General features: G+C 64.0%; 52 protein-coding genes, 1 tRNA gene and 2 pseudogenes. 35 read left to right on the top strand and 20 right to left on the bottom strand.

What is annotated here, in order from left to right; genetic code table 11:
- Nucleotides 1-68: 68 nt before the first annotated feature.
- On the top strand, nucleotides 69-899 hold the full coding sequence (locus IHV84_RS15420; RefSeq protein ID WP_198847513.1) for a hypothetical protein: 831 nt from the start codon (nucleotides 69-71) through the stop codon (nucleotides 897-899).
- A gap of 166 nt (nucleotides 900-1,065) precedes the next feature.
- On the opposite strand, the gene IHV84_RS15415 is transcribed toward IHV84_RS15420, so the two are convergent.
- The 5 genes from IHV84_RS15415 to cysS form a co-directional block, all read right to left on the bottom strand.
- Nucleotides 1,066-1,158, bottom strand: a tRNA-Ser gene (locus tag IHV84_RS15415).
- 65 nt (nucleotides 1,159-1,223) lie between these two features.
- Nucleotides 1,224-2,174: a tRNA lysidine(34) synthetase TilS gene (tilS, locus tag IHV84_RS15410; RefSeq protein ID WP_198847512.1), complete on the bottom strand. Its 951-nt coding sequence runs from the start codon at nucleotides 2,172-2,174 to the stop codon at nucleotides 1,224-1,226.
- A 156-nt stretch (nucleotides 2,175-2,330) separates the two neighbouring features.
- Nucleotides 2,331-3,308: an acetyl-CoA carboxylase carboxyltransferase subunit alpha gene (locus IHV84_RS15405; RefSeq protein WP_066690120.1), complete on the bottom strand. Its 978-nt coding sequence runs from the start codon at nucleotides 3,306-3,308 to the stop codon at nucleotides 2,331-2,333.
- An 87-nt stretch (nucleotides 3,309-3,395) separates the two neighbouring features.
- Entirely contained in the window at nucleotides 3,396-4,070 is a 675-nt protein-coding gene (locus IHV84_RS15400) for a DNA-3-methyladenine glycosylase 2 family protein (RefSeq protein WP_198847511.1), read from the bottom strand.
- A 45-nt stretch (nucleotides 4,071-4,115) separates the two neighbouring features.
- Nucleotides 4,116-5,492, bottom strand: a complete 1,377-nt coding sequence (cysS, locus tag IHV84_RS15395) for a cysteine--tRNA ligase (RefSeq protein ID WP_198847510.1) — start codon at nucleotides 5,490-5,492, stop codon at nucleotides 4,116-4,118.
- Between the two features lie 215 nt (nucleotides 5,493-5,707).
- Here cysS and IHV84_RS15390 point away from each other — a divergent pair, with 215 nt between their 5' ends.
- From IHV84_RS15390 to IHV84_RS15365, 6 genes are all read left to right on the top strand, one after another.
- Nucleotides 5,708-6,790, top strand: a complete 1,083-nt coding sequence (locus IHV84_RS15390; RefSeq protein ID WP_198847509.1) for a tetratricopeptide repeat protein — start codon at nucleotides 5,708-5,710, stop codon at nucleotides 6,788-6,790.
- Nucleotides 6,791-6,916: 126 nt separating this feature from the next.
- Entirely contained in the window at nucleotides 6,917-8,245 is a 1,329-nt protein-coding gene (locus IHV84_RS15385; RefSeq protein ID WP_233100051.1) for a L,D-transpeptidase family protein, read from the top strand.
- Entirely contained in the window at nucleotides 8,242-8,823 is a 582-nt protein-coding gene (locus IHV84_RS15380; RefSeq protein ID WP_198847508.1) for a peptidylprolyl isomerase, read from the top strand. The genes IHV84_RS15385 and IHV84_RS15380 overlap by 4 nt, the downstream gene beginning before the upstream one ends.
- 21 nt (nucleotides 8,824-8,844) lie before the next feature.
- Nucleotides 8,845-9,372, top strand: a complete 528-nt coding sequence (locus IHV84_RS15375) for a peptidylprolyl isomerase (protein WP_198847507.1) — start codon at nucleotides 8,845-8,847, stop codon at nucleotides 9,370-9,372.
- Between the two features lie 183 nt (nucleotides 9,373-9,555).
- A complete protein-coding gene (locus IHV84_RS15370) occupies nucleotides 9,556-10,335 on the top strand; it encodes a UDP-2,3-diacylglucosamine diphosphatase (RefSeq protein WP_198847506.1) in 780 nt (259 codons plus the stop codon).
- A 53-nt stretch (nucleotides 10,336-10,388) separates the two neighbouring features.
- Nucleotides 10,389-11,219: a zinc-dependent peptidase gene (locus IHV84_RS15365; protein WP_198847505.1), complete on the top strand. Its 831-nt coding sequence runs from the start codon at nucleotides 10,389-10,391 to the stop codon at nucleotides 11,217-11,219.
- Nucleotides 11,220-11,341: 122 nt separating this feature from the next.
- On the opposite strand, the gene mdeB is transcribed toward IHV84_RS15365, so the two are convergent.
- Nucleotides 11,342-14,044, bottom strand: coding sequence for an alpha-ketoglutarate dehydrogenase (gene mdeB / locus IHV84_RS15360; RefSeq protein ID WP_198847504.1), 2,703 nt, complete (start codon nucleotides 14,042-14,044; stop codon nucleotides 11,342-11,344).
- A gap of 103 nt (nucleotides 14,045-14,147) precedes the next feature.
- On the opposite strand from mdeB, the gene IHV84_RS15355 reads away from it, so the two are divergent.
- Nucleotides 14,148-14,621, top strand: a complete 474-nt coding sequence (locus IHV84_RS15355; RefSeq protein WP_044401012.1) for an Lrp/AsnC family transcriptional regulator — start codon at nucleotides 14,148-14,150, stop codon at nucleotides 14,619-14,621.
- On the opposite strand, the gene IHV84_RS15350 is transcribed toward IHV84_RS15355, so the two are convergent.
- A complete protein-coding gene (locus IHV84_RS15350) occupies nucleotides 14,569-15,861 on the bottom strand; it encodes a methionine gamma-lyase (RefSeq protein ID WP_198847503.1) in 1,293 nt (430 codons plus the stop codon). The genes IHV84_RS15355 and IHV84_RS15350 overlap by 53 nt on opposite strands.
- 149 nt (nucleotides 15,862-16,010) lie before the next feature.
- Here IHV84_RS15350 and IHV84_RS15345 point away from each other — a divergent pair, with 149 nt between their 5' ends.
- The gene (locus IHV84_RS15345) at nucleotides 16,011-16,478 is read left to right on the top strand and encodes an Lrp/AsnC family transcriptional regulator (RefSeq protein WP_066698195.1); all 468 of its coding nucleotides are present in this window, start codon (nucleotides 16,011-16,013) and stop codon (nucleotides 16,476-16,478) included.
- Nucleotides 16,479-16,509: 31 nt separating this feature from the next.
- On the opposite strand, the gene IHV84_RS15340 is transcribed toward IHV84_RS15345, so the two are convergent.
- The 5 genes and pseudogenes from IHV84_RS15340 to IHV84_RS15320 all read right to left on the bottom strand — a co-directional run bounded on the left by IHV84_RS15340 (nucleotide 16,510) and on the right by IHV84_RS15320 (nucleotide 19,555).
- Nucleotides 16,510-16,668 (bottom strand): DUF3014 domain-containing protein, encoded by a 159-nt coding sequence (locus tag IHV84_RS15340; RefSeq protein WP_198847502.1) that lies wholly within the window; start codon nucleotides 16,666-16,668, stop codon nucleotides 16,510-16,512.
- A gap of 155 nt (nucleotides 16,669-16,823) precedes the next feature.
- Entirely contained in the window at nucleotides 16,824-17,495 is a 672-nt protein-coding gene (locus IHV84_RS15335) for an alpha/beta hydrolase (RefSeq protein ID WP_198847501.1), read from the bottom strand.
- Between the two features lie 83 nt (nucleotides 17,496-17,578).
- A complete protein-coding gene (locus tag IHV84_RS15330) occupies nucleotides 17,579-18,412 on the bottom strand; it encodes a class III extradiol ring-cleavage dioxygenase (protein WP_198847500.1) in 834 nt (277 codons plus the stop codon).
- 151 nt (nucleotides 18,413-18,563) lie between these two features.
- A complete protein-coding gene (gene arfB, locus IHV84_RS15325; protein ID WP_198847499.1) occupies nucleotides 18,564-18,983 on the bottom strand; it encodes an alternative ribosome rescue aminoacyl-tRNA hydrolase ArfB in 420 nt (139 codons plus the stop codon).
- 223 nt (nucleotides 18,984-19,206) lie between these two features.
- Nucleotides 19,207-19,555: pseudogene (locus tag IHV84_RS15320) on the bottom strand (hypothetical protein).
- A 173-nt stretch (nucleotides 19,556-19,728) separates the two neighbouring features.
- Between IHV84_RS15320 and IHV84_RS15315 the strand changes: the two are divergent.
- The 7 genes from IHV84_RS15315 (at nucleotide 19,729) to IHV84_RS15285 (ending at nucleotide 26,233) form a co-directional block, all read left to right on the top strand.
- Entirely contained in the window at nucleotides 19,729-21,597 is a 1,869-nt protein-coding gene (locus IHV84_RS15315) for a glutamine--tRNA ligase/YqeY domain fusion protein (protein ID WP_198847498.1), read from the top strand.
- 51 nt (nucleotides 21,598-21,648) lie between these two features.
- On the top strand, nucleotides 21,649-23,181 hold the full coding sequence (locus IHV84_RS15310) for a P-loop ATPase, Sll1717 family (RefSeq protein WP_198847497.1): 1,533 nt from the start codon (nucleotides 21,649-21,651) through the stop codon (nucleotides 23,179-23,181).
- A 229-nt stretch (nucleotides 23,182-23,410) separates the two neighbouring features.
- Nucleotides 23,411-23,647 carry a hypothetical protein gene (locus tag IHV84_RS15305; protein ID WP_170207413.1) on the top strand — a complete coding sequence of 79 codons (237 nt, stop codon included), beginning with the start codon at nucleotides 23,411-23,413 and terminating at the stop codon, nucleotides 23,645-23,647.
- Between the two features lie 51 nt (nucleotides 23,648-23,698).
- Complete coding sequence (locus IHV84_RS15300) at nucleotides 23,699-23,932, top strand: addiction module protein (protein ID WP_198847496.1); 234 nt, start codon at nucleotides 23,699-23,701, stop codon at nucleotides 23,930-23,932.
- Nucleotides 23,933-24,021: 89 nt separating this feature from the next.
- On the top strand, nucleotides 24,022-24,222 hold the full coding sequence (locus tag IHV84_RS15295; protein ID WP_198847495.1) for a type II toxin-antitoxin system RelE/ParE family toxin: 201 nt from the start codon (nucleotides 24,022-24,024) through the stop codon (nucleotides 24,220-24,222).
- 111 nt (nucleotides 24,223-24,333) lie between these two features.
- The gene (locus IHV84_RS15290; protein ID WP_198847494.1) at nucleotides 24,334-24,645 is read left to right on the top strand and encodes a hypothetical protein; all 312 of its coding nucleotides are present in this window, start codon (nucleotides 24,334-24,336) and stop codon (nucleotides 24,643-24,645) included.
- Nucleotides 24,646-25,243: 598 nt separating this feature from the next.
- Nucleotides 25,244-26,233, top strand: a complete 990-nt coding sequence (locus IHV84_RS15285; protein WP_370541301.1) for a restriction endonuclease — start codon at nucleotides 25,244-25,246, stop codon at nucleotides 26,231-26,233.
- A 62-nt stretch (nucleotides 26,234-26,295) separates the two neighbouring features.
- Here the strand turns inward: IHV84_RS15285 and IHV84_RS15280 are convergent, their stop codons facing one another.
- Together IHV84_RS15280 and IHV84_RS15275 are read right to left on the bottom strand one after the other, a co-directional pair.
- Complete coding sequence (locus tag IHV84_RS15280) at nucleotides 26,296-27,240, bottom strand: M14 family metallocarboxypeptidase (protein ID WP_198847493.1); 945 nt, start codon at nucleotides 27,238-27,240, stop codon at nucleotides 26,296-26,298.
- 189 nt (nucleotides 27,241-27,429) lie between these two features.
- Nucleotides 27,430-28,212, bottom strand: coding sequence for a transporter substrate-binding domain-containing protein (locus IHV84_RS15275; protein ID WP_142084588.1), 783 nt, complete (start codon nucleotides 28,210-28,212; stop codon nucleotides 27,430-27,432).
- A gap of 227 nt (nucleotides 28,213-28,439) precedes the next feature.
- On the opposite strand from IHV84_RS15275, the gene katG reads away from it, so the two are divergent.
- The 10 genes and pseudogenes from katG to IHV84_RS15225 all read left to right on the top strand — a co-directional run bounded on the left by katG (nucleotide 28,440) and on the right by IHV84_RS15225 (nucleotide 37,883).
- The gene (katG, locus tag IHV84_RS15270) at nucleotides 28,440-30,662 is read left to right on the top strand and encodes a catalase/peroxidase HPI (protein ID WP_198847492.1); all 2,223 of its coding nucleotides are present in this window, start codon (nucleotides 28,440-28,442) and stop codon (nucleotides 30,660-30,662) included.
- A gap of 487 nt (nucleotides 30,663-31,149) precedes the next feature.
- Nucleotides 31,150-32,475: an adenosylmethionine--8-amino-7-oxononanoate transaminase gene (gene bioA, locus IHV84_RS15265; RefSeq protein ID WP_198847491.1), complete on the top strand. Its 1,326-nt coding sequence runs from the start codon at nucleotides 31,150-31,152 to the stop codon at nucleotides 32,473-32,475.
- Nucleotides 32,476-32,478: 3 nt separating this feature from the next.
- On the top strand, nucleotides 32,479-33,720 hold the full coding sequence (gene bioF / locus IHV84_RS15260) for an 8-amino-7-oxononanoate synthase (RefSeq protein ID WP_198847490.1): 1,242 nt from the start codon (nucleotides 32,479-32,481) through the stop codon (nucleotides 33,718-33,720).
- The gene (gene bioD, locus IHV84_RS15255) at nucleotides 33,717-34,430 is read left to right on the top strand and encodes a dethiobiotin synthase (RefSeq protein WP_198847489.1); all 714 of its coding nucleotides are present in this window, start codon (nucleotides 33,717-33,719) and stop codon (nucleotides 34,428-34,430) included. Before bioF ends, bioD begins: the two co-directional genes overlap by 4 nt.
- Nucleotides 34,431-34,567: 137 nt before the next feature.
- Nucleotides 34,568-34,888 (top strand): DUF2322 family protein, encoded by a 321-nt coding sequence (locus IHV84_RS15250; RefSeq protein ID WP_198847488.1) that lies wholly within the window; start codon nucleotides 34,568-34,570, stop codon nucleotides 34,886-34,888.
- 128 nt (nucleotides 34,889-35,016) lie between these two features.
- A pseudogene (locus tag IHV84_RS15245) lies at nucleotides 35,017-35,476 on the top strand (SRPBCC family protein).
- A 141-nt stretch (nucleotides 35,477-35,617) separates the two neighbouring features.
- Complete coding sequence (locus IHV84_RS15240; protein ID WP_066696127.1) at nucleotides 35,618-35,866, top strand: hypothetical protein; 249 nt, start codon at nucleotides 35,618-35,620, stop codon at nucleotides 35,864-35,866.
- 113 nt (nucleotides 35,867-35,979) lie between these two features.
- Nucleotides 35,980-36,858 (top strand): peptidoglycan DD-metalloendopeptidase family protein, encoded by an 879-nt coding sequence (locus IHV84_RS15235; RefSeq protein WP_198847487.1) that lies wholly within the window; start codon nucleotides 35,980-35,982, stop codon nucleotides 36,856-36,858.
- 89 nt (nucleotides 36,859-36,947) lie between these two features.
- Nucleotides 36,948-37,184 carry a hypothetical protein gene (locus IHV84_RS15230; protein ID WP_233100049.1) on the top strand — a complete coding sequence of 79 codons (237 nt, stop codon included), beginning with the start codon at nucleotides 36,948-36,950 and terminating at the stop codon, nucleotides 37,182-37,184.
- A gap of 27 nt (nucleotides 37,185-37,211) precedes the next feature.
- A complete protein-coding gene (locus tag IHV84_RS15225; RefSeq protein ID WP_198847486.1) occupies nucleotides 37,212-37,883 on the top strand; it encodes a pseudouridine synthase in 672 nt (223 codons plus the stop codon).
- 98 nt (nucleotides 37,884-37,981) lie between these two features.
- Here IHV84_RS15225 and IHV84_RS15220 read toward each other — a convergent pair whose 3' ends face one another.
- The 3 genes from IHV84_RS15220 to IHV84_RS15210 all read right to left on the bottom strand — a co-directional run bounded on the left by IHV84_RS15220 (nucleotide 37,982) and on the right by IHV84_RS15210 (nucleotide 39,526).
- Nucleotides 37,982-38,353, bottom strand: a complete 372-nt coding sequence (locus IHV84_RS15220) for a hypothetical protein (RefSeq protein ID WP_198847485.1) — start codon at nucleotides 38,351-38,353, stop codon at nucleotides 37,982-37,984.
- 66 nt (nucleotides 38,354-38,419) lie between these two features.
- Nucleotides 38,420-38,839 carry a hypothetical protein gene (locus IHV84_RS15215; RefSeq protein ID WP_198847484.1) on the bottom strand — a complete coding sequence of 140 codons (420 nt, stop codon included), beginning with the start codon at nucleotides 38,837-38,839 and terminating at the stop codon, nucleotides 38,420-38,422.
- 108 nt (nucleotides 38,840-38,947) lie between these two features.
- Entirely contained in the window at nucleotides 38,948-39,526 is a 579-nt protein-coding gene (locus tag IHV84_RS15210) for a DUF2242 domain-containing protein (RefSeq protein WP_198847514.1), read from the bottom strand.
- Between the two features lie 215 nt (nucleotides 39,527-39,741).
- On the opposite strand from IHV84_RS15210, the gene IHV84_RS15205 reads away from it, so the two are divergent.
- On the top strand, nucleotides 39,742-40,176 hold the full coding sequence (locus tag IHV84_RS15205) for a thermonuclease family protein (RefSeq protein ID WP_370541300.1): 435 nt from the start codon (nucleotides 39,742-39,744) through the stop codon (nucleotides 40,174-40,176).
- A gap of 102 nt (nucleotides 40,177-40,278) precedes the next feature.
- Nucleotides 40,279-41,550, top strand: a complete 1,272-nt coding sequence (locus IHV84_RS15200) for an MFS transporter (RefSeq protein ID WP_370541299.1) — start codon at nucleotides 40,279-40,281, stop codon at nucleotides 41,548-41,550.
- Nucleotides 41,551-41,595: 45 nt separating this feature from the next.
- Here IHV84_RS15200 and ispF read toward each other — a convergent pair whose 3' ends face one another.
- A complete protein-coding gene (gene ispF / locus IHV84_RS15195) occupies nucleotides 41,596-42,075 on the bottom strand; it encodes a 2-C-methyl-D-erythritol 2,4-cyclodiphosphate synthase (protein WP_044397526.1) in 480 nt (159 codons plus the stop codon).
- A 75-nt stretch (nucleotides 42,076-42,150) separates the two neighbouring features.
- Entirely contained in the window at nucleotides 42,151-42,981 is an 831-nt protein-coding gene (locus tag IHV84_RS15190) for a 2-C-methyl-D-erythritol 4-phosphate cytidylyltransferase (protein ID WP_198847481.1), read from the bottom strand.
- 98 nt (nucleotides 42,982-43,079) lie between these two features.
- On the opposite strand from IHV84_RS15190, the gene mfd reads away from it, so the two are divergent.
- The 4 genes from mfd (at nucleotide 43,080) to serB (ending at nucleotide 48,509) form a co-directional block, all read left to right on the top strand.
- Nucleotides 43,080-46,553, top strand: coding sequence for a transcription-repair coupling factor (gene mfd, locus IHV84_RS15185; RefSeq protein WP_198847480.1), 3,474 nt, complete (start codon nucleotides 43,080-43,082; stop codon nucleotides 46,551-46,553).
- A gap of 36 nt (nucleotides 46,554-46,589) precedes the next feature.
- Nucleotides 46,590-47,246 carry a hypothetical protein gene (locus IHV84_RS15180; protein WP_198847479.1) on the top strand — a complete coding sequence of 219 codons (657 nt, stop codon included), beginning with the start codon at nucleotides 46,590-46,592 and terminating at the stop codon, nucleotides 47,244-47,246.
- 99 nt (nucleotides 47,247-47,345) lie between these two features.
- Nucleotides 47,346-47,531 (top strand): DUF3149 domain-containing protein, encoded by a 186-nt coding sequence (locus IHV84_RS15175; RefSeq protein ID WP_066789441.1) that lies wholly within the window; start codon nucleotides 47,346-47,348, stop codon nucleotides 47,529-47,531.
- A gap of 261 nt (nucleotides 47,532-47,792) precedes the next feature.
- On the top strand, nucleotides 47,793-48,509 hold the full coding sequence (serB, locus tag IHV84_RS15170) for a phosphoserine phosphatase SerB (protein WP_198847478.1): 717 nt from the start codon (nucleotides 47,793-47,795) through the stop codon (nucleotides 48,507-48,509).
- Nucleotides 48,510-48,668: 159 nt separating this feature from the next.
- Here the strand turns inward: serB and IHV84_RS15165 are convergent, their stop codons facing one another.
- The gene (locus IHV84_RS15165) at nucleotides 48,669-49,157 is read right to left on the bottom strand and encodes an Rrf2 family transcriptional regulator (RefSeq protein ID WP_198847477.1); all 489 of its coding nucleotides are present in this window, start codon (nucleotides 49,155-49,157) and stop codon (nucleotides 48,669-48,671) included.
- A gap of 93 nt (nucleotides 49,158-49,250) precedes the next feature.
- Here IHV84_RS15165 and ytfE point away from each other — a divergent pair, with 93 nt between their 5' ends.
- The 3 genes from ytfE to IHV84_RS15150 form a co-directional block, all read left to right on the top strand.
- Entirely contained in the window at nucleotides 49,251-49,976 is a 726-nt protein-coding gene (gene ytfE / locus IHV84_RS15160; RefSeq protein ID WP_044397540.1) for an iron-sulfur cluster repair protein YtfE, read from the top strand.
- An 18-nt stretch (nucleotides 49,977-49,994) separates the two neighbouring features.
- Nucleotides 49,995-50,246: a group III truncated hemoglobin gene (locus IHV84_RS15155; protein WP_370541298.1), complete on the top strand. Its 252-nt coding sequence runs from the start codon at nucleotides 49,995-49,997 to the stop codon at nucleotides 50,244-50,246.
- The coding region (locus IHV84_RS15150) for a transposase (RefSeq protein WP_198847476.1) at nucleotides 50,243-50,507 on the top strand (265 nt) is incomplete at its 3' end. The genes IHV84_RS15155 and IHV84_RS15150, both read left to right, overlap by 4 nt.

The following is a 50,507-nucleotide window of genomic DNA, read 5'->3' as shown; positions in this document are numbered from 1 at the left end:
CACTGTACAAACAACAAAGACCCCGAAGGGCCTTTGCTTAACTTACTGGCATTGCTGTCTCCGGCGCCGTGGCAACCTTCAAACCGGATGCCCCGGGCGTCGCCGCCAATGCGCAGTGCACGGCCTCGGTGGACGCACCAGCGACGAAGGATGCGGCTGGAACTGTGTTCACCGGATCAACGGCCCTAACCAGCTTCACAGTGAAAGCGCTGGCTTGCCCTGGTGGCGCGGCCAACTCCCCGCCGTCGTTCAATGGTGCAACCTTGGTGGCTGCCTGCGGCAACGTGTTTATTGAACCGGCGGTTGCCAAGAATCTCTGGCCAGGGATCGTCACTGGCATCCAGACAGCTCTGGAGATGGATCGCAAGGTCTACGGCACGCTGCAAGCGACCCATCCGGATGTGCTGGTGTGCCAGTCGGGGACATGTGCGGACTATTTTGCGGGGCCTCGGCGGCGTAATGTGACGCTGTACCCGAATACCTATGCGGGTCAGTATGTGGCGCCGCGCATGACCGTGGTGCTCACGTCACCGACCTGGACGCAGAACCCCTATGTGCTCGCCCACGAGTTCTCGCATGTGGAGGTGGCGGCGCGCACTGGTGGCAAGCACGTGCCAGCCTGGTTCGATGAGGGGCTGGCGACTTACATCGCTGGTGAGCCGATCTGCACTAACGTCACCGGCAAGGGTATTGATGACCTGCGCAAGCTCGATCTGGAGACAGACTGGGCGGCCTACACCGGGCCGGAGGACGTATTCTTTAAGACCTACTGCCAGGCGCGTGCGGAAGTGGCGGCTTGGATCGGCAAGCGCGGCAATGCCGGGGTAGTGCAACTGCTGGATGCTGTGCGGCAGGGGCAGTCGTTCACTGGGCAGTATGGGGCAATGCAGACGCAGTAACGCGAGTGGACCAGCCGGGTGTTCCGCGACTTGAATCGTCCAAGATTGCCCGGCTTCATCCAGCCACAGCCAGTTTCAAAGTATGGTTAGAAAAATGGCCTGGAAACAAAAAAGCCACCTTTCGGTGGCTTTTTGCTTTCTAAATCAACAACTTAGAAATAGTTTGTGGCGGAAACGGAGGGATTCGAACCCTCGATGAGGCTCTACACCCCATACTCCCTTAGCAGGGGAGCACCTTCGGCCACTCGGTCACGTTTCCAATCCCGCTATTATGCCTCATTTTTGAGGCTTTCTAGGAAAACCTGGAGGCTTGCCGGAGAGGTTTCAGGCCGCACTCCATTCAAGTACAGCCCCTTGCCTCAGCGCAAAGCCACGCCCCACTTTCAGGCGCAAACGGTGTCCTCGGGTCGTGCACGCAGCTATCTGATCCAGCAGCTCCGCCAGCTGGGCGGCGGATGGGGTGGTTTGGTGATGGATTCGCAGCCAGTAGCGCAAGACGTTGGCCTGCCTTGAGCGGGTCAGCGTCTGTAGGCGCTGTATCGTGGGAGGCAAGCCCGTGGCAGCGAGGTCTTGCTCTGCGATCTCTTGCAGCAATTCGTCTGCCTGGGCTGCGTTGGCCGCGGTTCGTCCAAACGTTTCCCGATACGAGGGGAAAACTGCCTGAAGCGCAGGCAGTAGCTGGGCGCGAATGCGATTGCGGGTGAAACGCTGGTCTGTGTTGCTGGGGTCTTCTATCCATGCATGCCCACCTTGGCGTAACCAGTCGCGCACGTCATGACTGGATACCTGGAGCAGTGGCCTGCACCAAACGCGCCCTTGCCGTTGCCAGTGGGCGGGCATGGCTGCGATGCCGGCGACCCCTGAGCCGCGCGATAAGGCAAGGAGCATGGTTTCCACCTGATCGTCTGCATGCTGCGCCAGCGCTACAGTCTTGATAGCAGCTAGCGCAGGCTCAGAGGCCAGTGCAGCATCAAATGCCTGATAGCGCGCCTGGCGTGCAGCATCTTCCGGGCTCTGGCCGCTGGCGTGGCGGCCGTCCACACGCTGCACGAACAAGGGAACACCGAGAGCGTTGCACAGCTGCACGCAATGCCGCTCGAAAGACGCTGCCGCCGCTTGCAGGCCATGGTTCACATGGATGGCGCTGACTTGTCCCGGGTACTTTCGTGACGCAGCCAACAACAGCGCCGTGGAGTCTGCGCCCCCACTGAGCCCCACCGCCAAAGGTAGCTTGGGCGAAAACGCCGCCATGGCAGCGTCCACGGAGATGGTCATGCCCAGACCTCCGCATGCCCTGCCCCGCACTGGCACCATTGAGCAATCCACCGAAGGCGAGAGAGAAGCCCAGCCATCGGCACAAATGCAAAAGCCCCATCCGGGGCCTTTGCAGCGGTGCTACGTAGCGCGAAACTCGTGGCCACAGTCAGGCGTTCAGCGGCTGTCTGCCTTGGTGTCACTGAAGCGGCCATAGCTTTGCAGACGCTCATAACGACGATCCAGCAGGTCTTTGGTCTTGAGGTCGGCCAATTGGCGGAAGGCATCGCCCAAAGCGCGCTTGAGGAAAGCCGCCATTTGCTTGTGGTCGCGGTGGGCGCCGCCCACGGGCTCGCTCACGATCTTGTCCACCAAGCCCAGAGCCTTGAGGCGGTGGGCAGTAATGCCCAAGGCATCGGCCGCTTCCTGGGCCTTGTCGCTCGTCTTCCAGAGGATGGAGGCACAGCCTTCTGGGCTGATAACGGAATAGATGGCGTATTGCAGCATCACGACCTGATCAGCCACGCTGATGGCCAGCGCGCCGCCAGAGCCGCCTTCGCCAATGATGGTGGTGATGATGGGCACTTCGAGCTGCGCCATCTCGAAGATGTTGCGGCCAATGGCCTCGGACTGGCCGCGCTCTTCGGCATCGATGCCGGGGTAAGCACCGGGCGTGTCCACAAAGGTGAACACAGGCAGCTTGAACTTCTCGGCCGTCTTCATCAGGCGCAGCGCCTTGCGGTAGCCCTCGGGCTTGCTCATGCCAAAGTTGCGCATGGCGCGTTCTTTGGTGTCGCGGCCCTTTTGGTGGCCCATCACCATGCAGGCGTGGCCGTTGAAGCGGGCCAAGCCACCTACGATGGAGAGGTCGTCCGCATAGTGACGGTCGCCGTGCAGTTCCACAAAGTCAGTGAAGATGTCGCGCACGTAGTCGAGCGTGTAGGGACGCTCGGGATGGCGGGCAATCTTGGTGATCTGCCAGGGGCTCAGCTCGCTGTAGATGTCTTTGGTGAGCTGCTGGCTCTTCTTGCTGAGCTGATCGATTTCTTCAGAAATATCGACAGCGCTTTCAGTCTGCACGTAGCGCAGTTCTTCGATTTTGGATTCGAGCTCAGCAATCGGCTGTTCGAAATCCAGAAAGGTTTTTTTCGCCAACGTTTTTCTCCTTAGGTCGCGCACTGCGGGGCAGCCGCGAACGGCACGCAATGTAACCGATGTCAAACAAGGGTCGGTTGTCCGCCGTCAATCGGCAGTGGGTGCGGGGTCCAGCGACCGCCAAATATACCAAGTCGCCACACTGCACCAAGGCTTCCAGGCCTCGGCCACTTCACGCGCATCGCTGCGGCTGACCTGCTCGCCCGAAAAATAGTTCTGGCTGATACCGGTGATCAGTCCAGGGTCATCCAGCGGCAGCACATTGGGGCGCTGCAGATAGAAGATGAGGAACATTTCGGCCGTCCAGCGGCCAATGCCACGGATGTCCACCAGCTCGGCAATGATGGCCTCGTCGTCCATGGACTCCCAGTCCTTGACGTGCAGCTTGCCGTTGTCAAAGTGCAGGGCCAAATCCACCAGATAGTCGATCTTGCGGGCCGACAAGCCTGCGGCGCGCATATCGTCCACCTTGAGCTTGAGCACATGGGCCGGGCTCAGGGTTCGCGACAACGCGGCAAAGCGTTCCCACACGGCTTGTGCGGCTTTGACCGACGACTGCTGGCCCACGATGCTGCGCGCCAGCGTGGTGAATGCATCGCGCCGGGTTTGCAGCGCTGCATCGCCAAATTGGGGGATCAGGCGCTTCATCACCCGGTCTTTCTTGACCAGGTGTTTGCAGGCCTCAGCCCAGTAGGCCGGCGTCGCCAGATCAGGCAATGCCTGGGCTGCATCCGCAGATGCTATTTTTTTAGTAGCTGCCACCGCTCATCCAGTCTGCCTTAATGGCGGTTTTCTTCATAAAAAGAATCACTGTGCAGCTTCCCAGGTCGTACCGGCTGCAGAGTCCTTGAGCACGATGCCCTGGGCCAGCAGGGCCTGACGGATGCGGTCGGCCTCAGCAAAGTCCTTGGCAGCCTTGGCTGCTGCGCGGGCGGCAATTTGCGCCTGAATGGCGGCTTCGTCGAGTCCAGCACCCGCCTGCAAAAACGCCTTGGGATCGCCCTGCAGCAAGCCCAGGCATTGGGCCAGGGCCTTGAGCAGACCAGCCAGTTCGGCAGACCGGGTCTTGTTGACTTCGCTGGCCAGGTCAAACAGCACTGCCACGGCTTCGGGCGTACCAAAGTCTTCGTCCATGGCGGCCTTGAAGCGGGCGGCGTAGGGGTTGCTCCAATCCACAGACACAGTCGCAGGCTCCACCAGGCTCAGCGCGGTGTACAGGCGTTTGAGGGCCTGGCGCGCGTCGTCCAGGTGGGCATCGCTGTAATTGAGTGCGCTGCGGTAATGGGCGCGCACGATGAAAAAGCGGACCGTTTCAGCGTCGTATTGCTGGAGCACATCGCGGATGGTGAAGAAGTTGCCCAGGCTCTTGGACATCTTCTCGTTGTCCACGCGCACAAACCCGTTGTGCACCCAGAACTTGGCCAGCGGCTTGCCCGTGGCGCCTTCGCTCTGGGCGATTTCGTTCTCGTGGTGAGGAAACTGAAGGTCCGCACCACCGCCGTGGATGTCAAACGTCTCGCCCAGCGTGGCGCAGCTCATGGCCGAGCACTCGATGTGCCAGCCGGGGCGGCCCGTGCCGAACTCACTCGCCCACTTGGCGTCGTCCGGCTCATCGGCCTTGGCAGACTTCCACAGCACGAAGTCGAGCGGGTCTTCCTTGCCGTCTTGCACGGCCACGCGCTCACCCGCACGCAGCTCGTCGAGTGACTTACCCGACAACTTGCCGTAGCCATCGAACTTGCGCACGGAGTAGTTCACATCGCCATTGCTGGCGCGGTAGGCCAGGCCCTTGCCTTCCAGCTGGCCAATCAGCGAAAGCATTTGCGGCACATATTCCGTGGCGCGGGGTTCAACCGAGGGCGGCTCGATGCCGAGGGCGCCAATGTCCTGGTGCATGGCAGCGATCATCTCGTCGGTGAGCTGGCGGATCGTGATGCCACGCTCCAGCGCACGTTTGATGATCTTGTCGTCAATGTCGGTGATATTGCGCACATAGGTCACGCGCATGCCGCTGGCCTTGAGCCAGCGCTGCACCACATCAAACGCCATCATCATGCGCGCGTGGCCAATATGGCACAGGTCATAAATGGTCATGCCGCAGACGTACATGCGGACGTGGCCAGGTTCGAGCGGAGAAAAGTCTTCCAATGCACGCGACAGCGTGTTGTAGATGCGCAAGCTCATGGGATGTCAGGGTCGGGATCGGGGGTGTGGATGGGCGATGCGGATCGCCCTGTAGCGCGAGGAAATGGTCCCTCGCGGGGGACGGCGCCTCTAGTGGGCGACCGATGAAATCACCAGCGGCAACAGTGCTCCGTCATGACAACCCCCTCAGCTACAATCCGCCGCAGTATAAGCCCGGCCCGGGTTTCACGCCGTTCAACCCCTCCAGAACCCTCATGAAGCAAGTCCGCCGCACCCTTCCCCGACTACTGCGCCTGTTGGCACTGACGGCCCTTGTCGGTACCGGTGCTGCCCAGGCGCAGGCCAACGACTATGCCGAAATCACGCAGCTGCTCAAGGCAGGCAAAGCGGCCGAAGCCCTGACCAAGACGGACCAGCGATTGTCTGCCACGCCCCGCGATCCGCAATTGCGCTTTCTCAAGGGTGTGGCCCAGGCCGAATCGGGCAAGCCGGCAGACGCCGTGGCCACGTTCACCAAGTTGACGGAAGATTACCCAGAGCTGCCCGAGCCCTACAACAACCTGGCCGTGCTGTATGCCAACCAGAACCAGCTGGACAAGGCCCGCACCGCGCTGGAAATGGCCATCCGCACCAACCCCAGCTACGCCACCGCGCACGAAAACCTGGGCGACATTTACGCCAAGCTGGCCAGCCAGGCCTACAACAAGGCACTGCAGCTGGATGCGGCCAACGCCACATCGGTCAAGCCCAAGCTGGCCCTGATCCGCGAATTGTTCTCGGCCGACATTGCCAAGGGTGCCAAGCCTGCAGCGGCAGCGCCTGCCCCGGCCGTGGTGGCTACCCAGCGGCCGGCACCGGCCCCTGCACCTGCTGCGGCCCCAGCACCCGCTGCGGCCCCCGCCCCCACACCGGCCCCTGCCGCCACAGCGGCTGCACCGGCTGCCACACCGGCCCCGGCACCCGCCGCGCCAGACGCAGCCAAGCAAGAAGCCGCGAAGGATGCCAAGGAAGTCACCGCAGCCGTGCAAGCCTGGGCAGCCGCCTGGGCTGCCAAAGACATGAAGGCCTACCTGGCCGCATACGGCAAAGACTTTGACCCACCAGGTCGCATGACCCGCGCCGCGTGGGAAAAAGAACGTGAGGCCCGGATCGTGGGCAAATCCAAGATCACCGTGCAGGTGTCCGACCTGAACGTTTCGGTGAACGGCAATAAGGCCACGGCGCGCTTCCGCCAAGCCTACAGCGCTGACTCGCTGAACGTCTCCAGCCGCAAGACGCTGGATCTGGTCGAGAGCAACGGCCGCTGGCTTATCGTGCGCGAAGCCACTGGCGGCTGACCTGCAAACCGCCTGCGCTGCACCAACCCTGCCCACGGGCAGTGATGTGTGCGGCGGGCGCCTGACCTTGACTTGCCCTCTTTCCTTTATCTTGACAGCCCCTTGACACAGCGCCGCAGGGTGGGAATGCCCACCTGGATTCGTCACACCGCCAGTACCCTGACGCTGCTTGCCATGGCTGTGCAGGCCAGCGCCTACGCACAGCCATCGCAGCCGCCCAAGCGCACATCGGCCCAGGCACCGCAAGCCGCTGCAAAAAACCAGCGCTCAGCGGCCCCCTCCAAGCGCGCTACGGCCAAGCCCGCAGCCCCGGTGGCCGCCCCCGCACTGCGAGACGGGCAGGCCGAGGCGCGGTTGCTGAAGGTGTACCAGCTGGCCAGCGAAGGCCGGGGGCGCGAGGCACTGGTGCAGGCCGAAAGCCTGGCGCGCGAGCATCCCAACTTTCAACTGGCGCAACTGGCCGTGGGCGACCTGCTGGCGGCCCGCGTGCGCCCCGTCAAGCAACTGGGCGATGTCCCGGAGCCCTCCCTGCCCTACCCGCCCGAGGTGATTGCCACGCTGGACGAACTGCGCACCGAATCACGCCAGCGTGTGCAGGCGCAGCGCAACCGCCCCGCGTCCACCCACATCCCGGCGCAGTTTGTCGAGCTGGCCCCCCGCTACAAGCATGCGATTGCCGTGGATGCCTCGCGTTCGCGGCTGTACCTGTTCGAGAACACCGACAAGGGCCTGAAGCTGGTGGCGGATTACTACGCTTCGGTAGGCAAGCTGGGCATTGAAAAGGCGACAGAAGGCGACCAGCGCACCCCCCTGGGCGTGTACTTCATCACCAGTCGGCTGGACCCTGCGACGCTGAAGGACTTTTACGGTGCGGGTGCCCTGCCCATCAATTACCCCAACCCGCTGGACCAGGTGCGGGGCAAGACCGGCAGCGGCATCTGGCTGCACGGCACGCCGCCCGACCAGTTTTCTCGCGCACCGCTGGCCACCGATGGCTGCGTGGCCCTGGCCAACCCGGATCTGGAGCGCATTCTGCGCACGGTGGAGCCCCGCTCCACCCCCGTGGTGATTGCCAAGCAACTGCAATGGGTGCAGGCCCACAGCGTGCAGGCCGAGCGCAATTCGTTCGAAGCCGTGCTCAACGCCTGGAGCGCTGCCAAGTCCGAAGGCAACATGAACCGCCTGCTCGGCTTTTACGCGCCTGACTTCCAGAGCCACAAGAAAAAGCCCCTGTCTGAATGGGCCACTGTGCTGCAGGCGGAATCCCAGGCGCTCAAGGGCCGCCCTGTCCACCTCAAGGACAAGGCTTACCTGCGCTGGACGGACTCGGCCGACACCATGGTGGTAACGTTCGGCGAAGTGGCCGAAGGTGCGCGCACCGGCCCCATCAAACGCCAGTACTGGACGCGACGCGGCCAGCAATGGCAAATCTTTTTTGAAGGAGTGATTGGATGATTTCCAAAAGAAAATCGGTGCTGGCGCTTGCTGGATTTGCGCTAGCAGCTATGTTTTCCGTAGCACCCGCCCACGCTCAGACGGCCCCCAAGGTCAAGCTGACCACCTCCCTGGGCGACATCGTGGTGCAGCTCGACCCTGCCAAGGCTCCCAAGACGGTGGAGAACTTCCTCGCCTATGTGAACGACAAGCACTACGACGGCACGGTGTTCCACCGCGTGATCGACGGCTTCATGATCCAGGGCGGCGGCTTCACTGCCGACATGGTGCAAAAGCCCACCAAGTCACCCATCCCGCTTGAAGCCAACAATGGCCTCAAAAACGACACCTACACCATCGCCATGGCGCGCACGGGCAACCCCAACTCGGCCACCTCGCAGTTCTTCATCAACGTGAAGGACAACGCCATGCTCAACGCCCCCAACCCTGACGGCCACGGTTACGCCGTGTTCGGCAAGGTGGTGGAAGGCACCGCGGTAGTCGACAAGATCAAGGCCGTGGCCACGGGCAACAAGGGCCCCCACCAAAACGTTCCCAACACCCCCGTCACCATCACCTCTGCCACCGTGGTGAAGTGATTTTTTGAAGAAAGCACTGCAATGAGCAATCCACAAGTTGAACTCCACGTCACCATCAACGTGGCTGAAACCGCAACCCAAGGCGTCATCACCCTGGAACTGGACGCCGTGAACGCGCCCAAGTCCACCGCCAACTTCCTGGCCTACGTGAACAGCGGCTTCTACAACGGCACCGTGTTCCACCGCGTGATCAAGAACTTCATGGTGCAAGGCGGCGGCATGACTGCCGACATGAAGCAAAAGGAAACCCAGGCCCCCATCGAAAACGAAGCCAAGAACGGCCTGAAGAACGACATGTACACCGTGGCCATGGCCCGCACGGGCGACCCCCACAGCGCCACCGCCCAGTTCTTCATCAACACCGTGGACAACGGCTTCCTGAACCACAGCTCGCCCACCCCCCAAGGCTGGGGCTACGCCGTGTTCGGCAAGGTGGTGAAGGGCCAGGAAGTGGTCGATGCCATCAAGGCCGTGCGCACCACCCGCAAGGGCTTCCACGACGACGTGCCCTTTGACCCCGTGGTCATCGACAAGGCTGTGGCGCTTTGAGCCTCATCCCCCTGAGGCGCTGCGCGCCTTCCCCCTTCTCTCGAATTGCTGCGCAATTCGGGAAGGGAGACGCCGCCAGCGCGGCGGGGCGGACCTTGCGCGGCGGCCACTGGCTTGCATCGCGCCGGTTTCATGCGCCGCGCTCATGGCTGTGCGCATGAAGCTCTGAGAGAAACGAACTCCGTGACCCCGACCGTGCCCCCGTTGGAGGAGCTTGTTGCTCCCTCACACTGGCGCACGGTCGATTTCATTTCCGACCTGCACCTGCAGGCCAGCGAACCCGCCACCGTGGCCGCCTGGCAGCAGTACCTGCTAACCACGCCGGCCGACGCCGTCTTTTTACTGGGCGACATTTTTGAAGTGTGGGTGGGCGACGATGCCATCCACGACCCTGGCAGTTTTGAGGGCCAGGTGTGCGCCCAGCTCCAGGCCGCTGCACGGCGCACCGCGCTGTACTTCATGCACGGCAACCGCGACTTTCTGGCGGGCGGCGCTTTCTTGAAGCACTGCGGCATCACCGGCCTGCAAGACCCGACCGTGCTGAGCTTTGCAGGCCAGCGCTACCTGCTCAGCCATGGCGATCTGCTGTGCGTGGACGATGTGGACTACCAGCGCTTTCGCGTGCAGGCCCGCAGCCCCGCCTGGCAGCAACAGTTTCTGTCGCAACCGCTCGCTACGCGCCGCGCACAGGCGCGCGGTATTCGGCAAGAGAGTGAAGCGCGCAAGCAGTCGGGCACGGTCTATGCCGATGTGGACCACGCGAGCGCCATCGCCTGGCTGCAGGCCGCAGGCGCGCACACCCTCATCCACGGCCACACCCACCGCCCGGCAGACCATGCCCTGGCACCCGGCTTGCAGCGCGTGGTGCTCAGCGACTGGGACGCGGCCGCATTACCCCCGCGCCTGGAAACACTGCGTTTGTCGGCCACGGGCTTGGAACGCGTGGCCCTGGGCCCCATGTAGCGGGTGTATTGAACTCAGGGGCGTGCCCACAGCAGGCCCCGATCCAGCCCACCATGCCCCCTTTTCTCAACCGGCTCTGGCGCAGTGTGCGTGCCACCGTGGCCCCCGTGCCCGACATTTCGGCAGAGCTTTGGCTGCAAACCCTGCAGCGCTACCCCTTCCTGGCCCGCCTGTCGCTGCCCGAGCAGGGCAAGCTGCGCGCGCTCAGCGCACTGTTCATGGACCAAAAGCAGTTCCACGGCGCCCATGGGCTGGAAGTGACCGATGCCATGGCCATCGACATTGCGGCGCAGGCCTGCCTGCCCCTGCTGCACCTGGGCGATGCCGCCAAGGCCCTGGACTGGTACGACGATTTCGTGACCATCGTGGTCCACCCCGGTGAAGCCGTGGCCCGGCGGCAGATGGTGGACGAGGCAGGCGTGGTGCACGAACACGCACAGGTGCTGCTGGGCGAGGCCATGGAGCGCGGCCCGGTGATGCTGAGCTGGCAGCACATTGCCAACGCCCACGAAAACACCGCGCGCGGCCACAACGTGGTGGTGCATGAATTTGTGCACAAGCTGGACATGCGCAGCGGCGACGCCAACGGCTGCCCGCCATTGCCTGCGGGCTTCATGGGCGCACGCACGGGCCGAGCGGCCTATGAAGCGTGGTGGAACGCGTGGGAGCCCGCCTACCAGGACTTTCGCGAGCGCGTGATTCTGGCCGAGCGTTTTGGCGCTGAAAAGCCCTGGCTTGATGGGTATGGAGCCACATCGCAATCCGAGTTCTTTGCCGTGGCCTGCGAGGCCTACTTTGTAAACCGCGCCCGGTTTGCGCAAGAGTTCGCCAGCCTGGTGCCCGTGCTGGATGCGTTCTTCCGGCGTGAGGCGATGACCGACTGAAGGCCATCGGCCCCCAAGCTGTGCGCCAGCGATGGCCCGCAGTACCTTGGGTTGCGCAGTGTGAATGCTATATTTTCAATAGCTGCTGGCGCTTATCCATCAAGCGCCAGCAGCCATTTTGGCTATAAACCCAACGCAAACCGCGCCGCCTTCGCCACGGTCTGGGCATCCACCCCAAAGAACTGGCGCAGCGCCGCGCGCGTGTCGCTGCGGCCAAAACCGTCGGTGCCCAGGGTGATGTAGCGGCGGCCTTCGGGCACGAAGGCGCGCACCGTCTCGGGCACGGCGCGCACGTAGTCGGTGGCGGCGATCACCGGCCCGGCGGTGCCTGCCAGTTGTTGCGTGAGCCAAGGCGTGCCGTGCTCGGCCTCGCCACTCAAGGCGCGCTGTTCGCAGGCCACGCCATCGCGGGCCAGCTCGCTCCAGCTGGTCACGCTCAGCACGGTCACCTCCACGCCTTCAGCCGCCAGCAGCTCGGCTGCCTTGACCACTTCGGTCAGGATGGCGCCCGAGCCCATCAGGGTGACGTATTTGGATGAAATCGGGCTCTCACGCCCGCCCATCAAGCGCTGGTAGCTCCTGAAAACATAGCAGCCACGCAGCACACCTTCGGTGGCACCCGCTGGCAAGTCGGGCTGGGCGTAATTCTCGTTCATCAGCGTGACGTAGTAGAAAACGTCGCGCTGCTCGGTCACCATTTCGCGCATGCCAGCGTCGATGATGACGGCCATCTCGCCTGCGTAGGCTGGGTCGTACGCCTTGCAATTGGGGATGGTCGCTGCCACCAGATGACTGCTGCCGTCCTGGTGCTGCAGGCCCTCGCCGCCCAGCGTGGTGCGGCCCGAGGTGGCGCCCAGCAAAAAGCCCCGCGCCCGCTGGTCGGCAGCCGCCCAGATGGCATCGCCCACGCGCTGAAAGCCGAACATCGAGTAGTAGATGTAGAACGGCAGCATGGCCAGGCCGTGCACGCTGTAGCTGGTGGCCGCCGCGGTCCAGCTGGCGATGGCCCCGGCCTCGCTGATGCCTTCTTCGAGGATCTGGCCGTCCAGCGCCTCGCGGTAGCTCAGCACCGAGCCAATGTCCTCGGGCGCATAACGCTGGCCCACGCTGCTGTAGATGCCGACCTGCTTGAACAGGTTGGCCATGCCAAAGGTGCGCGCCTCGTCGGCCACGATGGGCACGATGCGGGGGCCGAGTTGCGCATCCTTGAGCAGCGTGCCCAGCATGCGCACAAAGGCCATGGTGGTGCTCATCTCCTTGCCATCGGCCTGCAGCGCGAACTGCGCGTAGCTTTCGATGGCGGGCACGGGCAGCGCATCGCACACGGTCTCGCGCCGCGGCAAGTAGCCACCCAGTTGTTGGCGGTGGCGGCGCAGGTACTGCATCTCAGGGCTGTCTTCAGCAGGCTTGTAGAAGGCCAGGCCCGTGGCCTGCGCGTCGGTGAGCGGCAGGTTAAAACGGTTGCGGAATTCGATGAGGTCGGAATCATGAAGCTTCTTCTGGCTGTGCGTGGTCATCTTGCCCTGCCCCGCCGTGCCCATGCCGTAGCCCTTCTTGGTGTGGGCCAGGATGACGGTGGGCTGGCCCTTGTGGGCAGCAGCGGCGGCATATGCGGCGTGGATCTTCACCAGGTCGTGCCCGCCGCGCTTCAAGCGGTCGATCTGCTCGTCCGTCATGCCCTGGGCCAGCGCGGCCAGCTCGGGGCTTTGGCCGAAGAAGTTGTCGCGGTTAAAGCGCCCGTCCTTCGCCGCAAAGGTCTGCATTTGCCCATCCACCGTGCCTTGCAGCGTGCGCACCAGCGCGCCTGTCAGGTCGCGGGCAAACAGGCCGTCCCAGTCACTGCCCCACACCAGTTTCACCACGTTCCAGCCCGCACCGGCAAACAGGCGCTCCAGTTCGTCAATGATGCGGCCGTTGCCGCGCACCGGGCCGTCCAGCCGCTGCAGGTTGCAGTTGACTACCCACACGAGGTTATCGAGCCCCTCACGTGCGGCCAGGGTCAGGGCGCTCATGCTTTCGGGCTCGTCCATCTCGCCATCGCCAAACACGCCCCACACACGCCGCTTCGCGGTGTGTCCCCCTGCCTCGTTGCGCCCTTCGCAGTTGAGCAAGTTGCGGTGCGTGAGGTAGCGCATAAAGCGTGCGTGGTAGATGCTGCTGATGGGCCCAATGCCCATCGAGCCGGTGGGGAACTGCCAAAAATCAGGCATCAGCCACGGATGCGGGTAGCTGCACAGGCCCTGCGCCCCGGCGGCGGGCGCTGTCAGCTCCTGGCGGTAGTGCATCAGGTCTTGCTCAGACAAGCGCCCCTCCAAAAACGCCCGTGCGTACACCCCCGGCGCGCTGTGCGGCTGAAAGAACACCAGGTCGCCCCGGTGCTGGCCCTCGCCCAGCCCCTCGCGGGCACGGAAGAAGTGGTTGAAGCCGCTCTCAAACAAATCCGCAGCACTGGCATAGCTGGCAATGTGCCCGCCCAGCTCGCTTGAACCGCCCAGATCGGCCTGGTTGGCCCGCACCACCATGGCCAGCGCGTTCCAGCGCATGATGGACGCCAGCCGCTCTTCCACCGCCAAGTCGCCCGGGAAGACGGGCTGGTTCTGCACGGCCACGGTGTTCACGTAGGGCGTGTTGAGCTGCGGCTGCCAGCCAATCTGCTGGGTGCGCGCCAGGTGCACCAGCTCGGCCAATATGAGGCGAGCCCGCTCGGGCCCCTCGGTGGCCACCAGGGCCACAAAGGCGTCGCGCCATTCGGCGGTTTCTTGGGGGTCGATGTCAGCCACAGTGTCCTGAGGGCTGAGGAGATGGGTGGGCAGTGGGGCGTTCATGGGAGCACACTGTAGAAAAGTTTTCCAAAAATAGGATGCCGAAGTGCGCAGAATTCGCCACTTCAAAAGCACAATATGCTGCACCACAATGAAATGACAGCATATGAAGCTTGACGCAACCGATCTGCGCATTCTGGCCGAGTTGCAGGCCGATGGTTCGCTCTCCAACGTAGAGTTGGCGCGCCGCGTGCACCTGTCACCTTCGCCCTGCCTGGCGCGGGTGAAGGCGCTGGAGGCGGCGGGCGTGATTGCCCGCTATGTGGCGCTGGCCAATGCGGCGGCGCTGGGCCTGGGGCTCAATGTGTTCATCAACATCAGCCTGAAGACGCAGAGCAAGGAGGCGCTGGCCGACTTCGAGCGGCGCATCGCCGAGCACGACGAGGTGATGGAGTGCTACCTGATGAGCGGCGACTCCGACTACCTCATCCGCGTGGCACTGCCCGATATTGCGGCGCTGGAGCGGTTCATCCTGGAGCAGCTCACGCCGATTCCGGGCATCGAGAAGATCCGCTCCAGCTTTGCGCTCAAGCAGGTGCGCTACAAAACGGCGCTGCCGCTGCCGCACGCTCGGGGCTGATCGCCGTGTTGATGCCTGCGCTCAGGTCCATGGCATGGGCCAGGTCCAGCGCCTGCCCGATGTCGGCGAGCAGGTCGTCCAGGTCTTCCAGCCCCACCGACAGGCGCACCAGCCCTTCGGCAATGCCGTGGGCGGCTCGCTGCTCGGGCGTGTAGGTGGAATGCGTCATGCTGGCCGGGTGCTGGGCCAGGGTTTCAGCGTCGCCCAAGCTCACGGCGCGGGTGACGAGTTGCAGTGCGTCCATGAAGCGCACACCCGCCTGCAGGCCACCGCGCAGCTCAAAAGCAATCATCCCGCCCATCTGCCGCATCTGCTGCTGGGCCAGCGCGTGCTGCGCAAAGCTGGGCAGGCCGGGGTAGTGCACGGCGGCGGCAGCCGGGTGGGCGGCGATGAACTCGGCCACCTTCTGAGCGCTCTGGCAGTGGCGGTCCATGCGCAGGGCCAGGGTTTTCAGGCCGCGCATCACCAGGTGTGCGTCTTGCGCCGACATCACCGCGCCCGTCATGTCTTTGAGGCCGTACAGGCGCACGCGCTGGGCCAGTTCGGCATCGGCAAACACGGCTGCGCCCGCCGTCAGGTCGCCATGGCCGCCCAGGTACTTGGTCATGGAATGCACGCTCACATCGGCACCCAGCAGCAATGGCTGCTGCAGGTAGGGCGTGCAGTAGGTGTTGTCCACCACCACCTTGGCGCCCTGGGCGTGGGCCAAAGCTGATACCGCAGCGATGTCCACCAGGCGCATGTTGGGGTTGGCGGGGGTTTCCAGGTAGACCACGCGGGTCTTGGCAGTCAGCGCCTCGGCCAAGCGCGCGGGGTCGGTCATGTCCACATGGCGCACCGTGACGCCAAAGCGCCCCAGCCCGTGGTGCAGGAAAGAGAAGGTGCAGCCATAGAGCGTCAGGTCGGCCAGGATTTCGTCGCCCGGCTCCAGCATGGACCATAGCGTGGCGGTGATGGCGCCCATGCCCGAGCCGAACACCACTGCGCCCGCGCCCTCTTCCAGAGCCGCCAGTCGCCCTTCCAGCAGCGCCAGCGTGGGGTTGGCAATGCGGGTGTAGAAGTAGCCGGGTTCCTCGCCAGCAAAGCAGCGCGCGCCATAGGCAACGTCCGGGAAGGCATAGGTGGCCGAGGTGTGGATGGGCGGCACCAGCGCGCCCTGGTGGTCGGCGGGGTTGTAGCCGTGGTGAATGGCGCGGGTGCTGAAACCGGTGGCGGTGGAGCGGTCGGTGGTGCGGGTCATGCTTGTCTCCTGATGGGCCGACCACAGGCGGGGTGCGGGTCGGATGTGGCGATTCTTGGCCTCATCGACGGGCAAAATTTCGCCATCTTTGCCCAAAAATCCAATCACAAGGGCAAAATTTGCCCTAATCAATCACCTTGCAAGCCACCATGCACCACTACCAGCTCGACCCCGTAGACCGCACCCTGCTCAACGCCCTGCAGCGCGACGGCCGCGCCACCGTGGGCGATCTGGCCGAGGCGGTGTCGCTTTCCACCTCGCCTTGCTGGCGGCGCGTGCGTGCGCTGGAAGAGGCCGGGGTGATTGCGGGCTACCACGCCCACCTGCACCGCCAGCGCGTGGGCTGGGGCGTGCTGGGCTTTGTGCAACTGGCGCTGCACGACCACACCGCCGAAACCACCTCGGCCCTGGAGCGCGAGGTGATGGCCATGCCCCAGGTGCTGTCATGCCACAACCTCTCGGGCCGGTATGACTACCAGCTGGAGGTGGTGGCGGCCGACCTGGAATCGTTTGCCGACTACGTGCGCACCCATGTGCGCAGCCTGCCCGGCGTGCGTGAGATTTCGACGAGCTTTTCGCTCAAGGAAGTGAAGCGCACCATGGCGCTGCCGCTGTAGCAAGCTGCGCGGCAGCCACCGCTCCAACCCTTCAGCGTTGCGGGAGTTGCAGCGCGCTGGTGGCCACACGCTTGCGCAGCTCGCGAATCAGCGCTTTGGCCCGCGCCTCGTTGGCGGGCCCCATGCGCACCAGAATTTTCTGCCCGCTGGAGAGCGATACCAGCGCCAGGTCCACCAGTTCATACCGCATCAGGTCTCCTCAGGTCAAAACAGGAACAACCCTTGTCCGACTGGCTGAGGAGCCAGGCGTTCCCTGCCCCTACCGCAGTGGGGCTTGCTGGATTGGAAACCCGCTGGGTGAGGCGCGCGTAACGCGATGTAGACTGCGCCCCGCTCGCCTCAGGGCTAGAACGCCATCGGCGTCTTCGAAAGGGACTCAAGCCACGCCACCGTAGCCGCCAGTTCGGATGGCCGGATCTCGTGCGCGCTGGGAAACTCGTGGTATGCCACCGACACGGGCAGCGTAGCCATGTGGTGCGCGATGGCCTGGGCGTGGGCCAGGGGGATCACGTTGTCGTGGGTGCCGTGGCTCAGCCACAGCCGCTTGCCGCGCAGCGCATCCGCAGGCGCCGTCAGGGGCACCACCTGCGGCAGCAGGCGGCTGTGCCACACCAGCGCAGCGTGCATCAACGCTGGCTGCGTCAGCAGTAACGACAGCGCCATGATGCCGCCCTGGCTGAAGCCGCCCACCACAACCCGCTCAGGCGGGATGCCCAGTTGTTCGCTGGCGGCTTGAACCGTCTGTGCCACCAGCGCGCGGCTTTGCGCCTCTTGCGCTTCGTTGATGGTGCGCTCGCCATTGGGCTCGATGGAGAAATCAAACCAAGCATGCGAACCCGGCCCCATCCGAAACGGCGCCCGCAGGCTCAGCACATGAAAGCGGTCTGGTATCTGGGGCGCCAGGCTGAACAGGTCCTGCTCGTTGCTGCCCACGCCGTGCATCAGCACCAGCAACCAGGGATGGGGCGTGGTGGCGGTGGCGGGGCGTTGCAAAAAGGTCAGTGGCAAATCAAGCATATCCAGTCACCTCGAGCGGGTTGAAAAGTTGGGCGCCAGCACCCGCCAGGCGGGCGCTTGGTGCAGGGGCCAGGGTTTGGCGGTCAGTGCACCGGGTGCAGCGAAAAGGCATCCATGGCCAGCATGCTGTACATCACTTCGCGGCTCAGGTAGTTTGCCCGCAAATCGTCGCCTGCTGCGCCCAGCGCGAAGAAGAAGGGCAGGAAATGGTCGTCCGTGGGGTGGGCGCGGGCAGCGTGCGGGGCCTGGCTGCGGTAATTCAGCAAGGCTTTCAGGTCGCCCCGTGCCAAAGCGTCTTCAATCCAGCGGCTGAACTCCAGCACATACGGGGCGGGCTCGCGCGCGCCGCCAAAGAATTCCGCCAGGTTGTGCGTCATGCTGCCAGAGCCCACCACCAGCACGCCCTGGCTGCGCAGGCTGCGCAAGGCAGCGCCCATCGCATACACCTCTGCCGGGCCCGCGCCCACGGGCAGCGCCACCTGCACCACGGGCACATCGGCTTGCGGCAGCAAGTGCATCATCGGCACCCAGGCACCATGGTCAAAGGGCCGAGCTGCATCGCCCTGCGCGGCAATGCCCGCAGCGCCCAGCAACTCCAGCACTTCAGAAGCCAACGCAGGCGAGCCCGGGGCCGGGTACTGCAACTGGTACAGCGCGGGAGGAAAGCCGCCAAAGTCGTGCCACGTGGCGGGCTGCGCACCCGCCATCACCAGGGGGGATCGCGCCATCCAGTGGGGCGACATCACCACCACGCCGCGCAGACCCGGAAACTGCGCCTTCAGCTCCTGGCCCCAGCGGGTCAGCGCCGGACCGGTTTCACCGGCCTCCACCGCAAACAAGGGTGCGCCGTGCGACACGAACAGTGCAGGCACGGCTGCGGAAGCGGGGGTAGAAAGAGCGGAAGAATGCGTGGACATGGAACACCTCTTGTGAGTATTCGTACTGTAGAAGAGATCGTCCCGACGAAAAAGCCGCCGAACAAGGACGGATTGTTCCGCCCATGCTGCGAATCAACCCTCTTCGTGGCACCCCAGCGGTGGTAGCCGCCGCGCGGTGTGGGCTGGCCGCTCAATCCCCGCCGCGCACCCGCCCCCGCAGCGCCTTGGTCTCGCCCCGCTGGCTCTTGCCCGCCAGGCGGCGCTGCTGCGCGCCGTACGTGGGCTTGGTGGGGCGGCGCACGCGCGGCGGCGCAGCCACCGATTGCACCAGCGCGTTGAGCCGGGCCATGGCGTCAGCCAGGTTCTGCTCCTGGCTGCGAAACTGCTGGGCCTTGATCACCACCACCCCGTCTTGCGTGATGCGTGAATCGTGCAAGGCCAACAGACGCTCTTTCACCGCCTCTGGCAATGCGGATGCCCGCACATCAAAGCGCAGATGCACGGCGCTTGATACCTTGTTGACGTTCTGCCCACCCGGCCCCTGCGCACGCACGGCGCACCACTCCACCTCTTCAGGCTGAATGGGGCGAACCAACGGGGCAGTAGACATAGGGCGGTGATGGGGGTGGAGGCAAGGCTGAGAGCTGCTTCTTCTGGAAACACAAGAAACACGCAGCACCAGAATACCGCGCCTTTTTGCCGCGCCGTTTGCACAGGCCGCAAAAAGCGCCCTGCCCCAAAGAGGCAAGGCGCTGGGAAGGCGCTTCGGCGGTGACGACGCCCGAAGCGCGAGGGGAATGGTGCGCAGCCAGGGCCGCAGGGGCCCTTAACGTTCAGCGCCAGTCACGGCCACCGTGGTGGCGGTGGTGGCGATGCCCGCGATGGCCTTCACGGTAGTAGTAGCCAGGGGGCGGCGCGTAGTACACCGCTGGGGGGGGGCGCGTAGTACACGCGGGGTGGCGGTGGCGCGTAATAGATGGGGCGCGGCGCCACGTACACCGGCGGGGGAGCCACATACACGGGATAACCGTAGCCGTTGCTCACGCCCACCGACACGCCAGGCGAATTCACGCCAATCGACCAATTGACATCACGCGCCTGGGCAGCACCGGCGCCAGTCAGCAGCGCCAGGGCCACGCCGGCCGCTGCGGCCATGGCTTGGATAGAACGGGTTTTCGTCATGGAAATCTCCTTTTTGAGGGGAGGCGGCCCACGGGCGGGGTTGGCCTCTGCCGTGCATAACGCACCAGGTGCCCAAAAGGATGGCACAAAACCGCCGCAATATTGTTTCTGGACGTACACGCGCCAGCGGCACCTGTGCCATTTGCCACGTAAGCGCCGCCTAAAATGGGCGAATGAGTACCCCCACCCCCGCCAACACACAACCTGCAGCCACCGCCGCAGCCCCCGAAGCCGTCAAGCCCAGCAACTTTCTGCGCCAGATCATCGAATCTGATCTAGAAAAAGGCGCCTATGCCACCCGCCGCTGGGCAGGCAGCCCCGGCGACGCCGCCCACCACGCCAAGGGCGAGCCCGACCCCGCCAAGATCCGCACCCGCTTCCCGCCCGAGCCCAACGGCTACCTGCACGTGGGCCACGCCAAAAGCATCTGCATCAACTTTGGCCTGGCGCGTGACTACGGCGGCGTGTGCCACCTGCGCTTTGACGACACCAACCCCGAAAAAGAAGACACCGAATACGTCAACAGCATCATCGACGCCGTGAAATGGCTCGGTTTTGACTGGGCCCAGCTCGGCCAGCCCCCCGGCAGCGCCGCGCCCTACCAGGCTAGCGACTACTTCGACTTCATGTATCGCGCGGCGGAATACCTGATTGAAGCCGGCCACGCCTATGTGGACGAACAAACCCCCGAAGAAATGCGAGTGAACCGCGGCGACTTTGGCAAGCCCGGCGTCAACAGCCCCTTCCGCACCCGCACCCCGGCAGAAAACCTGGCGCGCTTTCGCGAAATGAAGGGTGGCAAGCTGGCCGACGGCGCAGCCGTGCTGCGCGCCAAGATCGACATGGCCTCGCCGAACATCAACATGCGCGACCCGGCCATCTACCGCATTCGCCGCGCCACGCACCACAACACGGGCGACACATGGTGCATTTACCCCATGTACACCTTTGCGCACCCCATTGAAGATGCGCTGGAGCAAATCACCCACTCGTTCTGCACGCTGGAATTTGAAGACCAGCGCCCTTTCTACGACTGGCTGATGGACCGCCTTTGCGAAGGTGGCCTGCTGGCCGCCCCCGCCCCCAAGCAGTACGAATTTGCGCGCCTGAACCTCACCTACGTCATCACCAGCAAGCGCAAGCTGGCCCAACTGGTTCAGGAGGGCAAAGTCAACGGCTGGGACGACCCCCGCATGCCCACCATCGTTGGCCTGCGCCGCCGTGGCTACACCCCCGCCGCCATCCAGATGTTTGCCGAGCGCATTGGCGTCACCAAGTCCGACAGCTGGATCGACTACAGCACCCTGGAAGGCTGCCTGCGCGAAGACCTGGAAGCCAAGGCCCACCGCGGCATGGCCGTGCTCGACCCCGTCAAGCTCGTGCTGACCAACTGGGACGAAGTGATGGGCCCCGGCCACCTGGAGCCCTGCCAACTGCCCGCCCTGCCCCACCCACCAGAAGGAACAGAATCGCCAATCCGCCACTTCACCATCGGCAAGGAAGTGTGGATTGAGCGCGAAGACTTCGCCGAAGTGCCGCCCAAGGGCTACAAGCGCCTTTATCCGCCCCGGCCAGGGGCGGACGGTCAAATGCTGCCCGGCAACACTGTGCGCCTGAAGGGCGGCTACGTCATTGAATGCACAGGCTGCACTAAAGATGCAGATGGAAACATCACCGAAGTGCTGGCCACCGTGGTGCCCGACACCAAGAGCGGCACCCCCGGCGCCGACACCGTGAAGGTGAAAGCCGCCATCACCTGGGTGGGCGTGGCCGACGGCGTGAACGCCGAAGTGCGCATGTACGACCGCCTGTTCAGCGACGCCCACCCCGACGCGGGCGGCAAAAACTTCCTGGAAAGCCTGAACCCAAACAGCCTGAAGGTGGTGACCGCCATCGTGGAACCGTCATTGGCCAATGCCAAACCCGACGACAAGTTTCAGTTTGAACGGCACGGGTACTTTGTGGCGGACCGTATTGACCACAAGGCGGGTAAGCCGGTGTTTAACTTGGCGGTGGGGTTGAAGGATTCTTGGGGTAAGTGACCCTCAAAAATCGGATGACAGTGTGACTTTCAAATCCCGAAGGGAATCCACATGACCAGCATACTTGATTGGATCAACGTAGGTGAAGTTTCTGCCGAGCGAGACAAAAATCTCACTCATTATTTCTATGATGCTGGGGTATCAAAAGAAATTATTGACAATCCAAAACAATATTTACTACTCGGACGCAAAGGCGCTGGTAAAACAGCAGTATTTCTGCATCTAACTAGAAAGCCCAAAGAACTATTCGAAGAGGCTGATATTGTTGTTGGCCTTTCGCTGCAAAGTTACAACTGGCAGGCACATCAACTGTTGATCGACTCACAAAAGGAAGGTGGCTTTCAACATAGGGATTCTTGGCGTTTTGTTTTATCAATTGAATCTATAAGAGCCGTTGTTACACACTTGCAAGATCGTGAACTCAAGATACCCAAAAATTTATCAAAAGCGGCGCAGGTTTTAGAAAGTTTATTTTCTAAACCAGTTCCGTCTTGGACCGATTTGCTCGGAGAAAAGCTATACAACCTAGCTAGCTTTGAGCTTCCAGGACTAGACGCCAGTACAGATGGGATTTCAGCAACAGGCGGAGCAATTTCATTCGAAGATTTAAAGGAAAAGCGCGATCTTCGGACAATAATGAACCGCAACATAAGCGCGCTAACAAACTGGCTAGAATTATGCCTTAAAGAAATCCCCTCAAACATTAGGATTTTTCTCGTTTTTGACCGATTAGATGAAGCATGGACCACCTCATTTATTGAAGAATCCAAAACAATTATCTCTGGCCTGCTGCACGCATCTGAACATGCTCTAGAGAAATTCAACGGAAAGATCCGCCCGATCATCTTTTTACGCGAGGATATATTTTGGTCCTTTGACATAAATGACAGGAATAAATTCCGCGAAGATTGCAGTCAGAATCTCCGCTGGAACACAGATTCGATCGAAAAATTAATATTAACACGCATAAATTATTATGCAGATTTGGCAAATCAGCCAAAAATCACTTCACTTCAAGATTTATTCCAAGAAAAAGAGATGCGGAGTCGAACTCCTCCGGTAAGGCACCTCTTCAACCGAACCATGTGCCGCCCTAGGGATATGGTTGCGTTTCTGCGTCGAACTTTCCAAGCAGCAAAAGACGATTTTTTAGTAAACGATCAAGCCACAAAGCTCTCCACAAAGGCTATTTACAGCGCGGAGCCTGGTTATAGCGAGTATCTTTTTGACGAATTGAGCGACGAATGGAGAACTCAAAATCCCGAGTTCTCGGAATATCTCGCCGGCATTGAAAATTTAAAATACACAATCTTTCAATCTTTAGAGTATCAAGCGGAGCTCAAGAAAAAAGAACTTGCAACCGATACGTCAGAGTACAGAAAAATTGCCCGATTTTTATTCGACAATTCAATTCTTGGGATAACAGTTGGAGAATCAAAAACTTGGCGCTATAAGTGTTTTTATCCAAACCAAGGTTTTGACGATACCGGATATTTCAAAGTGCACCCTGGCCTCATCAAAAGACTTGGATTAATCGAAGGATCGACCGGCGAGCAGTCCCAAGCGCCCGCCTCAGAAGAATAGGTATTCCAAATTCAAACCTCACCAAAACCGACGACCGGTCTACCCAGCAAACAACAGCTTAGCTAAGCCGAAACCATGCGCCCCTCAGAAGCTCTTTCGCTGCACCGCTCGCAAATCCGCGAGATCGCGCTTCGCCACCACGTTAACAGCGTTCGGGTGTTTGGCTCGGCGCTGCGTGGAGACGACAAGAGTGAAACAGGGTCAGGTCTTGCCTTTCGCCGAGTAACCCATGAGCAACGTAGCGAACTCGTCAAACTTCGACCCCGCGCAGGCCGCACTGGCCGCCCTGTCACGCGCAGGGTTGCGTGCAGCCGAAGAGGCGCGGCGTGCCAACACCTGTATGGTGGTCGAGGAAGACGGCAAAGTGCTGCACGAGAGTCCGCAGGAATATTTGCGCAAGCGCAGTGAGCAGCCCTTGCTTTCAAGCACAAAGCCCAGCGTCCATGACACGCTCGATGCCCTCTGAGTTTTCCCTCTCGCTACAGTCAAGCCTTCTGCCAATGCCACCGGAGCCGCCATGACCCCCACCGCCGAAGCCCTCAGCGCCCAAGCCGCCCAACTGCCGCCCGCAGAGCGCATGCAAGTGGTAGAGCGCATCCTGGACAGCCTGGATCAGCCTGACGCCGCGCTCGATACGCTCTGGGCCCATGAAGCAAGTGACCGGCTGGCCGCCTACCGGCGCGGCGAGATCAACGCGGTGGCCTTGTCCGATGTGATTGCGAAGTATTCTGCCGTCGCCCAGCGCACATGAACATCCGCTTGCTGGAGCCAGCACAAGCAGAGCTGGACGAAGCCGTTGCCTGATATGCAGAGCAAGCACCTGGACTGGGTGATGCCTTTTTGATCGAAGCGCTCAAAACACTGCAACTGGTGGAGCAGTTTCCCGAAGCATGGCACCCGCTCTCCCCTGAGATTCGGCGCTGCCGGTTACGGCGCTTTCCCTACAGCGTGGTCTACACGCAAGATGGCCCAGACATTCTGGTGCTCGCCATCGCGCACCAGCACCGCAAACCCGGCTATTGGAAGCGTCGGCGTGGCTGAGCAAAAGCGCCGTTTCGGTGTGATTGAACTATTATTTTGATAGCTGCTTGCGCTTTCCCATCAAGCGCCAAGGGCATTTTTATTCATAAATTTACAGAGCCCAGGCCATCCATGACGCATCCCTTCGCCCCCACCTACGGCCCCGTGCCGCCCGGCCCGCTGGCAGGGCCGCTGCAGATGCTGCCCGTCAACGCCGAGGTGGTGGCAGTGCACGCCGCCACCGGGGCGCATGTGGGTTCGCTCAAAAAGGTGGGCGGGGTGTGGAAGTTCAAGGCCATGGGCTACGACGCTGCCGGGCGCATGGAGCCGGGCCACGGCCCGCTGACGAACCAGCACAACATGGCGTTTGCCGCGCCCGATGCGGCCGAGGTGAGTGCGCGGTTGCTGGGGGCGCTGGCGGGCAAATCTGGCGCGGGGTCTTGACGGTTGAAAGCCCTCGGCACGCTTTGTGGCGCCGGGGGTTGTGGGCCTGCAGTGAGTGGCCTACGCACCGGGCGCAGCTGGCGCTGAAGCGAATTTGCAAGGGCTCTCCTTGTCGTTCGGCACAGCCCTGAAATTGCTCTCATATCTATAGCTAGCAGCGCTTACTAGCTGAGCGCTACAGGCCTTTTTTCTTTAAACATCTGGTTGCGCAACCTGCGCACGCTTGGCCAGCAGCGCACCTGTGCTGGCGGGCCGGTGTGCGCTCTGCGCTTGCCTTCATGACTGCCTGAAAGAAGGCTGCGTGTTCCACATCGACTCCACGGCTTGAAGCTTTCGGCGAAGGAAAGTTGGATACAACCTCCGCACCTGCTTACAATGTTAACAAAATGTAATTTGATACGGATTGCCGTAGCGGTTGCATGGCAGCAGCGCAGGCGTGGGAGGTGTTTGCCCCCCGCTTTCTGCGCTACGCAACCGATAGCACCCAGCGCTTTCTGCACAAGCCCTAGAAGGCTTTAAAGCATTGGGATTGCCCCACTTGATGCGGCCGGGAGTTGCTGGGCAGGCCGCAGACCATCGCGTTAGCAAGGAGAACGACGTGGCACGCACTTATTCACGATCGGTGGGGCGCAGCAGGCGGCATGAGCGGGCGCGGGGTGCGCTGCGCGAAAAGGGCTGGGCGGCGTGCGTGCTGGGCGTGGCGCTGCTGACGGTGTTCCCGCTGGTGGCTGGCAACACTACCTTCGGCGCCGCCGTCACCCAGGGGCTGCGCCCGGTGGGGTGGACGGCTTTGGGCCTGGGGGTGGTGCTGTTGGCCCTGCACTATGCGTTGAAGGGCAAAGAATCAAAACCGCGCGCGGTGCCCCCCGCCAACTCGCGCCCGGCGGCGCAAAAGCGCAACGGGCGCGCCCCCCTGCAAACGGCCAACAGCGTTGCCAGCCACCCAGCTACCGATGCCCGCAACGCGGCACAACGCACCGAGCCCACGCTGACCGACACAGCTGCCCCCACAGCAACCCCGGCCGGACCCGCGGTGGCATGGAACATGGAAGTGTTTGCCGCGATTGAGTGGCGCCGCTTTGAGGCGGTGTGCGAGGCGCTGTTTGCGCAGGCGGGGTTTGAGACGCATGCCCAATCGCACGGGGCCGATGGTGGCGTGGACATTTGGCTGCACAGCCGCAACAGCCCGGGCCCGGCGGCGGTGGTGCAATGCAAGCACTGGCAGAGCAAACCCGTGGGGGTGCGCGAGCTGCGCGAGTTTTATGGGGTGATGGCATCGCACAAGCTCAAGCGCGGCACGTTTGCCACCACGTCCACCTACACGCCCGAGGCCCTGGCGTTTGCGCGGGCCAACAGCATTCACACGCTGGACGGCGCCGGGCTGCTGCAACTCATCAGCCGCCGCACGCCTGCGCAGCAGCAGGAACTGCTGCAAGTGGCTTATGAGGGAGAGTATTGGCGCCCCACCTGCGTCAGTTGCGGCACCAAGATGGTGGAGCGCAGCCGCAGCAGCGATGGCGGCCTGTTCTGGGGCTGCACCAACTACCCGCGCTGCAAGCGCACGCTGCCCAAGGCCACGGGCGGTTAGCTATTGATTTCATAGCTGGCAGCGCTTGTTGGGCAAGCGCTACAGCCGCTTTTGATTCAAAACTATCGCAGCACAAATTCCATCACCGCGCAGACGGCAGCCACCTGCGCGGCGGTGCATTCCTCGGGTGTGGTGCGGGCGCTGTCGGGGTAGACCTCGGTGGTGGTGGTGCAGCGCGCGCCGGTCACGCTGGCGCACAGGCCCAGGGCTTGCAGGGGGTAGGCAATGATGCCGGGTGCCAGCACGGGCGAGCCGATGATCTGCTGGCGTTCATCTGCCGGGGCGATGTGGGTGACGGCGGCCACGGCCTGCAGCACCGCTTGCTGGAAGGCGGGTTGCAGGTTTTCGGTGTCGTCCACCAGGTAGAAGCCGTCGGGAATGGTGCCGGGCTGAAAGGCCTTGCCGTCCCGCGCGGCGAGTGCGGGGCGGTATTCGGATTCGTCGGTGTCGGTGGTTTCGTGCAGGTCAATGTGTGCAGCAAACTGCCCGCGCAGGGGCGCAACCAGGGCCATAAGCGCGGCAGACTCCTGCACCGCGGTGCCGGGGCGAAAGCTGCGGTTGGGGTCGATGGCGTCGTGGTTCCAGCGCTGGATGCGCTCCCACCCCCAGGGGCTGACGCAGGGGGCCACCAGCCAGTTCACGCGGCCTGCGTAGCGTTCGCCATGCACATCCACAAAACGCAAGGCGCCCAGCACGCCGCTGGTTTCATAGCCATGCACCCCGCCGGTGACCAGCACCGTGGGCAGGCCCGCCACCCACTGGCGGGGGCGAATGGCGTGCACGGGGTAGCGGTCATCGCCATAGGCCACTTCGCCGTAGCGGCTGACATCAAAGCGCGTGCGCAGGCCTTCCACCACCGCCAGCACATCGTTGGCATAGCTGCGCTGGCGCACTTGCCGCGCGCGCCACTGGGCTTGCTCGGCAGGCCCCCAGGCCTGGCCGGGGGTGCCGATGGGGTAGGACGACGGGGGGAAAGCCGAGGGGTTGGCGGTGCGGGGTGCAGTCATGGGATGGGGGTTTGCATTCAATCGGATAACCAGGCGGTGCTGCAGCACGGCAAGGCGAACGAACGCGGTTATGCGTTGGAAGGCAAAGCCGTATGAAGGCCACGGCGGCCAGGCCGGTGTGGTCACCGGCCCATTGCCAGGGCGCTTATTTTGCAGCGCCTGGCGCCCTGTCCCAGCGGCATCAGGGGGTTACTTGAGCCACTTGTCGGCGGCTTGCTTGATGGCGCCACGGCTTTCTATCAAACCCCACACAAAGCCCATCACGCGGGTGTAGTCGGCGTCGTCGGTGGGCACCATGAAGCCCAGGTAGTTCTTGGGGGTGAGGGGTGCGTCCACAAACGCGGCGTGCAGGCGGGTGTCCACGCGGGCGTAGTGCAGGGCTTCGTAGGTTTCGGTAATCATCACGTCGCCCTTGCCTTCGGCGATCAGCGCGGGGATTTCGGCGTTCTTGTCGTGCGTGCTGACCTGCGCAGCCTTCAGGTTGGCCAGCACATAGGTTTCGTTGGTGCCACCGGGGTTTTTGATGACGCGCACGCCGGGCTGGTTCATGGCGTCCACGCTGGTGAACTTGGCCTTGTCGGCCGCGCGCACCAGGGCCACTTTGCCGAAGGGTGCGTAGCCGGGCAGCATGTCGAACAGGCGCATGCGGTTCACGTTGCGGGTGATGCCGCCCACGGCCACGTCAAACTTGTCGCCCTGCAGGTCTTTGACCAGGTTGGGCCACGAGGTGGGCACGTATTCAATCTTCACGCCCAGTTCTTTGGCCATGGTTTCGATCACGTCGATGTCGTGGCCCGAATAACCGCCATCGGTCTTGATGGCAAACGGCCGGTAGTCGCCCGGCGTGCCCACGCGGATGACCTTGGTTTCCATGATCTTGTCGAGCCGGGGGCCAGCCACGGCTGCCTGGGTGAACGACAAGGTAGCCACCACGGCAGCAGCAGCCACTGCCAGGAATTTGTTGGGGGTCATTTTCAAAAAGCTCCAAAAGGGTGAACATGCCAGCAGAACCAGCGGCACAAGGTATGCCAAAGCAAGGGGGGTGCCAATGCGTAGAAACCATTTGCATGCTTATCAATGCAGCGCCGTATAGCCCCGGTGCATATGAGCGATTAGTTTTAACAAATGGCCATTCGCCATCGATTGAAATATCCTTCATGCACTGTTGAGCAAGACACCCGTTTCAGAAGGAGAGAACCATGAGCAACGAAGCCAAATGCCCTTTCACCGGCGCGCAAGCCAGCGTACAAGGCGCGAAGACTGCTACCGCCCGCCAGACCAACCGCGACTGGTGGCCCAACCAACTGAACCTGGGCATCCTGCACCAGCACGCCCCCGCATCCAACCCGCTGGGCGAAGACTTTGACTACGCCGCCGCTTTTGAAAAGCTGGACTACGCAGCCCTCAAGGCCGACCTGAAGGCGCTGATGACCGACTCGCAAGACTGGTGGCCCGCCGACTGGGGCCACTACGGCGGCCTGTTCATTCGCATGGCCTGGCACAGCGCCGGCACCTACCGCACCAGCGATGGCCGTGGCGGCGCAGGCACTGGCAACCAGCGTTTTGCCCCGCTGAACAGCTGGCCCGACAACGGCAACCTGGACAAGGCCCGCCGCCTGCTGTGGCCCATCAAGCAAAAGTACGGCAACGCCATCTCGTGGGCCGACCTGATGATCCTGGCGGGCAACGTGGCGCTCGAATCCATGGGCTTCAAGACCTTCGGCTTTGCCGGTGGCCGTGCCGACATCTGGCAGCCCGAAGAAGACATCTACTGGGGTTCGGAAGCCGAATGGCTGGCCACCAGCGACAAGCCGAACAGCCGCTACAGCGGCGAGCGCGACCTGGAACCCCCCCTGGCCGCCGTGCAGATGGGCCTGATCTACGTGAACCCCGAAGGCCCGGACGGCAAGCCCGACCCCGTGGCCAGCGGCCGCGATGTGCGCGAAACCTTTGCCCGCATGGCCATGAACGACGAAGAAACCGTGGCCCTGGTGGCCGGCGGCCACACCTTCGGCAAGGCCCACGGCGCGGGCGACCCCAAGCTGGTCGGCCCGGAGCCCGAAGCCGCCCCGCTGGAAGCGCAGGGCCTGGGCTGGATCAACCAGTTTGGCACCGGCAAGGGCGTGCACACCACCACCAGCGGCATTGAAGGCGCCTGGAAGCCCAACCCCACCACCTGGGACAACGGCTACTTCGACATGCTGTTTGGCTACGAGTGGGAGCTGACCAAGAGCCCATCCGGCGCGCACCAGTGGGTGGCCAAGGACGTGAAGCCCGAGCACATGATCCCAGACGCGCACGACCCCAGCAAGAAGCACCCGCCCATGATGACCACGGCCGACCTCTCGCTGCGCATGGACCCAGCGTACGAGAAGATTGCCCGCCGCTTCCACCAGAACCCCGCCGAGTTTGCCGACGCCTTCGCCCGCGCCTGGTTCAAGCTGACCCACCGCGACATGGGCCCCAAGGCCTTGTACAAGGGCCCTGAAGTACCGGCCGAAGACCTCATCTGGCAAGACCCGCTGCCTGCGGTGGACCACGCACTGATCGACGCCAAGGATGCGGCCGAACTCAAGGCCCAGGTGCTGGCATCGGGCCTGACGGTGGCCGAGCTGGTGTCTACCGCCTGGGCCTCGGCATCCACCTTCCGTGGGTCGGACAAGCGCGGCGGTGCCAACGGTGCACGCATCCGCCTGGCACCGCAAAAGGACTGGGAAGCCAACCAGCCCGCCCAGCTGGCCAAGGTGCTGGGCGTGCTCGAAGGCATCCAGGCTGCATTCAATGCTGCACAAACCGGTGGCAAGAAGGTATCCCTGGCCGACCTGATCGTGCTGGCGGGCAACGCTGGTGTGGAAGCCGCTGCCCAGGCCGCAGGCCAGTCGGTGCAAGTGCCCTTCACCCCCGGCCGCACCGACGCCAGCCAGGCGCAGACCGATGTGGAATCGTTCGCCGTGCTGGAGCCCGTGGCTGATGGCTTCCGCAACTACCAGAAGAAGACGTACAGCGTGCCCGCCGAGGCCTTGCTCATCGACAAGGCCCAGTTGCTGACCCTGAGCGCGCCCGAAATGAGCGTGCTGGTTGCAGGCCTGCGCGTCATCGGCACCAACGTGGGTGGCACACAGCACGGCGTGTTCACCCAGCGTGCCGGGCAGTTGACGAACGACTTCTTCACCAACCTGCTGGACATGGGCACCGCCTGGAGCCCCGCATCGCCCGCCAACGAGGTGTATGAAGGCCGCGACCGCCAAACCGGCGCTGTGAAGTGGACAGGCACCCGCGTGGACCTGGTGTTCGGCTCCAACTCCCAACTGCGCGCCATTGCCGAGGTGTATGCCCAGGCTGATGCACAAGCCAAATTTGTGCGCGACTTTGTGGCCGCGTGGACCAAGGTGATGAACCTGGACCGCTTCGATGTAGCGTGACGCACTTTCCCCCCCCCCTCTCTCACATCGCTCCACGGCACGGGCGGAGGGGGCCACTCGGCGCGCCATGCCCCCCGGCCGCACACCGTGGCGGTCGGGGGCTGGCGCCAAAGGCCACAGCAAGGGGGCGCCGAGTCTTCCCGCACAGTCCGCCAGTCCCACGCCATCAAGCCCTGCCCCCACCGCGGGGCTTTTTTGTGCCAGTCACATCACTTTTTGCGCCCCGTGGGGCCCGACCGTTTCCGCGAGATAGCGGCAGATGCTGAAATGGCCCAATTCTCGAACTTGGCAAAAATCAACAAACGCATCGAAAAATCACCATCTTCTATAAATAGCTATCTACTTTCGCCATTTTCTTGACCGGTGCACCACACCTCAAAGCCCTTCAAAACGCGTTTTCCTCCACTACACTCCGGCCCCGACCTGTCCACCCAGGCTGACGCTGAGGCCCTGGGCAGTGTTTTTTTGCGCATTGCCGGAGAACCCGATGTCCTCACCTCACCCGCAGCCAGCGTCCCTCGCGCGCCGCAGCCTTGATGCTGTGTGGCACCCCTGCACACAAATGGCGCGGGCCGAGCACCTGCCGCCGCTGGCCATCGCCCGGGGCAATGGCCCCTGGCTGGAAGACACGGCAGGGCAACGCTACTTTGACGCCAACAGCTCCTGGTGGGTCAACCTGTTCGGCCACAGTGATGCTGGCGTGCACAACGCCATCCGCGAGCAGCTGGGCACCCTGCCCCACGTGATGCTGGCCGGCTGCACCCACGAGCCCGCCGTGCGCCTGGCCGAGCGCCTGGGTGCACGCACTGGCGGCGCCCTGGGCCACGCCTTCTTCGCATCCGACGGTGCCAGCGCGGTCGAGATTGCACTCAAGCAGAGCTTCCACAGCTGGCGCAACCTGGGGCAAGCGCAGCGGCGCGAGTTTGTGTGTCTGCAAAACGGCTACCACGGCGAAACCATCGGTGCGCTGGCCGTGACCGACGTGGCCGTGTTCCGCGATGCGTACGACCCGCTGCTGATGCGTGCCCACACCGTCGAATCACCCGATGAGCGCCGGGGCAACGAGGCCGCCGCCCTGGCCGCGATGCGCGCGCTGCTGGCCGAGCGCGCCGAGCACATCGCCGCTGTCATCGTCGAGCCCCTGGTGCAGGGCGCAGCCGGCATGGTCATGCACGGGCCGGGCTACCTGCGCGGTCTGCGCGCCCTCACCCGCGAGTTCGGCGTGCACCTGATTGCCGACGAAATCGCCGTGGGCTGCGGGCGCACCGGCACCTTCTTCGCCTGGGAGCAGACCGAGCCCACCGGACCAGCCGACTGGCCCGACTTCATCCTGCTGTCCAAGGGCATCACCGCCGGTACCCTGCCGCTTTCGCTGGTGCTGAGCAGCGAAGCCGTCTACCGGGCCTTCTGGAGCGAAGACGTGGGGCGGGGCTTTTTGCACTCGCACTCGTACACCGGCAACGCCCTGGCCTGCGCCGCCGCCAACGCCGTGCTCGACCGCTTTGATGCGGGCCAGGCAGAGCGCGTGCGCGTGCAGGCCGCCTGCCTGGCCACCCACTGCGCGCCGCTGGCCACCCACCCGCGCGTGCGCCACTGGCGCCAGCGCGGCCTGATCCTGGCGTTTGACGTGGCCGAAGCCGGCGCTGGCTTCAGCGAGCGCTTTCACCTGGCGGCACGCCGCCACGGCCTGCTGATCCGCCCCATCGGCGCCACCGTCTACCTGATGCCGCCCTACCTGATCGACGACGAAAGCGCCGCTTTCCTGGCCCGTGCCGTGGCCGCCGCCCTCGACGACGTCACCGCCAAGGACTGAGCCATGCTGCTTGACCACCTGAACCACCAGCTTGCGGCCATCGCCGCACGCCACCAGACCCGCAGCCTGCGCATGGCCCACAGCCCCACCGGACCGCGCCAGAGGGTGCGCGATGCGCAGGCCAGCCCGGGGGATGAGCGGGAGTTGCTCATGTTCTGCTCCAACGACTACCTGGGCCTGGCCGGCCACCCCGCGCTGGCCCAGGCCCTGGCCGAGGGTGCCGCGCACTGGGCTGGCGGCTCGGGCGCGTCGCACCTCATCAGCGGCCACACCGCCGCCCACGAGGCGCTGGAGGCCACGCTGGCCGGCTGGTACGCGCCCCACATCCCGCAGGCCCGGTGCCTCACCTTCAGCACGGGCTACATGGCCAACCTGGCCGTGACCACCGCGTTGGGCGACGCCGAGGCCGAGTTCTTCTCAGACGCGCTCAACCACGCCTCGCTGATCGACGGCATGCGCCTGGCCAAGGCCCCCGTGCAGCGCTACCCGCACGCCGACCTCGCCACCCTGGCCGCCCAGCTCGCCGCCAGTACGGCGCGCATCAAGCTCATCGTGACCGACGGCGTCTTCAGCATGGATGGCGACATCGCCCCGCTGCCCGCGCTGCTGCGCCTGGCCGAGGCCCATGACGCCTGGCTGGTGGTGGACGACGCCCACGGCTTTGGCGTGCTGGGCGAGCGCGGGCGCGGTGTGCTGGAACACTTTGGCCTGTGCAGCGAACGGCTGATCCTGGTCGGCACCCTGGGCAAGGCGGCCGGCCTGGCCGGGGCTTTCGTCGTGGCGCACGCCACCATCGCGCAGTACCTGCTGCAGGCCGCACGCACCTACATCTTCACCACCGCCTCGCTGCCCGCCGTGGCCCACGCCTTGTGCACCAGCCTGGCGCTGATCGAGGGAGCCGAAGGCCAGGCACGGCGCCAGCAACTGCAAGCATTGCAGGCCCGGCTGCGCGCCGGCGTGCAGGCGCTCATGGCGCGCCGACCTGACTTGGGCTGGCGGCTGGCCGATTCCGACACCCCCGTGCAACCGCTGATCGTGGGCGACAACGCCGCCGTGATGGCGCTGGCCGCGCGGCTTGATGCGGCGGGCCTGCGCGTTCCCGGCATCCGCCCGCCCACCGTGCCCGAAGGTGAGGCACGCCTGCGCATCACCCTGTGTGCGAGCCACACCGAGGCCGATGTGGACGCGCTGCTGCATGCGCTGCAAAACACCCTGACAAGCGACCTGGAGACCGCCACACCATGACCCGTGCCTTCTTTGTCACCGGCACCGACACCGAGATCGGCAAGACCACCATCACCGCCGCGCTCACGCACTGGGCAGCCCAGGCCGGGCGGCGCAGCGTGGCTGTCAAGCCCGTGGCGGCCGGCCAGGAGGCCGTGAGCGGCCCCGCAGGACTGCACTGGGTCAATGAGGATGTGGCCCGCCTGCAAGCGGCCAGTAACCTCCCCGACCTGAGCGATGCCGATGTGGGCCCACTGCAGCTGCGCACCCCCTGCGCGCCGCACATCGCCGCCGCACTGGAGGGGGTGAGCATCGACCGCACCGCTCTGCTGAGCGCAGTGCGCGCCACGCTGGCGCGGGCGGAGGTCGGCTTTGTGGAAGGCGTGGGCGGCTTCTGCGTGCCGCTCACCGCCGACTGGGACACCGCCGACCTCGCCGCCGAGCTGGCCTTGCCCGTGGTGCTGGTGGTGGGCCTGCGCCTGGGCTGCATCAACCACGCCCTGCTCACCGCCCAGGCGATTCGTGCGCGCGGGCTGGCGCTGGCCGGCTGGGTGGGCAACACCGTGGACGCCACCCAACCCCACCAGGCCGACAACCTGACGGCGCTGGCCGACCGGCTGAACGCCCCCTGCTGGGGCGTGGTACCACGCCTGGGCGGCTCTGCGCCGGGCGCGGCAGACGTGGCAAGCCACCTGAACACCGCCGAGCTGCACACGGCCTTGCTGGCCTGAGCCATTCGAAAATTCACAAAATTTGGCTCTAGCGCTTATCCACAAGCGCAAGCAGCTATCAAAACAGAAGCAAGCCTTTCTCCCGCCACCCCTTCCGTTGCGGTATGGTCGCGGGTTTTCTCACTGCACCACACACCATGAACTTTGCCAGCCGCCTCCAGCAACTGCCTTCCATCGCCCACCTTTCCGCCCTGCATGTGTTGGGCGCCGACAACCAACCTACCGCCACGCTAGAAAACAAGCCCGGTCAAGCGGGTTCGCTGGCCGTGTACCACGCGCTGGCTGCCCTGTATGGCGGCCGCATCACCCCTGCTGCCGCCAGCCTGGGCCTGGAGTGGTATGCCGAACACACGGCCGACGCCCACGCCAACCCCGGCAAGCACCCCAACATTGATCGCCTGGTGCAGTGGGCGCAAGGCAGCACCAGCTACGAAGTGCGCCTGCAGGCTGCCGCGTAAAACCATCCCTTTCGCAACGCGATGTAAATGTTATGCAGCCACGCGGCTGCGCCATTTACAGCGCCAGGGGCACAGATCATGATGGGCGCCCATTCTTCGTTGCCTGCATCCCTTGTTCTGGAGCCCCCATGCCCGCCAACTCGTCTGCCCCCGGCACCGTCACGCTGCACCGCGTTCTGCGCGCACCGCCTGCGCTTGTACCGCGCCTTTCTGGACCCCGACGCCATGGCCAAATGGCTACCGCCGCACGGTTTCACCGGCCGCGTGCTCGAGCTGGATGCGCGCGTAGGCGGGCGCTACCGCATGCAGTTTTGCAACCTTGCCACCGGACAAGTGCACGCGTTTGGGGGGGAGTACCTGGAACTGGTGCCCCATGAGCGCATCGTCCACACCGACCGGTTTGACAACGCCCACTTGCCCGGCGAGATGCGTACCACCGTCACCTTCAAGCCCGTCTCCGTGGGCACCGAGCTGAAGGTAGTGCAAGAAGGCATTCCGGCCATGATTCCTGCCGAGGCCTGCTACCTGGGGTGGCAGGAGTCGCTGCTGCTGCTCGCCCAACCGGCCGAGGCCGCCATACCGGACTAATGCGGGGGTTGTGCCGGCCCTGGCCCGCGCTCATCCATTCGCTCCTCTTTTGATAGCTGTCGGCGCTTATTACCCGTACACCAAGGCCATTTTTCATTCAAACTCGGTTACCCTTGGCACCTTACTCTTTAGGAATGCACCATGAAAAAACTCAACGTCACCATCCAGCTTGAAATGTCCGTGCCCGACGATTGGAGCCTGGTGGAAACGTCTGAAGGCACGCCCGTGCTCCAGCTGCCCGACGGCACGTTCATGGACCTGGCCATCGAGCCCCTGTTTGCCACCAACCCCGAAGAGACCTGGAGCAGCACCGACGACGATGACGTGCTGAACGATGTGCTGGACATGGTGGACAGCGAATCCGTCACGTACGAATTCACACCCGTCTGACGCGGAGCTGCCAGCCGACCAGCCAGCCAGCAACTCACTTCAAATTTGATAGCTGCCAGCGCTTATAGAATAAGCGCTGGCAGCTATTTTTCTTTCAAACACCGCCCCCTTCCATGCCGCACTTGAACCGCCGCCACCTGCTCGCGTCCCTCACCCTGGCATCGTTGCCCAGCATTGGTCTGGCTGCCAAGCAGCGGCCCGCGCCCGCAGGTGTTTGGCCGCGCGCGTTGGCAGTGCCGGGCGGCGTGGCGCGGCTGTCGCTGGGCCCCGCAGCGCAACGGCCCCGCGTGCAGGTGCGCCAGGGCGATGCGGATGTGCCCGTGCTGGTGGTGGGCGACGCCATCGAGTGGACGGCCGTGCTGGGCATTCCACTGGCCGCCCCCACGGGCGACGCCCATGTGACGGTGCTGCCCGCAGCGGCCGAAGGGCAGGCACGGCAGGTTCACTACACCGTGGCCCCCAAGCGGTATGCGGAGCAGCAACTCACCGTCTCGCCCCGCACGGTAGACCTGTCGCCCCAAGACCAGGCCCGCTATGAGCGCGAACGCGACCACCAGGCCCGCATCATGGCCACCTGGAGCGAACCCGCAGGCGGCGCCCTGCCGTCCCTGCACATGCGCCAGCCCACACCGGGGCGGCGCTCCAGCTCGTTCGGCCTGCGGCGGGTGTTCAACGGGCAGGCCCGCAATCCGCACAGCGGCATGGACATCGCAGCCCCCACCGGCACGCCCATCGTGGCGCCGCTGCCGGGCACCGTGATCGACACGGGCGACTATTTTTTCAACGGCGGCACGGTGTGGCTGGACCATGGCCACGGCGTGCTCACCATGTATTGCCACCTGAGCAGCATCGACGTGCAGGTGGGCGACACCCTGAGCGCGGGCGACGCCTTCTGCAAGGTGGGCGCCACCGGCCGCGTGACCGGGCCGCACCTGCACTGGGGCGTGATGCTCAACCGCACCATGGTGGACCCTGCCCTGTTCATGGACTGACCGGGGCTGGAGCACAATCCGCCCCTCACGCTTGGAAAGGCTGGTGCTTTAGCCCCTGCCCCACGCAACTCACATCTTTGGTCTGCCCCATGCGCTTCACCCTGCTTTCTACCCGCCTGCATCCTGTTCCACGGGTTCGTCCAGCGCTGGGCGCCCTGGCCTGTGCGGTGGCCCTGCTGTGCTCTGGCTGCGCCGTGGTGGCTGTGGCCGATGCAGCCGTTACGGTGGTGAGCACCACGGTGAAAGTGGGTGCGACCGTGGTGGGCACCACGGTAGACGTAGGCGCCGCCAGTGTGCGAGCCGTGGTGGGCAAAGACGAAGAATGACGCGAGCCGCTGCCGCCACAACGCCCCATGACCCCACCCAGCCCCCGCCCCAAGCTCACCCGCCCCAGGCCTGCGGTGGCGCAGCCCACCGGCAAGGCAGCGACCACGCGGGCAGGCGTGCGCAGACCGGTAGCCGAACGCATCGCGCCCGAAGACGCGCTGCTGATCTGCTTTTACAAACCCTACGGCGTGCTCAGCCAGTTCACGCCCGAGGGCAAGTGGCAAGGGCTCAAGGATTACATCGACCTGCCCGGCGTGTATGTGGCCGGGCGGCTGGACGCGGACAGCGAAGGCCTGCTGCTGCTGACCAACGACGGCAAGCTGCAAGCGCAGATTGCAGACCCGCGCTTCAAGATGGAGAAGACTTACTGGGTGCAGGTGGAGGGCACGCCCGACGAAGCTGCCATGGCTGCCCTGCGCCTGGGCGTGGTGCTGAATGACGGGCCTACCCTGCCCGCCCGTGCACGCCTGTTGAACCCGCCACCCGATGTGGGCGAACGCGTGCCCCCGATCCGTGAGCGCAAGTCCATCCCCACGTCGTGGCTGGAGCTGGTGATCCGCGAGGGCCGCAACCGCCAGGTGCGCCGCATGACGGCAGCGGTGGGCTACCCCACCCTGCGCCTGGTCAGGGCGGCCATGGGGCCGTATTCACTGGAAGGGCTTGCGCCCGGCCTGTGGAAACAGGTGAACGCGCGGTAGCCAACGCCCGGCTGCTAATTTGCAGCCACGCTTGCAAGAGTGTGCCTGCGGGGTATGCGGCTTCAGTTCCGAACCGTCAAATCAGCTCCATCAAGCTATCAAGCAAACACGTTGACGTAAAGCCCCGTGCTGGAGGCCCCGGCCACGCGTCCGTCTGCCCTGAGCAGCGCAGAGTCCGACGGTGGGGATGCCAGCGTCACCCCCGGGAGCGTGGCGGCAGGACGCGATGCTGCATCAGTGGCCGCAGCCAAGCTGCCACGCGCCCGGTTGGCACGCTGGTCGGCGCTGGCGGATTGGGTGCGGAGGTCGTCAGCGCGGGCTTGTTCCTGGTCTGCGCTGCGCTGGGCGGCCTGCGCCTGGCTTTGCAGCGCGCGCGCCGTTTGCTCGGCCTGCTGCGCTTCGCGCCGAGCACTCTGCACAGCCAAGGAGGTATTGGCGGCAGGGGCCACACTGCGAACGGCGGAAACCATGGCGAACTCCTGGCGCTTGGGGGTGGTGCTGGGGGTGAACCTGCGGTGTGCGGTAGCGCGGCTGCGTCAGCCAGCGGCCGACATGCTGTCCACACCCTGGTAGGCCCAGCGGGCCTGCGCACCCAGGGCCCCCGCTACTTCGGTGGCAGTGGATTGGGCCGTGGCCCTGCGATTGGCCTCAGCAGCTGCATCAGTCTCGGCAGCTTGGCGCGCCTGCATGGCGTCGCTGGTCTGCCGGGCCGTCATGCGATCCTGGTCTTGCGTGTCTTGTGCCTGTCGCACCTCTTGCGTCTGCCGGGCCGAAAGCTCTTGCGCGCGGCGGCTGAAGGTGGCGGTGGTTTCACCGGCGTCGCTGGAGGGGCTGGCCGCATTGCCGGGCTGTGCGGCGGCTTCGCGGCGGGCGTTGCCCGCAGACTGAACGGCGGTGGTGGCAGTCAGCGGGCCGTATCGGGTGGCGGCATCGGCGCGGGGCTGAACAGATTCCATGGCTGCCTCCTGTTGCAGTGCATAAAAGTCAAATGGTCATGCAACCGCGCACAAAAGTAAAGGCTGCAGCCATTCAGACCCAGCCCATGGGGGTTCACAGCCCGGGCATCAGCCCCCGCTGGACGATGCCTCAGGCGGCAGTTCATCGGCCGCCAGGTAGCGCTTGATCAGGTCAAAGAAGCTGTCGTAGAAGACATCGGAGGCGATGGTTTCGCTACCCACCTTGACCAACGAATCGCTGCTGGCCGCTATGGGCAACGACACGGACCCCAGGGCCCCCACGCCCAGGCTGGCGGAGTTGTTGGTCTTGCGCAGGGCATAGCTGTCCTGCAAGGCCGTCACAAACCCGAGGCTCACTTTGCCGCTGGGGCTGTCAGGTACGCACACCACGCGAATGACCATCTGCAAGTGGGTTTCTGGGCTGGGCTGGAAGCTCTTCTTCCCCTCCACCATCTCGGCCGTGGTGGTGTTGATCAGGTAGCCCTGGCTGAGCAAAGCGCGGCGTGAGGCTTCGCACGTCTGCGCAGGGGTGGCGTCAAACAGGCGCGAATAGGTGGCCACCGAGCCAAACTTCTCCTGCGGGCCGTAAAACACTGGCACGCTGCCGGTGGTGGCGCAACCAGCCAGCAAGGTCACCGCACACAGGGCGATGGCGCTCATCACCCGGCGCCCGATGGGCAGGGGCATGGCCCCGGCACGCGAGGCGCTTGAAAACTGGTTCAAATCTGTGTTCTCCGACAAGACTGGAAAGGTAGTGAAAGGGTAGCCGGTTTTTCTGGCCACTTTGTGAACTGCGAGCGTAAAGAACTGTAGCCCACCATGCGCCGCCGAGCGGGATCACCGTATAGTGGCGCCCCTTTTGGTTCCATTGCGCCACGGTTTGTTCCCGCGCGCCTTTGCTCGTGTCTCTCACTGTCATGTTCTGCCTGGTTGTTGCCATCAGCGATGGCGACACCCTCACCGCCCGCTGCGGCGCACCGGGTGCCTACCGCCCCATCAAGGTACGCGTCGCCGCCATTGATGCACCCGAAACCAAACAGGCGTTTGGCACCCGATCAAAACAACACCTGGCGCATTTGTGCTTTCGGCAAAAGGCCCGGCTGCAGCCCCTGACGCGGGACGATTACGGCCGCACCGTGGCCAATGTGCAGTGTGCGGGCAAAGATGTGGCAGCCACCCAGGTTGCCGCAGGCATGGCCTGGGTCTACACGCCCTACACCCAGCAACATCCCCAGCTGCAGCCGTTGCAGCAGCGCGCGCGATCTCAACGTCTGGGGCTTTGGTCGCAAAAGCGCCCTCTGGCGCCATGGACTTATCGGCAACGGCACCGGGGCTAAGGCGCCAGCAGTCAATGCGGCCAACCCTTGCGCGCTCCTGCGCCAGGCCAGGCGTTAGCATCCTCCTCCCCTCTCTGCGGGCCTCGGGGCCCGCCCAGCAACGTGACTCGCACCAACCCAGCCCTAGCTGCCAAGCCGTCCACCAGCATCTACCGCCACCCAGGCTTTCTGGCATTCATCAGCGCACGGCTCATGGCGGTGTTTGCCACCCAGATACAGGCCGTGGTGGTGGCCTGGCAGGTGTATGACCTGACCCGAGACCCACTCGCACTCGCATACGTAGGGTTGGCGCAGTTTTTACCCATGCTGTGCCTGCTGCTGCCAGCCGGGGATTTGGTCGACCGTTTCAACCGCAAAGCCATCCTGGCCAGCAGCTGGGCGGTGGGAGCCGTGTGCGGCGGCGCACTGTGGTGGCTTTCAGGCCTCACCACCGCAGGCGTGGCAGGGGTGACGGGCATATATGCCGTGCTGGTGTTGTTTGGCTGCTCGCGGGCGTTCTCTGGGCCCGCACTGCAAAGCCTGCTGCCGCAAGTCGTGCCGCGCGAACAGCTGGCCGCTGCCATTGCCGCCAACAGCATGCTCATGCGCGCGGCCAGCATTGGCGGACCCTTGCTGGGTGGGGTGCTGTATGCGCTGGGCGGGGGCCGGTTGACCTATGCCTTGTGCTTTGTGTGCTTTGCGCTGGGCACCGTGCTGCTGTCACGCGTCGTCACCCTGCAGGCCCGCAATGCAGCGGCGGCCACGGGCACCATGTGGGAACGGTTTGGCGCAGGTATTCGTTTCATCCGCTCACGCCCCATCATCCTGGGCACCATTTCGCTGGATCTTTTTGCGGTGCTGCTGGGCGGTGTGGTGGCCTTGCTGCCCATCTACGCCAGCGAAGTGCTGCACGTAGGCCCGGCGGGGCTGGGTGCGCTGCGCAGTGCCCTGGCGGTGGGTGAAGTGGGTGCGGGCCTGTACCTCAGCATGCGCCCCTTCAACCGCAAGGTGGGGCGCACCATGTTTGTGGCGGTGGCAGTGTTTGGGCTGGCCAACCTGCTGTTTGCGGTGTCCACCTGGTTCTGGCTGTCGTTCGCGGCCTTGCTGGTGGCGGTCGCTGCCGACATGGTCAGCGTCTACATCCGCGGTGCGCTGGTGCAGTTCTCCACGCCCGACCATATGCGGGGCCGCGTGAACGCGGTCAACATGCTGTTCATTGGCTCATCCAATGAGCTGGGTGAGTTCCGCGCCGGCACCAGCGCCGCCTGGCTAGGCGTCGTGCCCGCCGCCGTGCTGGGTGGGCTGTGCACGCCGGGCGTGGTGGGGGGATGGACCCTGGGCTTCAAACAACTGCGCACGGTAGACCGGTTTGAAGAAGCCGCGAACGCGCACTGAAGTATTGCGCGCCAAGGCGGGCGGCTCGGCCCGTTAAAAGCACTGTCAGGCGCGGTAGATCAGCGCAGCGGCACGCGCTTCCATGGCCAGCCCCTGCCCCACCGGGCCCAGGCGCTCTGCGGTCTTGGCTTTCACGTTGACCTGATCAGGTTGCACACCCAGTGCCTGCGCAATGCAGGCGCGCATGCCAGGAATGTGCGCCGCCAAACGCGGCGCTTGGGCCACCACGGTGCTGTCGATGTTGCCAATCTCGTAGCCAGCCGCACGCACCCGGCGGGCTGCTTCAGCCAGCAGCACGGACGAATCTGCGCCACGGAAGGTGGGGTCGGTGTCTGGAAAATGCGTGCCAATGTCACCCAGGCCGGCCGCGCCCAAAAGGGCATCGGTGATGGCGTGCAGCAGCACATCGGCATCTGAGTGGCCCAGAAGGCCCATGCTGTGCTCAATCACCACGCCACCAATCACCAAGCGGCGACCGGGCACCAGTGCGTGCACGTCCCATCCTTCACCAATCCGGAAATTCATCGCTTCACCTTCTGCCTGCGTAGAGGCAACCTGTTTCAAAAATCGTTCGCAAGAAGTTTGTGGAGCAGCCCAGGCTCAGCCGCCCAGGGTGGGCGCCACTCGCCCGCCGCCAAAACGCTCCAGCGTCGTGCCATGCCCGCGCTGGGCCAGCACCGCGCTGGCCAAGGCAAAGTCGTCGGGGTAGGTCACCTTGAAGTTTTGCGCCCCCCCGGGCACCAGCCGAGGGTGCAGCCCCATCGCTTCCATCGCGCTGGCCTCATCGGTTGCAGCAGGGCCAATGCGCTCGATGGCGGCCATCAGTGGCCCGATGCGGAACATCTGCGGGGTTTGGGCCAGCCATTTGTCGCTGCGGTCCACCGTGGTGGCCACGCGCACGCCGCCTGGGCCATCAATCGAGGTTTTCAGCGTGTCGGCCAGCTTGTGGGCGAGCAGACCACCCACGCCATCGGTCGCGCAGGTGTCAATCAAGGTGTCGATCTGCGCCGAGGTGATGAGGCAGCGGGCCGCATCGTGCACCAGCACCCAGTCCTGTGGCTGCGCGCCGCGCGCCAGCAGCGCCTTCAATCCTCCCAGCACCGTATCGGCCCGGGTAGGGCCGCCGCACTCCACCCTGAAGAAAGAGGGATGGGCATAGGCGTCCAGAAAATGGTCGCCCGCCGCCACCGCCACCAGCGTGCCCAACAAACGGCTGACACCAGAAAATGCGGCCAGGGTGTGCAGCACCATGGGCTGACCCGCGACCAAGTGGTACTGCTTGGGCAGCGAGGGTGCGGGCGCCGTGCCCGCTGCGGGCGCAGCCACCGCGCGCAGCCCCATGCCTGCGCAGGGCACCAGGCCCCAAAAACGGCCATGGGCCGACAAAGGAGCAGGATCAGAAGGGGTGGAGGGCAGGAGCGCAGCGGTCATGAGGAGAGCATTCTAAAATCCCCACTCCCCCGCCCCGCCCAGCCCGTGCGCGCTTCGCGCCCCAGGGGGTGCTGCGGGGCTGACGACACCGTCTCCGCATGGAACTGCCAAAACTCACCCCTGGTAAACGCTTCTCCCTGCCCCGCCCCGTGGGCAGCGCCGATTCCCTGCTGTTGGCCCGCCTGGCCGAGCGTGACAAAGCCTCTCACCGCACCACGGCCATCATCGCCGCCGACGCTGCCGACGCGCAGCGCCTCATCGACGAGATGGCCTTCTTTGCGCCCGGCCTGCGCTGCGCGCTGTTCCCCGACTGGGAGACGCTGCCCTACGACACATTCAGCCCGCACCAGGACCTGATCAGCGAGCGGCTGGCCACACTGTGGCGCATCTCGCAAGGTGAAGCCGATGTGGTGCTGGTACCCGCCACGACTGCGCTGTACCGCTTGGCACCCCCCTCGTTCTTGGCCGGCTACACCTTCCACTTCAAGACGAAGCAAAAGCTGGACGAAGCCAAGTTCAAGGCCCAGCTCACGCTGGCCGGGTACAGCCATGTATCGCAGGTGGTAAGCCCTGGCGAATACGCGGTGCGCGGTGGGCTGATCGACCTGTTCCCCATGGGCTCGCTCGTGCCATTCCGCGTAGACCTGTTCGACGATGAGATCGACAGCATCCGAACCTTCGACCCCGACAGCCAGCGCAGCCTGTACCCCGTGCCCGAGGTGCGCCTGCTGCCCGGCCGCGAGTTCCCCATGGACGACGAGGCGCGCGCCAAATTCCGCAGCCGCTGGCGCGAGATGCTGGAGGGCGACCCGACCAAGAGCCGCATCTACAAGGACATGGGCGCGGGCGTGGCCACGGCGGGGATCGAGTACTACCTGCCGCTGTTCTTCGACGACACGGCCACGGTGTTCGACTATCTGGGAGACGAAGCCACGGTGGTGCTGCACGGCGACCTGGAACCAGCCTTCCAGCGCTTCTGGCAGGACACCAAGGACCGCTTCCGCCTGGTGCAGGGCGACCCTGAACGGCCAGTGCTGCCGCCCGAGGCGTTGTTCCTGTCGGCCGACCAGTTCTACACCCGCGCCAAGGAACATGCCCAGTTGTCCATCCGACCCGGCGTGGAGGATGTGGATGACAACCCGCACTTCCAGAAACTCGGCGACCTGTCGGTAGTGCGCGGTGCGGAAGACCCGCTGGCCCGCCTGCACGCCCACATCCGCAACACGCAGCACCGCGTGCTGCTGCTGGCCGAGAGCGATGGCCGGCGCGAGAGCCTGCTCGACTTCCTGCGCGCCAGCGGGGTGAACCCTCCGGCCTTCGATTCGCTGGCCGAGTTCCAGGGCACCGCCGACGAAAAGGTGGGCATCGCCACCGCCGGTCTCACCGTGGGCTTTAGCTGGATCGAGGACGGTATCGACTTCGTCACCGAGACCGAGCTGTTTGCCGCCGGCCCCACCACGCGCCGGCGCAAGAAGCAGGAACAGGTGAGCGATGTCGAGGCGCTGATCAAGGACCTGGCCGAGCTGAACGTGGGAGACCCGGTGGTCCACAGCCAGCACGGCATCGGCCGCTACCGGGGCCTGGTCAACATGGACGTGGGCAACAAGAACCCCGATGGCTCGCCCGCCATGCAGGAGTTTTTGCACCTGGAATATGCCGACAAGGCCGTGCTGTATGTGCCCGTGAGCCAGCTGCAGCTCATCAGTCGCTACACCGGCGTGAGCGCCGACGAGGCGCCGCTGCACAAGCTGGGCAGCGGCCAGTGGGAAAAGGCCAAACGCAAGGCTGCCGAGCAGGTGCGTGACAGCGCGGCCGAGCTGCTCAACATCTACGCCCGGCGTGCGGCGCGCGAAGGCCATGCCTTCCGCTACAGCCCGCAGGACTATGAGACCTTTGCCAACGACTTCGGCTTTGAAGAAACGGCCGACCAGAACGCCGCCATCCACGCGGTGATCCAGGACATGATCAGCCCCCGCCCCATGGACCGCCTGGTCTGCGGCGACGTGGGCTTTGGCAAGACCGAGGTCGCCCTGCGCGCGGCCTTCGTGGCCGTCACGGGCGGCAAGCAGGTGGCCTTCCTCGCGCCCACCACGCTGCTGGCCGAGCAGCACTACCAGACGCTGGTAGACCGCTTCAGCAAGTGGCCGGTGAAGATTGCCGAGGTCTCGCGCTTCCGCTCCGGCAAGGAGATCACCGCCGCCATCAAAGGAATTGGCGACGGCACGGTGGACATCGTGGTGGGCACACACAAGCTTCTCAGTGAATCCACCAAGTTCCACAACCTGGGCCTGCTCATCATCGACGAGGAGCACCGCTTTGGCGTGCGCCACAAGGAGCAGATGAAGGCCCTGCGCGCCGAGGTGGACGTGCTCACCCTCACCGCAACCCCCATCCCACGCACGCTGGGCATGGCGCTGGAAGGGCTGCGCGACCTGTCGGTGATCGCCACCGCGCCGCAGCGGCGCCTGGCGATCAAGACCTTTGTGCGCAACGAAGGCACGGGCGTGATCCGCGAGGCGGTGCTGCGCGAACTGAAGCGCGGCGGGCAGGTCTACTTCCTGCACAACGAGGTGGAGACCATCGAGAACCGCCGCCAGAAGCTCGAAGAAATCTTGCCCGAGGCGCGTATTGCCGTGGCCCACGGCCAGATGCCCGAGCGCGAGCTGGAGCGCGTGATGCGCGACTTCGTGGCCCAGCGCTACAACATCCTGCTGTGCTCAACCATCATCGAGACCGGCATCGACGTGCCCACGGCCAACACCATCATCATGAGCCGCGCCGACAAGTTTGGCCTGGCGCAGCTGCACCAGCTGCGCGGCCGCGTGGGCCGCAGCCACCACCAGGCGTATGCCTACCTCATGGTGCCCGACGTGGAAGGCCTGACCAAGCAGGCGCAGCAGCGGCTCGAAGCCATCCAGCAGATGGAGGAACTGGGCAGCGGCTTCTACCTGGCCATGCACGACCTGGAGATCCGCGGCGCGGGCGAAGTGCTGGGCGAGAACCAGAGCGGCAACATGCTCGAAGTGGGCTTTCAGCTCTACAACGAGATGCTGAACGAGGCCGTCAAGGCGCTCAAGGCGGGCAAGGAGCCCGACCTGCTCAGCCCCCTGTCGGTCACCACCGACATCAACCTGCACGCCCCCGCCCTGCTGCCCGACGACTACTGCGGCGACGTGCACCTGCGCTTGTCGTTCTACAAGAAGCTGGCCACGGCCAAGACGCCCGACCAGATCGACGGCTTGCTCGAAGAGATCGTGGACCGCTTTGGCAAACTGCCGCCGCAGGCCCAGACCCTCATCGACGTGCACCGCCTGCGCGTACTGAGCCAGCCTTACGGCGTGGTGAAGGTGGATGCGGCGCCGGGCGTGATCAACATCACCTTCAAGCCCCAGCCGCCGATTGATCCGATGCGCATCATCGAGCTCATCCAGAAGAACAAGCACATCAAGCTGGCGGGCAACGAGAAGCTGCGCATCGAGCGCGAGTTGAAAGAGCCGAAGGATCGGGCACAACTGGTGCGCGATATCTTGCGCGGGCTCGGGCAGCCGCTGGCCCAACCCGCCCTCGGATAAACGCCACGCCCTCGGCAACACCGCGCCAGGAACGCTATGGAACTTGAAGCTTGTCTGATCGCGGTGGCCTTGGCCATTTCGCTGTGGCTGCGCCCCTGGCGCATGCTGAGCCGTCAGGCGCTGGAGAAAGACGGGCCCAGCGAGCCCTCCCCGCTCGTGACGCCGCTGCTGGCTACACTGGTGGTGCTGCCCTGGCTGTGGGCGCTGCCCACACTGCATCGCATGCCGCTGCAGTTGCAATGGTCTGGTGCCTGCCTGGTGGTGCTGATGCTGGGGTGGCCGCTGGCCATACCGGCCTTGGTGGCCGTGGGCGGCATTGCGGCCGTGCTTTCGCCTTCGCTCGACTGGGCTGACGCCGTGGGCACGATTGCCTGGCAAGGGGTTGTGCCTGCCAGCTTGGCGCTGGCATTGGGTGCAGTCATCCGGCGCCTGATCGGCACACAGCCCTTTGTCTACGTGCTGGGTCGCGCCTTTCTCGGCACGGCCGTGTGCTTGTTTTTGGCAAACGTGCTGGGGCAGTGGAGCGGACATTCGCTCCCAGGCGTGGAAGGGGACCTGTCGCTGGTCGCACGCTGGCTCATGGCCTGGGGCGACGCGTTCGTCACGGGCATGTTGACGGCGATCTTTGTGGCGTTCAAGCCCGAGTGGCTGGCCACATGGTCGGATCGTTTGTACTTGCGCAAACCCGATTGAAGCCGACCGCCGTGGCTGGTGGATTCTTGACATAGCGCAAGCCGCCCACGCCTCTGGGGCACGATAGTGGGATATCCATTCAAGAAAGAGGGTTTCCCCATGAAATTGCTGAACGACCTTTTCTCTACCGACTACGGCCTGATGAGCATCATCGGCATTGGATTCATGCTGTGCATGGCTGCGTTCTTCGTGCGCATGTTTGTGGTGAAGATGAACGAGCCACCAGCGCCCAACCCCGCACAGGTCGGCAAGGGCAACCGAGAAGGACAGACGTCCACGCGCTGAGCTGATTTGAGAGGCGCCTGCAGTGATGGCGCTTTAGGCGCAAGCGTTTGCTTCTATTTTGATAGCTGCTTGCGCTTTATGTATGCGCCTTAGGGCCTTTTTTCTCTTTAAACGCTGCAGCCAGCCGCTATTGACGTGGGCTGGCTGAGCGTGCGCTTACAAAGCGATGCGCCTTGTGCCCAAGGTCTGCGGCACAGAGGCAGCCCTTTGCCACAGGGCTACCATTGCGGTTTTCCATTTCCGTCTAGCCGCAGTTTTTTCATGACACAAGCCACCGAACTGGCCCCAGGCCTCGTTGTCCAGGGCATTCAAGCGCCGCTCTCACTGTACCATTTCAAGCTGATTGCTTTTGACATGGACTCGACGCTCATCAACATCGAATGCGTGGATGAAATTGCGGATGCCGCTGGCCGAAAGGCAGAAGTGGCCGCCATCACCGAAGCAGCGATGCAAGGACTGATCACCGACTACAAGGAAAGCCTGCGCCAGCGCGTCGCCCTGCTCAAAGGGGTGACGGTGAGCCATCTGGAGCATGTGTTCACCGAACGGCTGCGCTTCAACCCCGGAGCCAAAGAGCTGATCACCGCCGCGAAAGCCGCCGGACTCACCACGCTGCTGGTATCGGGCGGCTTCACCTTCTTTGCCGATCGCGTTCGCGCGGGCCTGGGCATCGACTTCGCCCGCTCCAACATGCTGGAAGTGGACAACGGTCAGCTGACTGGTCGCATGGTGGACCAGGCCTGGGGCGACATTTGCGATGGCGCCGAAAAGCGCCGCACCCTGCTGGAGCTGGCATCGCTGATGGGCATCTCCCCCAAGCAGGCCATTGCTGTGGGCGACGGTGCCAACGACCTGCCCATGATGGGCGTCGCCGGTCTTTCAGTGGCTTACCACGCCAAACCCACCGTGCGTGCGCAAGCCCATGTGGCCATCAACCAGGGTGGCCTGGACCGCTTGCTGGAAGTGGTGACTCCGTAACCTCCTTCGGAAAAGGTTCGGCAACGGACCTTTTCGAACACACACAAAATAGCCGATCCGCTCGGCCCCACATCGCAGCGCTGCCCTGTCTGGGCAGTATTCAATGCAGTTGCGATAGGCCCGACCAAGCCTCGGGCCACCTCAAGCACGCTCACCGGATCATTTCACCGCCAGGCCAGACGCAGGCTTGGCGCTGCGCCGGGGATGCTGAACCAGCGGCAACACCTCCATGGTGGACGCGGGCGCATCCACCAAATCCGCCAGGGTCACGCCATCCAGCACCGCCAGGTAAGCGTTGATGGCTGCCCCCAAGGCACCCTTGAGCCGGCAGTTGTCACTCAAGCGGCAACGGTTCACCCGGGGGTCAAAGCACTCGACCAGGTGAAAGTCGGTTTCGGTCTGGCGCACCACGGCGCCCAGGTTGATCTCGCTGGGCGGCTTCATCAGGCGCATGCCGCCTCCTCTGCCCCTCGTTGTCTCGAGCAAGCCCTGGGCGGCAAGCTCTTGCACAATCTTCATCAGGTGGCTGCGCGAGATGCCATAGCCCTCAGCCACTTCAGTGATCGTCACAGGTTGTTCACGGCCCTGCGTAGCCGCGCAATACATCAGTACACGCAAGGTGTAGTCAGTCCATTGGGTAAGGCGCATGGCGTTGTTCCTGGCTCGAATTAAAAGATGCTTGCAACATGAATTTTATTGAATAAAATATTCATACCAAATGAATCTTTAAGGAAGACCCCCATGAATGCCCGCCTGCAAGACACCCAACCCGCTTTGAGCGCAGAGCAAGCCATCGGTCAGATCGCTGTGGAGCTGCCGGGTTCCACCGCCGTTTTTCGCCGTTTGAAGCTGGACTTTTGCTGCGGCGGCCAGATCAGCCTGCGCGAGGCGGCTGCACAGAAATCGCTGGACGTGGACGCCATCCTGGCCGAGCTGTCGCAACTGCAGCGCAGCACCAACCTGCCTGGCATTACCTCGCCTGCCGAACTGGTAGACCACATCCTGGCCCGCTACCACGAAGTGCATCGCGCGCAGCTTCCAGAACTGATTCGCATGGCGCGCCGAGTGGAAGCCGTGCACCGCGACAACCCCGAGGTGCCAGCGGGCCTGGCCGATACGCTGGAAGCCATGCACGAAGAGCTGCTGTCGCACATGGAGAAGGAAGAAACCATTCTGTTCCCCATGCTGAAGACCGGCGGCAATGCCTTCGTGGTGCACCCTATTGGCATGATGCGTGCCGAGCATGTGGACCATGGCGAGGCGCTCGACAAGCTCAACGCCCTGACCAACGATGCCACGCCCCCCCAGGGCGCGTGCAACACTTGGCGCGCCCTGTATGCCGGCATCGCCCAGCTCAACGATGACCTGATCAATCATATCCACCTGGAAAACAACGTGCTTTTCCCTCAGTTTGAGGCGTCTTCCAAGGCCGGGGGTTGCGGTACGTCAGCATGTAGCTGCAGCTGATCGCTCACACTGTGCGCCATGCAAGCCAACCTGACCTATCACACCCCCACTGTTGAGAGCATTTCCGAGTTGGTGCACGCGTTTTATGCCGATGTGCGACAAGACGCGCTGCTGGGCCCGGTGTTTGACGAGGCCCTGAACGGCCAGTGGGACGAGCACTTGCACAGGTTGGTGGATTTTTGGAGCACAGTGCTGCTGGGCAGTCGCAGCTTTAAGGCAATGCTGATCAAGGTCCACCGTTGTCGCTTCTCAAACGTTATCCGCAGATGAAGCAGCAGACCCTGGCAATGGCCGCAGATCAAAACAACGGATTCGAGCAGTCGCGCAAGCCCACCCGACGTGAAGAGTTCTTGCGGACCATGGAGACAATAGTGCCTTGGGCCGCCCTGTGCCAGGTGATAGAGCCGCACTACCCCAAGGCCGGCAACGGCCGTCCGCCCATTGGGTTGGAGCGCATGCTGCGCATCCATTTTCTTCAGCACTGGTTCAACCTGGCCGATCTGGCGTGCGAGGAGGCTCTGTATGACAGTG

The sequence above is a fragment of the Acidovorax sp. IB03 genome, assembly GCF_016406015.1.
GTDB classification, from domain to species: Bacteria; Pseudomonadota; Gammaproteobacteria; order Burkholderiales; family Burkholderiaceae_C; genus Acidovorax; species Acidovorax temperans.
The sequence above is the reverse complement of the archived record's forward strand: the minus strand, read 5'-3'. Positions and strand labels throughout refer to the sequence as shown.

Coding starts and splice junctions, on each gene's coding strand:
- tilS (WP_198847512.1), bottom strand. CDS start 2,174: ATGACCATCTCCGTGGACGCTGCCATGGCGGCGTTTTCGCCCAAGCTA.
- cysS (WP_198847510.1), bottom strand. CDS start 5,492: ATGAGCTTGCGCATCTACAACACGCTGTCGCGTGCATTGGAAGACTTT.
- IHV84_RS15390 (WP_198847509.1), top strand. CDS start 5,708: ATGAAGCAAGTCCGCCGCACCCTTCCCCGACTACTGCGCCTGTTGGCA.
- IHV84_RS15385 (WP_233100051.1), top strand. CDS start 6,917: ATGCCCACCTGGATTCGTCACACCGCCAGTACCCTGACGCTGCTTGCC.
- IHV84_RS15380 (WP_198847508.1), top strand. CDS start 8,242: ATGATTTCCAAAAGAAAATCGGTGCTGGCGCTTGCTGGATTTGCGCTA.
- IHV84_RS15375 (WP_198847507.1), top strand. CDS start 8,845: ATGAGCAATCCACAAGTTGAACTCCACGTCACCATCAACGTGGCTGAA.
- IHV84_RS15365 (WP_198847505.1), top strand. CDS start 10,389: ATGCCCCCTTTTCTCAACCGGCTCTGGCGCAGTGTGCGTGCCACCGTG.
- mdeB (WP_198847504.1), bottom strand. CDS start 14,044: ATGAACGCCCCACTGCCCACCCATCTCCTCAGCCCTCAGGACACTGTG.
- IHV84_RS15355 (WP_044401012.1), top strand. CDS start 14,148: ATGAAGCTTGACGCAACCGATCTGCGCATTCTGGCCGAGTTGCAGGCC.
- IHV84_RS15350 (WP_198847503.1), bottom strand. CDS start 15,861: ATGACCCGCACCACCGACCGCTCCACCGCCACCGGTTTCAGCACCCGC.
- IHV84_RS15345 (WP_066698195.1), top strand. CDS start 16,011: ATGCACCACTACCAGCTCGACCCCGTAGACCGCACCCTGCTCAACGCC.
- IHV84_RS15340 (WP_198847502.1), bottom strand. CDS start 16,668: ATGCGGTATGAACTGGTGGACCTGGCGCTGGTATCGCTCTCCAGCGGG.
- IHV84_RS15335 (WP_198847501.1), bottom strand. CDS start 17,495: ATGCTTGATTTGCCACTGACCTTTTTGCAACGCCCCGCCACCGCCACC.
- IHV84_RS15330 (WP_198847500.1), bottom strand. CDS start 18,412: ATGTCCACGCATTCTTCCGCTCTTTCTACCCCCGCTTCCGCAGCCGTG.
- arfB (WP_198847499.1), bottom strand. CDS start 18,983: ATGTCTACTGCCCCGTTGGTTCGCCCCATTCAGCCTGAAGAGGTGGAG.
- IHV84_RS15315 (WP_198847498.1), top strand. CDS start 19,729: ATGAGTACCCCCACCCCCGCCAACACACAACCTGCAGCCACCGCCGCA.
- IHV84_RS15310 (WP_198847497.1), top strand. CDS start 21,649: ATGACCAGCATACTTGATTGGATCAACGTAGGTGAAGTTTCTGCCGAG.
- IHV84_RS15305 (WP_170207413.1), top strand. CDS start 23,411: ATGAGCAACGTAGCGAACTCGTCAAACTTCGACCCCGCGCAGGCCGCA.
- IHV84_RS15300 (WP_198847496.1), top strand. CDS start 23,699: ATGACCCCCACCGCCGAAGCCCTCAGCGCCCAAGCCGCCCAACTGCCG.
- IHV84_RS15290 (WP_198847494.1), top strand. CDS start 24,334: ATGACGCATCCCTTCGCCCCCACCTACGGCCCCGTGCCGCCCGGCCCG.
- IHV84_RS15280 (WP_198847493.1), bottom strand. CDS start 27,240: ATGACTGCACCCCGCACCGCCAACCCCTCGGCTTTCCCCCCGTCGTCC.
- IHV84_RS15275 (WP_142084588.1), bottom strand. CDS start 28,212: ATGACCCCCAACAAATTCCTGGCAGTGGCTGCTGCTGCCGTGGTGGCT.
- katG (WP_198847492.1), top strand. CDS start 28,440: ATGAGCAACGAAGCCAAATGCCCTTTCACCGGCGCGCAAGCCAGCGTA.
- bioA (WP_198847491.1), top strand. CDS start 31,150: ATGTCCTCACCTCACCCGCAGCCAGCGTCCCTCGCGCGCCGCAGCCTT.
- bioF (WP_198847490.1), top strand. CDS start 32,479: ATGCTGCTTGACCACCTGAACCACCAGCTTGCGGCCATCGCCGCACGC.
- bioD (WP_198847489.1), top strand. CDS start 33,717: ATGACCCGTGCCTTCTTTGTCACCGGCACCGACACCGAGATCGGCAAG.
- IHV84_RS15250 (WP_198847488.1), top strand. CDS start 34,568: ATGAACTTTGCCAGCCGCCTCCAGCAACTGCCTTCCATCGCCCACCTT.
- IHV84_RS15240 (WP_066696127.1), top strand. CDS start 35,618: ATGAAAAAACTCAACGTCACCATCCAGCTTGAAATGTCCGTGCCCGAC.
- IHV84_RS15235 (WP_198847487.1), top strand. CDS start 35,980: ATGCCGCACTTGAACCGCCGCCACCTGCTCGCGTCCCTCACCCTGGCA.
- IHV84_RS15230 (WP_233100049.1), top strand. CDS start 36,948: ATGCGCTTCACCCTGCTTTCTACCCGCCTGCATCCTGTTCCACGGGTT.
- IHV84_RS15225 (WP_198847486.1), top strand. CDS start 37,212: ATGACCCCACCCAGCCCCCGCCCCAAGCTCACCCGCCCCAGGCCTGCG.
- IHV84_RS15220 (WP_198847485.1), bottom strand. CDS start 38,353: ATGGTTTCCGCCGTTCGCAGTGTGGCCCCTGCCGCCAATACCTCCTTG.
- IHV84_RS15215 (WP_198847484.1), bottom strand. CDS start 38,839: ATGGAATCTGTTCAGCCCCGCGCCGATGCCGCCACCCGATACGGCCCG.
- IHV84_RS15210 (WP_198847514.1), bottom strand. CDS start 39,526: ATGCCCCTGCCCATCGGGCGCCGGGTGATGAGCGCCATCGCCCTGTGT.
- ispF (WP_044397526.1), bottom strand. CDS start 42,075: ATGAATTTCCGGATTGGTGAAGGATGGGACGTGCACGCACTGGTGCCC.
- IHV84_RS15190 (WP_198847481.1), bottom strand. CDS start 42,981: ATGACCGCTGCGCTCCTGCCCTCCACCCCTTCTGATCCTGCTCCTTTG.
- mfd (WP_198847480.1), top strand. CDS start 43,080: ATGGAACTGCCAAAACTCACCCCTGGTAAACGCTTCTCCCTGCCCCGC.
- IHV84_RS15180 (WP_198847479.1), top strand. CDS start 46,590: ATGGAACTTGAAGCTTGTCTGATCGCGGTGGCCTTGGCCATTTCGCTG.
- IHV84_RS15175 (WP_066789441.1), top strand. CDS start 47,346: ATGAAATTGCTGAACGACCTTTTCTCTACCGACTACGGCCTGATGAGC.
- serB (WP_198847478.1), top strand. CDS start 47,793: ATGACACAAGCCACCGAACTGGCCCCAGGCCTCGTTGTCCAGGGCATT.
- IHV84_RS15165 (WP_198847477.1), bottom strand. CDS start 49,157: ATGCGCCTTACCCAATGGACTGACTACACCTTGCGTGTACTGATGTAT.
- ytfE (WP_044397540.1), top strand. CDS start 49,251: ATGAATGCCCGCCTGCAAGACACCCAACCCGCTTTGAGCGCAGAGCAA.
- IHV84_RS15155 (WP_370541298.1), top strand. CDS start 49,995: ATGCAAGCCAACCTGACCTATCACACCCCCACTGTTGAGAGCATTTCC.